Annotated in this window: 40 protein-coding genes and 16 pseudogenes; 35 read left to right on the top strand and 21 right to left on the bottom strand. The window is 34.9% G+C overall.

Translation table 11 applies throughout. The features are described from left to right. Positions 1-50: 50 nt before the first annotated feature. Positions 51-191 (top strand): annotated as a pseudogene (locus AC1DIT_RS16680) (YxiF family protein); the annotation flags it as partial. Between the two features lie 70 nt (positions 192-261). Here AC1DIT_RS16680 and AC1DIT_RS16675 read toward each other — a convergent pair. From AC1DIT_RS16675 to tkt, 5 genes are all read right to left on the bottom strand, one after another. Beyond that, positions 262-2025, bottom strand: coding sequence for an ABC transporter ATP-binding protein (locus AC1DIT_RS16675; RefSeq protein ID WP_016131836.1), 1764 nt, complete (start codon positions 2023-2025; stop codon positions 262-264). Beyond that, on the bottom strand, positions 2025-3776 hold the full coding sequence (locus AC1DIT_RS16670; protein WP_016131837.1) for an ABC transporter transmembrane domain-containing protein: 1752 nt from the start codon (positions 3774-3776) through the stop codon (positions 2025-2027). Before AC1DIT_RS16670 ends, AC1DIT_RS16675 begins: the two co-directional genes overlap by 1 nt. A 124-nt stretch (positions 3777-3900) precedes the next feature. After that, complete coding sequence (locus AC1DIT_RS16665) at positions 3901-4122, bottom strand: YneF family protein (protein WP_003199214.1); 222 nt, start codon at positions 4120-4122, stop codon at positions 3901-3903. Between the two features lie 78 nt (positions 4123-4200). Beyond that, a complete protein-coding gene (gene sirA, locus AC1DIT_RS16660) occupies positions 4201-4641 on the bottom strand; it encodes a sporulation inhibitor of replication protein SirA (RefSeq protein ID WP_016115775.1) in 441 nt (146 codons plus the stop codon). A gap of 156 nt (positions 4642-4797) precedes the next feature. After that, positions 4798-6798 carry a transketolase gene (tkt, locus tag AC1DIT_RS16655; RefSeq protein WP_476998296.1) on the bottom strand — a complete coding sequence of 667 codons (2001 nt, stop codon included), beginning with the start codon at positions 6796-6798 and terminating at the stop codon, positions 4798-4800. A gap of 360 nt (positions 6799-7158) precedes the next feature. On the opposite strand from tkt, the gene AC1DIT_RS16650 reads away from it, so the two are divergent. Beyond that, positions 7159-7458, top strand: coding sequence for a hypothetical protein (locus AC1DIT_RS16650; RefSeq protein ID WP_016115777.1), 300 nt, complete (start codon positions 7159-7161; stop codon positions 7456-7458). Between the two features lie 185 nt (positions 7459-7643). Here AC1DIT_RS16650 and AC1DIT_RS16645 read toward each other — a convergent pair whose 3' ends face one another. Further along, positions 7644-7952, bottom strand: coding sequence for a hypothetical protein (locus AC1DIT_RS16645; protein WP_016131838.1), 309 nt, complete (start codon positions 7950-7952; stop codon positions 7644-7646). Positions 7953-8104: 152 nt separating this feature from the next. On the opposite strand from AC1DIT_RS16645, the gene AC1DIT_RS16640 reads away from it, so the two are divergent. Then, positions 8105-9688 (top strand): bifunctional metallophosphatase/5'-nucleotidase, encoded by a 1584-nt coding sequence (locus AC1DIT_RS16640; protein ID WP_016131839.1) that lies wholly within the window; start codon positions 8105-8107, stop codon positions 9686-9688. A 43-nt stretch (positions 9689-9731) separates the two neighbouring features. Here the strand turns inward: AC1DIT_RS16640 and AC1DIT_RS16635 are convergent, their stop codons facing one another. Together AC1DIT_RS16635 and AC1DIT_RS16630 are read right to left on the bottom strand one after the other, a co-directional pair. Continuing rightward, a complete protein-coding gene (locus AC1DIT_RS16635) occupies positions 9732-9971 on the bottom strand; it encodes a DUF896 domain-containing protein (protein ID WP_016115780.1) in 240 nt (79 codons plus the stop codon). A gap of 45 nt (positions 9972-10016) precedes the next feature. Next, a complete protein-coding gene (locus AC1DIT_RS16630) occupies positions 10017-10673 on the bottom strand; it encodes a YneB family resolvase-like protein (RefSeq protein WP_016115781.1) in 657 nt (218 codons plus the stop codon). Positions 10674-10816: 143 nt separating this feature from the next. Here AC1DIT_RS16630 and lexA point away from each other — a divergent pair, with 143 nt between their 5' ends. Beyond that, positions 10817-11437 (top strand): transcriptional repressor LexA, encoded by a 621-nt coding sequence (gene lexA / locus AC1DIT_RS16625; RefSeq protein ID WP_016115782.1) that lies wholly within the window; start codon positions 10817-10819, stop codon positions 11435-11437. Positions 11438-11466: 29 nt separating this feature from the next. On the opposite strand, the gene AC1DIT_RS16620 is transcribed toward lexA, so the two are convergent. The 6 genes and pseudogenes from AC1DIT_RS16620 to AC1DIT_RS16595 form a co-directional block, all read right to left on the bottom strand. After that, positions 11467-12267, bottom strand: coding sequence for a DUF4097 family beta strand repeat-containing protein (locus AC1DIT_RS16620; RefSeq protein ID WP_016131840.1), 801 nt, complete (start codon positions 12265-12267; stop codon positions 11467-11469). Positions 12268-12272: 5 nt separating this feature from the next. After that, positions 12273-12815 carry a DUF1700 domain-containing protein gene (locus AC1DIT_RS16615; RefSeq protein WP_016131841.1) on the bottom strand — a complete coding sequence of 181 codons (543 nt, stop codon included), beginning with the start codon at positions 12813-12815 and terminating at the stop codon, positions 12273-12275. A 4-nt stretch (positions 12816-12819) separates the two neighbouring features. Beyond that, positions 12820-13131 (bottom strand): PadR family transcriptional regulator, encoded by a 312-nt coding sequence (locus AC1DIT_RS16610; RefSeq protein ID WP_003199239.1) that lies wholly within the window; start codon positions 13129-13131, stop codon positions 12820-12822. A 222-nt stretch (positions 13132-13353) separates the two neighbouring features. Then, complete coding sequence (locus AC1DIT_RS16605) at positions 13354-14406, bottom strand: pyruvate kinase (RefSeq protein WP_016131842.1); 1053 nt, start codon at positions 14404-14406, stop codon at positions 13354-13356. 297 nt (positions 14407-14703) lie between these two features. Further along, a pseudogene (locus AC1DIT_RS16600) lies at positions 14704-14893 on the bottom strand (DUF2935 domain-containing protein). 342 nt (positions 14894-15235) lie between these two features. Continuing rightward, complete coding sequence (locus AC1DIT_RS16595; protein WP_016115789.1) at positions 15236-15574, bottom strand: YmaF family protein; 339 nt, start codon at positions 15572-15574, stop codon at positions 15236-15238. Positions 15575-15920: 346 nt separating this feature from the next. Here AC1DIT_RS16595 and AC1DIT_RS16590 point away from each other — a divergent pair, with 346 nt between their 5' ends. The 10 genes and pseudogenes from AC1DIT_RS16590 (at position 15921) to AC1DIT_RS16545 (ending at position 25437) form a co-directional block, all read left to right on the top strand. After that, a complete protein-coding gene (locus AC1DIT_RS16590; protein WP_016131845.1) occupies positions 15921-16670 on the top strand; it encodes a sugar phosphate nucleotidyltransferase in 750 nt (249 codons plus the stop codon). Between the two features lie 16 nt (positions 16671-16686). Continuing rightward, positions 16687-18762, top strand: a complete 2076-nt coding sequence (locus tag AC1DIT_RS16585; protein WP_476998295.1) for a glycosyl transferase — start codon at positions 16687-16689, stop codon at positions 18760-18762. A 116-nt stretch (positions 18763-18878) separates the two neighbouring features. After that, the gene (locus tag AC1DIT_RS16580) at positions 18879-19844 is read left to right on the top strand and encodes an NAD-dependent epimerase/dehydratase family protein (RefSeq protein WP_016115792.1); all 966 of its coding nucleotides are present in this window, start codon (positions 18879-18881) and stop codon (positions 19842-19844) included. A gap of 26 nt (positions 19845-19870) precedes the next feature. Further along, a complete protein-coding gene (rfbG, locus tag AC1DIT_RS16575; protein ID WP_016115793.1) occupies positions 19871-20959 on the top strand; it encodes a CDP-glucose 4,6-dehydratase in 1089 nt (362 codons plus the stop codon). 841 nt (positions 20960-21800) lie between these two features. Further along, positions 21801-22373: pseudogene (locus AC1DIT_RS16570) on the top strand (helix-turn-helix domain-containing protein); the annotation flags it as partial. Between the two features lie 210 nt (positions 22374-22583). Then, on the top strand, positions 22584-23138 hold the full coding sequence (locus tag AC1DIT_RS16565; protein ID WP_016115795.1) for a hypothetical protein: 555 nt from the start codon (positions 22584-22586) through the stop codon (positions 23136-23138). A 56-nt stretch (positions 23139-23194) separates the two neighbouring features. Then, positions 23195-24073 carry a DUF7018 domain-containing (lipo)protein gene (locus tag AC1DIT_RS16560; protein WP_016133204.1) on the top strand — a complete coding sequence of 293 codons (879 nt, stop codon included), beginning with the start codon at positions 23195-23197 and terminating at the stop codon, positions 24071-24073. Between the two features lie 91 nt (positions 24074-24164). After that, positions 24165-24674 carry a DUF7018 domain-containing (lipo)protein gene (locus AC1DIT_RS16555; protein ID WP_016115797.1) on the top strand — a complete coding sequence of 170 codons (510 nt, stop codon included), beginning with the start codon at positions 24165-24167 and terminating at the stop codon, positions 24672-24674. Positions 24675-24685: 11 nt separating this feature from the next. Then, positions 24686-24892 (top strand): hypothetical protein, encoded by a 207-nt coding sequence (locus AC1DIT_RS16550; protein WP_016115798.1) that lies wholly within the window; start codon positions 24686-24688, stop codon positions 24890-24892. Between the two features lie 77 nt (positions 24893-24969). Next, complete coding sequence (locus AC1DIT_RS16545) at positions 24970-25437, top strand: DUF2691 family protein (RefSeq protein WP_016115799.1); 468 nt, start codon at positions 24970-24972, stop codon at positions 25435-25437. 68 nt (positions 25438-25505) lie between these two features. Here AC1DIT_RS16545 and AC1DIT_RS16540 read toward each other — a convergent pair. Next, a pseudogene (locus AC1DIT_RS16540) lies at positions 25506-26411 on the bottom strand (N-acetylmuramoyl-L-alanine amidase); the annotation flags it as partial. A gap of 2 nt (positions 26412-26413) precedes the next feature. Between AC1DIT_RS16540 and AC1DIT_RS16535 the strand changes: the two are divergent. The 4 pseudogenes from AC1DIT_RS16535 to AC1DIT_RS16520 all read left to right on the top strand — a co-directional run. After that, a pseudogene (locus tag AC1DIT_RS16535) lies at positions 26414-27019 on the top strand (transposase); the annotation flags it as partial. Between the two features lie 157 nt (positions 27020-27176). Further along, positions 27177-27494, top strand: a pseudogene (locus AC1DIT_RS16530) (transposase); the annotation flags it as partial. A 522-nt stretch (positions 27495-28016) separates the two neighbouring features. Further along, positions 28017-28136: pseudogene (locus AC1DIT_RS16525) on the top strand (group II intron maturase-specific domain-containing protein); the annotation flags it as partial. A gap of 144 nt (positions 28137-28280) precedes the next feature. Next, a pseudogene (locus AC1DIT_RS16520) lies at positions 28281-28667 on the top strand (IS4 family transposase); the annotation flags it as partial. 280 nt (positions 28668-28947) lie between these two features. Here the strand turns inward: AC1DIT_RS16520 and AC1DIT_RS16515 are convergent. Together AC1DIT_RS16515 and AC1DIT_RS16510 are read right to left on the bottom strand one after the other, a co-directional pair. Further along, positions 28948-29388, bottom strand: coding sequence for a DUF2269 family protein (locus tag AC1DIT_RS16515; protein WP_016115602.1), 441 nt, complete (start codon positions 29386-29388; stop codon positions 28948-28950). Positions 29389-29406: 18 nt separating this feature from the next. Continuing rightward, on the bottom strand, positions 29407-29757 hold the full coding sequence (locus AC1DIT_RS16510; RefSeq protein WP_016115601.1) for an ASCH domain-containing protein: 351 nt from the start codon (positions 29755-29757) through the stop codon (positions 29407-29409). A 174-nt stretch (positions 29758-29931) separates the two neighbouring features. On the opposite strand from AC1DIT_RS16510, the pseudogene AC1DIT_RS16505 reads away from it, so the two are divergent. From AC1DIT_RS16505 to AC1DIT_RS16455, 11 genes and pseudogenes are all read left to right on the top strand, one after another. Next, positions 29932-30243: pseudogene (locus AC1DIT_RS16505) on the top strand (IS6 family transposase); the annotation flags it as partial. A 61-nt stretch (positions 30244-30304) separates the two neighbouring features. Continuing rightward, positions 30305-30640, top strand: coding sequence for an alpha/beta hydrolase fold domain-containing protein (locus tag AC1DIT_RS16500; protein ID WP_229161775.1), 336 nt, complete (start codon positions 30305-30307; stop codon positions 30638-30640). Next, complete coding sequence (locus AC1DIT_RS16495) at positions 30634-31881, top strand: ATP-grasp domain-containing protein (RefSeq protein ID WP_016133103.1); 1248 nt, start codon at positions 30634-30636, stop codon at positions 31879-31881. Before AC1DIT_RS16500 ends, AC1DIT_RS16495 begins: the two co-directional genes overlap by 7 nt. 263 nt (positions 31882-32144) lie before the next feature. Beyond that, entirely contained in the window at positions 32145-32795 is a 651-nt protein-coding gene (locus AC1DIT_RS16490) for a bifunctional transcriptional activator/DNA repair enzyme AdaA (RefSeq protein WP_016115599.1), read from the top strand. Beyond that, positions 32785-33333, top strand: coding sequence for a methylated-DNA--[protein]-cysteine S-methyltransferase (locus AC1DIT_RS16485; protein WP_016115598.1), 549 nt, complete (start codon positions 32785-32787; stop codon positions 33331-33333). The genes AC1DIT_RS16490 and AC1DIT_RS16485 overlap by 11 nt, the downstream gene beginning before the upstream one ends. Then, a pseudogene (locus AC1DIT_RS16480) lies at positions 33326-34025 on the top strand (2OG-Fe(II) oxygenase). Before AC1DIT_RS16485 ends, AC1DIT_RS16480 begins: the two are co-directional and overlap by 8 nt. Before the next feature lie 99 nt (positions 34026-34124). Then, positions 34125-34943, top strand: a pseudogene (locus AC1DIT_RS16475) (SPL family radical SAM protein). 166 nt (positions 34944-35109) lie between these two features. Then, on the top strand, positions 35110-36354 hold the full coding sequence (locus tag AC1DIT_RS16470) for an MFS transporter (RefSeq protein WP_016115595.1): 1245 nt from the start codon (positions 35110-35112) through the stop codon (positions 36352-36354). Positions 36355-36368: 14 nt separating this feature from the next. After that, on the top strand, positions 36369-37628 hold the full coding sequence (locus tag AC1DIT_RS16465; RefSeq protein WP_016115594.1) for an ATP-grasp domain-containing protein: 1260 nt from the start codon (positions 36369-36371) through the stop codon (positions 37626-37628). A gap of 107 nt (positions 37629-37735) precedes the next feature. After that, positions 37736-37996 (top strand): annotated as a pseudogene (locus AC1DIT_RS16460) (Tn3 family transposase); the annotation flags it as partial. Positions 37997-38226: 230 nt separating this feature from the next. Further along, complete coding sequence (locus tag AC1DIT_RS16455) at positions 38227-38676, top strand: AraC family transcriptional regulator (protein ID WP_016115592.1); 450 nt, start codon at positions 38227-38229, stop codon at positions 38674-38676. 529 nt (positions 38677-39205) lie between these two features. On the opposite strand, the gene AC1DIT_RS16450 is transcribed toward AC1DIT_RS16455, so the two are convergent. From AC1DIT_RS16450 to AC1DIT_RS16440, 3 genes are all read right to left on the bottom strand, one after another. Further along, the gene (locus AC1DIT_RS16450) at positions 39206-39703 is read right to left on the bottom strand and encodes an HXXEE domain-containing protein (RefSeq protein WP_016115591.1); all 498 of its coding nucleotides are present in this window, start codon (positions 39701-39703) and stop codon (positions 39206-39208) included. Between the two features lie 930 nt (positions 39704-40633). After that, positions 40634-40858, bottom strand: coding sequence for a hypothetical protein (locus tag AC1DIT_RS16445; protein WP_016115590.1), 225 nt, complete (start codon positions 40856-40858; stop codon positions 40634-40636). Between the two features lie 303 nt (positions 40859-41161). Continuing rightward, positions 41162-41413 carry a hypothetical protein gene (locus AC1DIT_RS16440; protein WP_016115589.1) on the bottom strand — a complete coding sequence of 84 codons (252 nt, stop codon included), beginning with the start codon at positions 41411-41413 and terminating at the stop codon, positions 41162-41164. 163 nt (positions 41414-41576) lie between these two features. Here AC1DIT_RS16440 and AC1DIT_RS16435 point away from each other — a divergent pair. From AC1DIT_RS16435 to AC1DIT_RS16425, 3 genes and pseudogenes are all read left to right on the top strand, one after another. Then, positions 41577-41915, top strand: a pseudogene (locus AC1DIT_RS16435) (IS6 family transposase); the annotation flags it as partial. 524 nt (positions 41916-42439) lie between these two features. Then, positions 42440-42718: pseudogene (locus AC1DIT_RS16430) on the top strand (AbrB/MazE/SpoVT family DNA-binding domain-containing protein). Positions 42719-43031: 313 nt separating this feature from the next. Further along, the gene (locus tag AC1DIT_RS16425) at positions 43032-43379 is read left to right on the top strand and encodes a hypothetical protein (protein WP_016115586.1); all 348 of its coding nucleotides are present in this window, start codon (positions 43032-43034) and stop codon (positions 43377-43379) included. Between the two features lie 467 nt (positions 43380-43846). Here the strand turns inward: AC1DIT_RS16425 and AC1DIT_RS16420 are convergent, their stop codons facing one another. Further along, positions 43847-46162 (bottom strand): M20/M25/M40 family metallo-hydrolase, encoded by a 2316-nt coding sequence (locus tag AC1DIT_RS16420; protein ID WP_476998297.1) that lies wholly within the window; start codon positions 46160-46162, stop codon positions 43847-43849. 769 nt (positions 46163-46931) lie between these two features. On the opposite strand from AC1DIT_RS16420, the pseudogene AC1DIT_RS16415 reads away from it, so the two are divergent. The 3 genes and pseudogenes from AC1DIT_RS16415 to AC1DIT_RS16405 form a co-directional block, all read left to right on the top strand. Further along, positions 46932-47075 (top strand): annotated as a pseudogene (locus AC1DIT_RS16415) (ATP-binding protein); the annotation flags it as partial. A gap of 45 nt (positions 47076-47120) precedes the next feature. Next, complete coding sequence (locus AC1DIT_RS16410; RefSeq protein WP_033671334.1) at positions 47121-48803, top strand: tetratricopeptide repeat protein; 1683 nt, start codon at positions 47121-47123, stop codon at positions 48801-48803. A gap of 97 nt (positions 48804-48900) precedes the next feature. Next, a pseudogene (locus AC1DIT_RS16405) lies at positions 48901-49179 on the top strand (IS6 family transposase); the annotation flags it as partial.

The raw sequence follows: 49179 nt of genomic DNA, 5'->3' as shown, positions 1-49179 counted from the left end.
CACACACTATATCGGTAATAATGCTGAATTAAAAAAATTCACTAGAAAATGAACGATTTAATAACTTAGAAGAAATATCAATAATTTCAACGTTCTTAAATGGTGCTGAAGATTTTGTTTTAGTTGGTGATGATTTAGAATTTGGTGTATGTATCGAAAGAACAGAGTATCACTACGAATTCAGTATGTAAGGCGTAACAGAAATTACAGCAATGTGATCATTTTTAAAAGAATAAAAAAAAGGCCTTCAAAACCTTAATACTACAAGGCTTTCTGAAGGCTTCCTTTATTCTGAAGTAAATACATATTGTAATATAATCCTTGCTTACTCAGTAACTCTTGATGTGTTCCTCTTTCTATAATTTCTCCATCATGCATAACAAAGATTTGGTCAGAATCTTGAATAGTAGATAAGCGATGTGCAATCGCAATTGTTGTTCTACCTTTTCGCATACGCTGCAACGCTGTTTGAATTGCCTCTTCCGTTTCTGTATCAATATTGGCCGTTGCTTCATCTAATACCAATACTTTCGGATTTGTCGCAATCGTTCTAGCAAACGCGATGAGTTGCCTTTGTCCACTTGAGAATGCCGCTCCCCTTTCTACTACTTCTGTATCATACTGTTCTGGTAACTTTTCAATAAACGTATTTGCTTGAACAAAACGTGCTGCTTCTTTTATTTCTTCATCCGTAATACTTTCATTATACATGCGAATGTTTTGTTTCACATTTCCGGCAAACAAGAAGGCATCTTGCAATACGAGCCCAATTCTCTTTCGAATTTCCTTCTCTTCAAACTTTTCTAAGTTTACACCGTCTATTAAAATATGACCCGCTTTAATATCATAAAACCGCATCAACAAGTTCATAATTGTACTTTTCCCACTTCCAGTATGTCCAACAAAAGCAACTGTTTGCCCAGGTTTTACATGAAAAGATACATTTTTTAAAACATCACGTTTTCCGTCGTATGAAAATGTAACATCTTTAAATTCAATTTCTCCTTCATGTACTTTCGGCTCTCCATTCCCTTGTTGAACAGGCGCTAAATCTTTTTCATCCATCAAATGAAAGACACGTGATGAAGAAACAAGTGCTTGTTGGAAGAAAGATAATTTCATCATCATTTCATTTACAGGTTGGAAAAAACGATGAATATAGTTAACAAAAGCATATAATACCCCAACTTCAACTGGACTATTCAAAGCGTCAATTCCAAATAATGCGAGCACCAATGCAATCGCCACAATATGAACAAAATCTGTTGCCGGTCGTAAAAACAATGCATCTAATTTTAACGTACGGCGCCCAGCACTGTAATGCTTATTATTCACTTCTTCAAATTCTTTTCGCATCCGTTTTTCTTGACGAAACACTTGCACAATGTTCATCCCTTGAATCGATTCATTAAGCTTTGCATTTAAAATACTTAATTGATTGCGAAGTTCTAAATAAAAAACAGAGCTTTTCCTGCGATACATGGTCATAATCGTCAACATAATTGGAATTAATAAAAGAGAAAACAATGCAAGTTTCACATTAAGTAAAAACATAGCCACTAAAATTCCAATTAAAAATACTACATTTTTTACAAATGTTGATAACACACTCACATAGAAATCTTTAATTGCTTCTGTATCATTTGTTATACGAGATACGAGGGTACCAATTGGTGTACGGTCAAAAAAGCTTAATGACAACCGTTGTACATGTTCATACACTTCCACTCGCATATCTTGCACAATTTTGAAAGCTATATTTTGGAAATATAATAAATTTAAATACGTAAATAAAACCTTTAATAGATGAGCAATCATATATACAACAAATAAGGTTACAAGTGCTGATTGTTCAAAGTTACGCGGAACTAAATGTTCATCAAGAAACTGTTTAATTAAAAACGGACCCATCATTTCTGTAACAGTTGCACCAACTAGAAATAGAAATGCTAGTGACAATAAGCCTTTATATGGTTTCATATAAGAAAGTAATCGCCATAAATCGCTTCTTTTTTTCTCAGCCATTATATGCCTCCCTTCTCAACTAACGCTTCTAACTGCTGGCTTTCATACATCTCTTTATACCAACCTTCTTGCCTCATTAGTTGTTCATGTGTACCACGCTCTACAATTTTCCCTTCATCAACAACAAGAATAAGATTTGCATGTTGAATAGCACTTAACCGATGTGCTGTAATAATCGTTGTTTTTTGCTCTCTTTCTCGTTTCAGCGCTGTTAAAATTGTTTCTTCTGTCTTTGCATCAACTGCTGATAAACAATCATCTAAAATTAAAATTTCAGCATTCGTTAGTAAAGCACGTGCAATAGAAATCCTTTGTTTTTGTCCACCTGATAAAGACACTCCTCGTTCCCCTACTACCGTATCGTATCCTTCTGGAAATTGAACAATATCATCATGAATACAAGCAATATCAGCAGCACATGCAATTTCTTTATATGTAGCATCAGCCTTTCCAAATGCAATATTTTCACCTATACTTGCTGAAAATAGGAAATGGTCTTGAGGAACATACGAAATAGCAGATCGAATGCCATGCAGCGTCATATCACGAATATCTTTCCCACCAACTTGCAGCGATCCATTAAAATGATCATATTCCCTGATTAAACATTTTAACAATGTCGTTTTCCCTGCACCAGTGCGGCCAACAATACCTAATGTTTCACCCTTTTTCAGTGTGAAATGAATATCTTCTAAATGGAGAGTTTCATTTTTCTTATAGGAAAATGCATCAATTGCAAACTTTATATCACCGCTTGCCTCTTTATGTACCGCCCCATCTTTGCTCACAACATCTGAAGTTTGAGATAATATTTTTTCCACACGGTCATATGAAGCACGACCACGTTCCATAATATTAAACAGCCAACCAAATGCGAGCATCGGCCAAACAAGCGTCCCTAAATATGTTGTAAATGTAATTAACTCACCAACTGTCAGTTCTCCGCGAACAACTAATAGTGATCCATAGCACACAGCGATTAAGAATGAAAAACCGACAATAAGAGAAATTGTTGGATCAAATAATGAATCGATGCGCGCAACTAACATATTTTTATGCACAACATCTTCTGACTTTTTTCGAAATGCTTGTAAATCTTCCTTTTCTTGACCAATTGAGCGAATCACCTTCATTCCACTCATACTTTCTTGTACTTTATCATTGATCTCAGAAAACGCTTGCTGTGCTTTATGAAAACGTCTGTGTAATAAAGTACCATAATAATTAGTTGAAATCGCTACAATCGGCATTGGGATTAAACTTAACAATGTTAACTTCCAACTAATCGTAAACCCCATAGCCACTAGCACGCATCCACCTACGGCTAACGAATCAACAAGCGTCAAAACGCCCGCTCCAGCTGTCTGTTGGATTGCTTGAATATCATTCGTTGCATGGGCCATTAAGTCCCCTGTACGATGTGATTGATAAAAAGATGGACTCATGTTTGTAAAATGTTCATATAATTTCTTTCGTAATTGGCGCGCGAGCTTTAAAGAAGACCCAAAAATCATAATACGCCATATGTAACGTAATATATACATTGTAATCCCGACAACTACTAAAAGAACAACCCATTGTAACAACTTTTCAGATGTTAGCGTTTGGTTATTAATTTGGTCTACAACAACTCCAATTACTTTTGGTGCAACAAGCTCAAGAAGTGCTACACCAAATAACAAAATAATTCCCGTTATGTACGCCCGTTTTTCTTGTTTAAAAAACCACGCTAAATTAAAAAATATCTTCATTATATCCCCCTCCCTTGAAATGAGCGATGTTTTCAGTTTATCAAAAATACAGAATTTTTAAAAGTTTTAAACACTACAGTTTTCCAAAAGAAAAGGACACTCTTATCGAGTGCCCCTTTAGCGCTTATTTCATTTGTTGTTTGTTCATTGCGCTCATCATTTGATTGATTTTCTTTTGGGATGGTTTTTGTCCCATTTGCATCATCATCATTTTTAACATTTGTTCATTGATTGGTGGATTTTTTTGTAAGTAATTCATCATATATTTGCGGGCGATGAAAAATCCTAACGCCACGCCTGCTACTAGTGCTAATACGCCCACTAGAACAACTACCCAAATTGACATATATTTTCCTCCTTCATGTTGTCTACCTTACAGTGTACTAAAACCTTTTCAATAAGACAAGATTGTATTCGACATTTTTTACACATATGTTCGTGCTTGTTTCAGAGGATTTAACCAACCATACTTTTTATTTTCATAATCCATTGCTAAAAATGTCAATTCGCATTTCCTGAGAACCTCAAAGAAAGTCGTTTCCATCGATACATTTCCGGATGTACTCATTTGAATATATTGTGATTTCACCGTTATTTCGCCGTATTCTGCCCCAGTATAAAGCATGTGTGTATGATGTGTTCTATTATACTTCCCAAAACTACGTAAAACCTGTTCTAATTTATGGTGAATTCTCATTACTTGTAATGGCATCGTAATATACATCATCTGCTTATATAACACTTTCTTTTCCGAAAGGGAATCAGATTCTGAAAATCGAGCAAATAAATCAAAAAACAAATACTCCCGACCAAAGTATGCCTTCGCAATATCTTCTTGAATTAAATACAATTCATACGTTTTCATACTTTCCCTCCCGCTCTGGACAACCTTTTCTCTTCATTATATAGAAGAAAATATGCAATGATTGTCTGACTACGGAGAAAGAAAAAACTTTTTCTGTCGAATAAACTCATTTACATAGAAAAATCTCTCCATGCCGGAGAGATTTTTCACAAACCATTAAAGCATTTCTTTTACTTTACGAACAACATTTTCTACAGTGAATCCATACTCTTCCATGATCTTTTCACCAGGAGCAGAAGCACCGAATGTATCGATACCTAGTACATCTCCTTCAAGACCAACGTAACGGTGCCATCCGAAAGTCGCACCCATTTCAATTGCGAAACGTTTTGTTACTGCTTTTGGTAATACAGATTCTTTATATTCAGCAGATTGCGCATCAAAGCGATCCATAGATGGCATGCTGACAACAGCTGCATCAACACCATCTTCTGCTAATGCTTTTTGCGCTTCAATCGCTAAGCTTACTTCAGAACCAGTTGCAAGTAAAATTACATCAGCTGTTTCTTTCTTGCTTGCAGAAACGACATATGCACCTTTTGCTACTTTTTCATACGTATCGTCTTTTGCACCTTCTAATGTTGGAAGATCTTGACGAGTTAAGACTAATGCAGTTGGTGTGTTTGTAGATTCTAACGCTAATTTCCAAGCTGCAACAGATTCGTTACCATCAGCAGGACGAATAACAGATACATTCGGCATTGCACGAAGCGCTGCTAATTGTTCAACTGGTTCATGCGTTGGACCATCTTCTCCAACAGCGATGCTGTCATGTGTAAACACATATGTTACAGGTAATTGCATTAACGCTGCAAGACGGATTGCTGGACGTAAGTAATCAGAGAATACGAAGAACGTACCACCGTAAGTTTTTAAGCCGCCATGAAGTGCGATACCGTTCATTGCTGCACCCATTGCGAACTCACGTACACCGTACCAAATATTTTTACCGCTGTAGTCAGCTCTTGTAAAGTCTTTTTCGTTATTCATGTATGTTTTGTTAGAACCAGCAAGGTCTGCAGATCCGCCAAAGAATGATGGTACAGCTTCTGCAATCGCGTTAATTACAGTACCTGAAGAAGAACGAGTTGCTGTTTTTGATCCTAATTCATAAGTTGGTAAGTTTTGATCCCAACCTTCTGGAAGAAGACCCTTCATCGCTGTTTGTAATTCATTTGCTAATTCTGGATATGCTTGTGCATATTCACCAAGCATTGTGTTCCACTCAGCTTGAGCTGTTTCGCCAACATCTTGTACCGTTTTACGGAAGTTATCATATACTTCTTCTGATACATGGAAGTCTTGTTCAGCTGTCCAAGCATACGCTTCTTTTGTTAATTTTGTTTCGTCTACACCTAGTGGAGAACCGTGTGAAGCTGATTTTCCTGATTTGTTTGGAGAACCGAAACCGATTGTTGTTCTTACTTCGATTAGCGTTGGGCGTTTTTCGTCAGCTTTCGCTTCCTCAATTGCTTTCGCAATTGCTGCAATATCGTTTCCATCCTCAACACGGATTACTTGCCAACCGTATGCTTTATAACGATCTTCTACACTTTCAGAGAATGAACGATTTAAATCACCATCTAATGAAATATCATTAGAATCGTATAATACAACAAGTCGACCTAATCCTAAGTGAGCAGCTAATGAAGATGCTTCAGCAGAAACGCCTTCCATTAAATCGCCATCACCGCAAATTGCGTATGTATAATGGTCAACTACATTGTATGCATCACGGTTATACTTCGCTGCTAAATGTCTCTCAGCCATTGCCATACCAACAGCTGTCGAAATACCTTGTCCAAGCGGACCAGTTGTTGCATCTACGCCTGCTGTGTGCCCATACTCAGGATGTCCTGGAGTTTTGCTTCCCCATTGACGGAAGTTCTTTAAATCATCCATTGTTACATCGTAACCAGATAGATGAAGTAGGCTGTATAATAACATTGAACCATGACCTGCAGATAATACGAAACGATCGCGGTTAAACCACGTTGGGTTATTTGGATTATGTTTCATAAATTGAGTCCATAATGTATAAGCCATTGGTGCTGCACCCATTGGCATTCCTGGGTGACCAGAGTTTGCTTTTTCAATCRCATCAATGGATAATGTGCGAATCGTGTTGATAGAAAGTTGTTCGATTGAATGTGACATGCTATTCTTCCCTTCGCTTATATTAGTAAACGTTTTACACATTTATATGATAGCTTCCCACGCAAGATTATACAACATGTATCGACAAATATGTTGATGTTTTTTCGAATTTGTTCAAAAAACATACTTAATTTCACAATGTATAGGGTTTCAATCTGCTATACTTTTTTATTATTCATTTATTGATAATAAAGGGAATTATCTGCATTTTCATACGTGGCTCATAAAAATATTTAGCAAATATTCTGCCCCCCTCCATACCACTCCTTTATTTACCATTTATTCACAACATATAGATAGAAATGAATATATATTGATTTTCATCGTATATATCAAATAAAAACTGCGGGAGGAGAAATGATGAGTGAACAAGTGGCTTCCTACACCTTTTTAATTGTTTTTTCCCTTATTACAATTAGTTCTATTTACCTTTCAGTAAAATTAAAATCACCCCATAAATACATCCCAGGTGTTGTCATACTTATTCTCTCCATTGGTACGTTTGGCATACTGTATTTTGATCGGGGTGTAATGATAACAAGTGAAGGATTAGGTTATTTATATAGTCTCATTGCAATCCTCTCGTTACTTATCGCCATTATTTCTTTATTTATAGCAATTGCTATTTCTTTTATTTCAGCTTTATTTAGAAAAAATTAACATTTGTTATGTCTGAGCACTACGCTCGATAAAAAATTAAATTCCAAAATGCAAAAGGTGTCCTTCTCCTGCGTTCACCTTATAGAGTAGTCTAATTAAAGACTCTAACTCTGTACAAAGAATATCTCGATTAAAAACAAGGTGTTCATACCGTCCATTGAAATGAGCCTGTGAGTTCTATTTTTTCAGGTCCCAATGAAATGAGATTGACTAATGAGCGAAATAGGTTGATCGCTATTTCTGCTCCCTCTTTCTCGATTTTTGTAATACCAATAATGGATACCAAACCCTTTCTCTTTCTTAAAAGGATTATATGTTGGAATCCACTGTAAAAAATCTGACACATACAAAACAATTTCATCACTGAATATCACGCATTCTTCAACAACCATTCCATCTTTATAAAAAAACTCCCTGTCATGCCAAGAAAAATCTTCAGAACTTAGCTCTCCTTTTTCATTTGAAACAAATACAAATTCATGTTGCAAAGCCACAATACCCTCCTCCTGTCATCATACGATACTCCGAAAACATTTTCATTTTCTTCTTTATAAATTTTAGATTTTCTAAACATTCAATAAAAAAACAAACCTATATTATCTGTTATGATTTATCATAAGATAACAAAAAAAGAAGGTTGATAAGCTTGAATAAGAACAACATTGTTCATATAAACATTCTACTAACAAGCGATGTACATGGTACAGTCTATCCGATTCACTATCAAAATAATGAAAATGCAGAAATAGGATTAGCCAAACTTGCAACACGTATCACACAAGAGCGTAACCAACATGAACATGTAATTGTGATCGATAACGGCGATTTTATACAGGGAACTCCATTCACCTATCACTACGCTAAATATATACAGCATAAAAACAACCCAATGTCACTTATCGCGAATTACATTGGTTATGATGCGGCCGTTATCGGAAATCACGAATTCAACTATGGAATGGATGTATTAAACAAAGCTGTATTAAACGCGAATATGCCTTATCTATCTGCAAATATTTTAAATAAACATACAAAGGATCCTTATTTTAGGAAACCCTATATCATTAAACACATACATCCTAATATAAAAGTCGCTATTTTGGGAGTTACAACACATTACATCCCAAATTGGGAGCAGCCACATCATATTAAAGATTTACTATTTGAAGATGCACTAGAAACAACAAAAAAATGGGTTTCTCTCATTCATAACCAAGAGCAACCTGACTTATTAGTCGTAGCATATCATGGTGGCTTTGAAAGGGATTTACAATCTGGAGAACCAATAGAAATTTTAACCGGTGAGAATCAAGGATATGCGATGTGCCAAGAAATAGATGGTATTGATATATTACTAACAGGTCACCAACATCGCTCTATTGCAAATACGAAAGTAAATGGTGTAACAGTTGTACAACCCGGATCTAATGGCCATTCATTAGGAAAAGTTCGAGTGGAGTTAGAACAAAATAAAGATCGATGGATAATTAAAAAATGTCATTCGGAACTGTTGTCTGTTAAAGGCGTTCAAGCAGACGAAAAAGCACTTTCACTTGTATCTGACTACGAAAATCAAACGCAACAATGGCTAGATCAACCAATCGGCACCATTATTGGTGACATGCAAATTCACACTGCGATGCAAACACGTTTACAAGACAATCCTTTTATTGAATTTATAAACAAAGTACAAATGGAGGTAGCTGGAGTCAACATTTCTTGTACAAGCCTATTTCATAATGAATCTTCTGGCTTTCCAAATCGAATTACAATGAGAGATATTGTATCGAATTATATTTATCCAAATACATTAAAGGTCATACATATTACAGGAAAAGATATTAAAGATGCTCTTGAACTATCAGCTGAATATTTCACATTAAATACCGAGGGAGATATTATTGCAAATCCCGCTTACACTACACCAAAACCACAGCATTACAATTACGATATGTGGGAAGGAATTTCATACATATTAAACATTTCAAAACCAGTTGGTGAACGAGTCGTTTCCTTAGAATATAACGGATCTCCCATTCGCTTTAATCAAGAATATGACGTAGTCATGAATAATTATCGCGCAAGTGGTGGCGGAAATTATTTTATGTATCAAAATAAACCCATCATAAAAGACATACCAATTGATATGTCTGAGCTTATCGCGAATTACATATTAGAACGGGGGACAATTGAAGCAAAGACCAACCATAATTGGAAAGTCATCAAATAAACAATTCTATTAAAATCAAAAAAAGATGGGCTGCGCCCACCTCTTAATTTAACTTTGTATTATCTTGTTTTTTCAATGCTTTTAATTTCGCCGGTGTAATATCTTTACCTTCTTCGTTAACGACTTTAATGCCTTTTAATTCGTTTAACATATTTTGACGAAATCCTTTTAAATATTGTTCACGGAGCGATTGGCGCTCACGTTGTTCTTCTTCAGTTAATCCTTCAGCTTTCGCTTTTTTCGCTAAGAAGTTAATGCGTTCAATGAGTTCGTGACTTAGCATCTCGAATCCCCTTTCTACTTAAAACTGATTATTATCATACAATAGTTAGTCTTGTTTATCAAGCAATTGCTTCGTGTATTCCACGTACCTGCGATGTACTGTTGCTTTAGATACATCGTGTCCAAAACCACGAAGCGTTGCTGCAATTTCCTCAAATGTTAATTCATTGCGACGCAGACGTACAATTTCTTCAATCGGCACTTCTTTCTTTTCACGTCCTGTACTTAAATGTCGGTTTTTTAAGTTTTTTTCTGGACGAAACCCTCTTTCTACCGCTCTCTGCATTCCACGTTTAATCTTCAAATTATGAATCTTTCTCTGATACTCTTCAACTATACCAATAATATCTAGCACCATAGAATCCGAATCAGAAAGCTGTAATTCACCATTATGCGTATGTGTATATACTTGTATTCCTTCTTTATGTAAACAGTGCATTAAAGCAATTTTTGCATTCCCTCTTCCAAGCCGCGTTTCATCTTGAATGAGAAGCACATCGACCTGTTCATCTCGAATCATATCTAACACTTCTAATATACCGTCTCGTTCAATCGTATAGCCGCTTGCCTTCTCCTCAATCACCTTTATAACATTCATTTGATACCGCTCAGCTAAATGCAATAATTCATCTTTTTGGCGTGATAATGAAGTTTCCTGCGCTTCTTTCGTTGTGCTTACACGGGCATAAATGATTGCATTCATTTTAAAACCTTCTTCCTCATTTCAATTTTCCCTTTAGTGTATCACAAATCGCCCTTTTGTTCGAACTTATGTTTGTAGAATGTTTTTTTGCATGTTATACTTATAAGTAAGAAAATCGAAAGAAAACGAGGTGTTAAAAAAACATGGAAAAGTTAACAAAACGCCAGCAAGACATTCTCGACTTCATTAAACTAAAAGTACAAGAAAAAGGTTATCCACCTTCCGTACGCGAAATCGGTCAAGCGGTTGGCCTTGCTTCTAGTTCTACGGTGCACGGACATTTATCACGTCTAGAAGAAAAAGGTTATATTCGACGTGATCCAACAAAACCAAGAGCCATTGAAATTTTAGGAGAAGTAAGAATCGAAACAAACACACAATCAGTTGTTCAAGTCCCAATTGTCGGAAAAGTTACAGCTGGTTTACCAATTACAGCAGTTGAAAGTGTAGAAGAACACTTCCCGCTTCCTGCAAGCGTTGTTGCTGGAGCAGACCAGGTGTTTATGCTACGAATCTCTGGAGATAGTATGATTGAAGCGGGTATTCTGGATGGAGACTTAGTTGTTGTTCGTCAGCAACATTCTGCATACAATGGAGAAATCGTTGTTGCTTTAACAGAAGATAATGAAGCAACTGTAAAACGTTTTTACAAAGAAAAAGATCATTTCCGCTTACAACCCGAAAACTCTTCTTTAGAGCCAATCATTTTAGATAAAGTCTCTGTTATTGGAAAAGTAATCGGTGTATATCGTGATTTACATTAAAAAATAGACCAGTTTAACTGGTCTATTTTTTAATTCGCTTCAATTGTCACGTCTCCAGCAGATGTTTGTCCGCTAATTTTTACGCTCCCATTCCCTACTACTACATTTCTTTCTTCTTCCTTGAAAACCTTAACTTCACCGGCAAATGTCTTCCCACTTACAGTCGCATCCTGAGGCTTTTCAAGTAGACGAATATCAACATCTCCTGCAGTCGAGCTTGCTTCCACATCATATTTAGAGTCATGATCAATAACGTCCACATCTCCACTTGTTGTTTTCGCAACAACTTTTCCACTTACTTTTTTCATTTTAATTCCGCCCGCTTTTGAAGATCCTTCCACTTTCTTCGCTGTCACCCGCTCTATTTCTACATCTCCACCAAGCGTTGTTGCTTCTACACGTTCACTTTTCACATCATTTACTGTTATCTCACCTGCAGATGAACTTACTTTTATTTCTTGATAGGAACGCTCCGGAACAACAATTGTTACACCTGGCGTTTTAAATCCGAAAGATAAAAATGAAAAATCAAATGAAATTCCTTTTTTTATCTTACCTTGAACTTTTAATATATCTCCTTTTTCATCAATACTCATTTTTTGCTTCGTAGTATTTCCTGATTGTTTTATATAAAAAGAAGAATCATCCCCTTTTTGAACTGTAACATCCCCAGCATCCAAATCAATTTCTAGATTTTTAATTGCTTCATTTTTTATAACTCTTTCAGTTTCTCCCTTTTCCGCCGCATCTACTGTTTTTGAATATGTTTGTGATATACCAACAACCCCAATGATGATACAAGCGACCGCTACTAACAATATCTTTTTCATCTCATCTATTCCCCTCTAATCATTTTGAGATTCCAATTGACATAGCGCACACAAAAATTTTTAAACCATTTTGTACAGTAGTAGGCACCTATACATAACAATAATCCAACACCAACAAACGTAATAGACACGAATACCTCAAGCCACAAAAAAGTACCAGTTAGGATTTTAATTACTACAAATAGTGGTGCCACAACGCTAGCAACTCCACCAATCCAAAGTGCAAATATAAAACTTATAATTGCGATTAAAGGACCTAATACAAGAATAAAATTTAATAAACTAAGACCAATTGCCGCCATTACAGCTCTTGTTATATTTGAAGCAGATGGATCCTTTTTCATCTCATCAAAACGATATAACGCCAACATCTCTTTCGCAATTGCTTTTGGCGAACCGAGTCCTTTTATAATTTCTACCTCTGTCTTCCCTTCCTCTAATCCAAACTGAAAATGCTCCTCATAATCGTATAAAATATCCTGTCTTTCTTCTTCTGATAGCTTTCTAAGATGTCCTGATAGATCTCGAAGAAACTGTTCTTTGTTCATCTCATTACACCTCTTCAATAATTTCTTGTACTCCTCTAGCAAAATCACGCCAATCCGTTACAAGTAAATGGAGTTGTTCTTCGCCTTGATTTGTTAATTGATAATATTTACGCGGTGGCCCTTCTGTTGATTCTTTTAAATATGTTTGAAAATAGCCCTCTTTTGTTAATCGACGTAATAACGGATATACAGACCCTTCCGATATTAAAAATTTATTGGAGATTTGCTGAACGAGCTCATAACCGTAGCAATCTTTTCGTTTGACAAGTGCCAGTACACAAAGTTCTAGCACACCTTTTTTAAACTGGACGTTCAAAGATAATCCTCCTTTCCAATCAGTACCACTCAATGCAAGGTACTTGCGTCACCCATAATATACCATTTGCTATTGTTTATTACAAGGTACTGTTTGTTATCTATTTAATAAAATACCGTTTTCCGCCTCTCTTTTCTTTATACCAAACAAATTAAAGAATCACGATTCCCCTTACCTAAACATGGAGAAATCGTGATAAATAATATCATACAATTCTATACACTAAATGGATTTATGTAATAATTCCAGCACATCTTTCATAACAAAGGGGGCATCTTTTTTTACACGCTCAGCAAACTCAGAAACTAGACGCAATGTTTTAATACTTTCAATCGGATGATCACCTGATGCACTTTCAGCAGAAAGCATAACAGCATTCGTTCCATCCAATACAGCTTGAAATACATCAGTCACCTCAGCTCTTGTAGGAATAGAATAATCCACCATGGATTGAAGCATTTGCGTTGCCGTAATCACATATGTATTTGTGCGATTACACTCATGAATCATCATTTTTTGTAAAAGCGGAATAAATTGGTACGGTAATTCTACACCTAAATCGCCCCTGGCAATCATAATACCCTCCACTTCTTTACATATCTCCTGAAAATTCTCGATGGCCTCCATCGTTTCCACCTTAGCAATTAGATTTGGTGAAGTTTCATTTTTTAGGCGGATAAAGTTCCGGATTTCCTGTATATGAGAAGGTTTTCTAACAAATGAGCATGCAATAAAATCAACGTTCTCACTTAAAAGAAACTGAATATCTTTTTTATCCTTCTCTGTAATAGCTGGTAAGCTAACGATTGTACCTGGTAAATTCACCCCCTTATGAGAAGCTATATCGCCACCTACCTTTACTTTTGTTTCTATTTTATCCTCGCTTATCTTTTCAACCGTTAACTCAACTTGTCCATCATTAATAAGAATTCTATTTCCAACTTTCACGTCATTAATAATCCCTGGATAATCAACACTTGCTTCTTCTTTGTTTCCAGAAATAGAATGAATGTATAAAGTAAAAGTATCTCCTGCTTGAAGAGTAACTGCATTTTCTTCAATAACTCCCAATCTTATCTTGGGCCCTTGTAAATCCCCTAAAATTTTGATGGAATCATCTAAAGATTTTACTAATTGAATTATTTCCTTATGGCTTTCATGGGAACCATGCGATAAATTAAGGCGGATAATATTCATACCATTTCTTATTAACTGAGACAAAGTATCCTTATTATTACTCGCCGGTCCAATTGTACAAATTCGATCAATTGTCATATTTTCACCATCCTTTTTTATCTATAATTCCCATATAAAAAGAAAAAATAATATTCCTCATACATGGTTTGTAATGTAAGAGTAGAAAAGACCGATCATTCCTTAGTACAAGAATTACCGACCTTTTCATGATGAAAATGACCTGAGTTGTTGCATGATAAAAAAGCGCACCATCAAATGGACTTTTTTAACAAATGAATACTCTAGTATGTATCCATCATGATAACAAAGCACTCATTCCATCGATTGTTGCATTTGTTTTTGTTTCAACCTTTCTTCCAACACATGAATCATAAATTAGAAATGCTCAGCTTCTCTTGTAACATGATCAGCTAGTAATGGATTAATTACATTTCGAATTTGGCATGTTTGAATAAGTTCCAATCCCGCCTTTTTGAAATTTCTCAATTCAACTGTGGCATTTTCACTATCTTTATTTAGCTTTCCGATTAAATCCTTCACCAAGAAAAAGTGCATGTTCCTTCATAATCCGTAACCAAAATCGATTTTCAGTTAAAGAGCGTTCAATAAATAATTGTTCAGTTAATGATTCAGAAGGCGCAGCTTTCAATTCCGACGGAAGCAGCATAGCCCTTTGCTTATCCATGACAAAATGATCAGGAATTGGTTGTTGTCCGTTAGTCATTAAAATCCCACTTCATTTGTGAAAATTTCACTACTACACCATGTATATGAATAGACGATACCCATCATACTTAAACTGCATCATTAAGAACTGTAAATCTAGTGTTTTGTAAAGAAAAGATACTTACAAATAAAAAACTCACATTTCATTAGGACGTGAGTTTTCCTTTTAAAAAATATCTTTTTATTTATTACCTGGCGCAGGCTGGTCCACTCCCCTAATACGATGTTTATGTCCATTATCTTCTGTTGTATAAAAATCGTAATAATGGACATGCATCCCATTTCCAACGGGAATAGCTGGCCCTGAGTGCGCCTTATAATAATGCGTATGTCCATCTTCGAATACTACATATCCTTCTGTATAGTGTATATGTCCTCCGTCCTGTACCGAAATTGGCGGAGAGGTTACATCTAAACATTGATGTACATGCCCCGCCTCAACAGATGTATAATCAACAGAACCATGATTATGATTAGGTACAAATCCTGAAACAAAATCATCTTTTCCTACCCTGTTCACTCTGCTCACTCCTTGGCCACCAAGATAAACTTTCTAAACTTATATGCTTAAAATCAAAATTAATACCTATTAGTTCCCTATTTGCTTACTGTTGAGTAATAAGAATAATTAAGTAATTTAAAGTACATATTATTACTGTTATATGTCAAAAGGCCGAGACTCTTAGTAAAGAATCATATTTTAGTAAGATTGTTTTAAGTAGTCTGAGTAAGTCATAACTATTCGGTAAATCCATATTTTAAAATTTTCATTTTTTTTATAAATGTCCGTACATACGTGGATACAAGTTATATATGTACCACATAGTTTAAATTAGTTATATAAACAGAAGGGTGGCAAATATGTTATGAAAGTCATAATTTTGTGTGGTGGAAAAGGCCTGAGGATGCAAGGGATTCTCAAAGATATTCCTAAACCACTAGTTCAAGTTCAAGAAAAACCTCTCATTTGGCATATAATGGATTGGTATAGCAGGTTTGGGCATTATGAATTCATCCTACCATTGGGATATGGAGGTGAAAAAATCAAAGAATATTTCATGGACTATATATGGAAAGAACATGATTTTAATTTAGATTTAAGGAATAATCATTACCAGTTGCTTGAAGAACCAAAACAGTGGAATATAAAATTTATAGATACAGGGCTTGAAACAATGACCGGAACCAGATTAAAAAAACTTGAAAAGCATATACAGGATGAGATATTTTTATTAACTTATGGTGACGGATTAGCAAAGATAAATATTAATGAACTTATAAAATTTCATAAAGACAAAGGGAAAACTGCAACATTAACTGGCATTAAAAAAAATAGTCAATATGGTTTATTACAGGTTGAAAATGGGATTGCTATAGATTTTAAGGAAAAACCCCTACTTAATACTGTAATAAATGGAGGCTTTTTTGTATTTAATAAAGGAATATTTAATTATTTGAATGATAATGATTGTATGCTTGAAGAGGAACCTCTACTTAATTTAATAAAAAACAAGGAACTTTCAGTTTATGAGCACAATGATTTTTGGATTAGCGTTGATACACCTAAAGATCTTAAAGACGCAAATGAAAGCTGGAACCCTAACAAAAATAGTTGAAAGGAATGAATGAACATTGAATTTTAACGATAGAAAGGAAAGTTACCCGCGCCTTTATATTCCCTCTAAAATAGAAAAAGATGTTCTGTTATCCCCAGATACTTCAGATGCTCCTGATATAAATCATTCTAAAAAATCTACAATCAAAAAAATCAACCCTCTATTTTATAATAAACAGCCCCACTCCGGAAATCATTTTTGTGCCATTGTTGGAACAGAATATGTCTTAAAAACAATTGCCTTGCGACAATCTCTAATACAAAATTCACAAAGATTCACATTATGGATTTGTTGTATAGATTCATTTGCGTATTCAGTATTGAAAGAAATGAACTTGAATAATGTAAATCTCTTACAGGTCGATGATATAGAGGATGCAAATTTGAAAGCCATTAAACGAAATAGGACAGTCAATGAATATTGTTGGACTTTAAAGTCCGTACTTATTGAATATTTATTGGTAAATTATGATTTGCCATCTGTTCTTTATTGCGATAGTGATTTATATTTCTTCTCTGATCCTAATACGATATTTGAAGAATGGGGTGACAATTCTATTTATCTTTGTCCGCAGAGAGACCGTGACTGGGTAGAAGAAAAATATGGGAAATATCAAGCTGGGTTAATTGGATTTAAAAACGATTTCTACGGATTAAAAAGCGTACGATGGTGGAAAGATAAATGCTTAGATTGGTGTAGTGCTAATCCTGATAATGGAAGATTTGGTGACCAAAAATATTTAGATTTTATTCCTATTTATTTTCCAAAAGTAAAAATCTCCAGAAATCTAGGTATAAATGCTGCACCATGGAATTGTATTTATAATAACAATTATAAAATTGATAAAAATCAAAGTGAGGTATACATCGAAACAGATAAACTAGTTGTATATCATTTTGCTTGCATTACCATTTTCAATGAAAAGGATTTTGACCTTTGGTCTTTAGGTGAAATCTCAATACCAAATAATATATTAAACCATATCTATACCCCCTATTTAGAACAAATTCAGTTTACTCTCAAAAAATCAACAGAAAAATTAGGTGAAACAGCAAAGCGACTATTAAGTATTAAAGATATAAATGAAGCGCAAACTTTATATAAAGATTCACAATTAAGAAGAAAAATGAATCAATCAAATCATTTTATGAATTACTCAATGATTATAAGTCAAAAACGTTTAATTCAAGGTCTGACTTGTTATTATTCACTTGAAAGCCATGGCACAAATTTTACTGTATGGATCTGTTGTATGGATAATTTAACTTATCAAATTTTAACAAATCTAAAATTGAAGCATGCTATACTGATTCATGTGAAAGACATAGAAAATCAAGAACTCTTAAATATAAAAAATGAAAGAAGTTTACAGGAATACTGTTGGACATTAAAAGCCCCTCTATGCCTCCATATTCTTAATCATTATTCTGAAGTTGATCACATTATATACTGTGATGCAGATATGTTTTTCTTTGCAAAACCTAATATAATTCTAGATGAATGGTGGAAGTACTCTGTATTTCTTTGTCCACAGAGAGGTACTACTGAACTGGAAAATGTACATGGTATGTATCAGGCGGGCCTAATAGGATTTAAAAATGATCAAAACAGTAAAGATATTTTAACATGGTGGAAAGATAAGTGCCTAGAATATTGCAAGGATGTATATGATATTGAGATGAATAGATGGGGAGATCAAAAATATTTAAATCACATCCCTGATTTATTTTCTAATATCAAAATCATGACTCAAAAGGGTATTAACACTGCACCTTGGAATCTAATTTTAAATAATCATTCTTCTATAACAAAAACAGAAAGTAAGATTTTTATAGACCAAGATGAATTAATCACTTTCCACTTTGGGAGTATGAAAATTATTAATCCAAATGAATTTGATTTATGGAAACAAGAACATGTAGAAATTGATCAATCAATTTTAGAATATATATATATCCCTTATATCGAAAAAATAAAAAATACATGTCGCATACTTCAAAATGTTTTTTCTCTTACCCCTTTATTTGCTGGACAATTAGATAAGTCCTCAGTAAAAAACTATTTTCAATACCCTACATCGCATTTCAGATGAAATCCGTTCTCTCTTTTATATAAATGGTATTATTCCCTAATTCCTACAAAACTTTCTAAGTAAAATTATTTATCCCCTTTACCTAAAAATTTTTTCAAGGAGACGAATGAAATTCTATGAATACGATTGATCATTTTGAAAATAAAACGTTTCTTATCACTGGCGGATACGGTTTTATTGGTTCTCATTTAGTACGAAGATTATTAAGATTACAAGCAAAAATCGTTATTTTGACAAGAGAATCATCGAACCCTTGGCGTCTTAAAGACGTATCAAAAAGTATTAAACTGTATGAAGTAGATATACGCGATAAAATGAAAGTTCAAAATATTATAAAACAAATTTGTCCCGATTATATTTTTCATCTTGCTGCATATGGGGTAAATTCAGCTCATACAGATTACATGAATGCCATTGAAACAAATGTTTTAGGTACAATTAATATTATTCAAGCAGCAAAATCTATAGATTGCAAAAAGATTATTAATATTGGAAGTAGTTCTGAGTATGGAAATAAAACAGACTCTATTCATGAAGGTATGGCACTAACACCAATAGATATTTATGGAAGTAGCAAAGCGGCAGCCACTATACTTGCTCACCAAATTGCTGCTGAAAATAATACTAATCTTATAACCTTAAGACCCTTTGGAATATTTGGAGAAGGTGAAGAACCACATAAAATTTTTTGTTATATTATTTTACAAGTATTGCAGAATAGAACTGTAGATTTAACCTTATGTAATCAATTAAGAGATTACTGCTATATAGATAATATTATAGATGCTTGTATGCTAACAATTGAAAATAATTCTATACGAAATGAGATTTTTAATATTGGAAGTGGCGAAATTTACTCTTTAAAACATTATGTGGAATTACTCTTTAAACACTTGCAGACAAATAACAGACCCAATTATGGTGCATTATCCTATAGAACTAATGAACGAACGATTTCTAAACCGAATATTAATAAAATTAAAAGTATGCTCTCCTGGGAACCACGCATAAGTATTGAAGAAGGTATTATTAAAACTGTTAATTGGTATAAACATAATGCACATCTATATCTGAATGTATGAAAATCYATTTCTAAGGTGTGAATCAATTGTTAAATAATAGCTTTAATAATGTATTTCATGGAAAAAAGATTTTAATTACAGGTCACACTGGCTTTAAAGGCTCTTGGCTATCCATATGGTTAAAAGAATTAGGTGCGACTGTAATTGGATATTCTTTAGATCCTAAAAATAAAAAAGATAATTTTATGTTAACAAATCTTCAAAACGACATAATTGATATTCGTGGGGATATTAGAGACTTTAATAAATTAAATAAGGTTTTCAAAGAATATAAACCTGAGATTGTATTTCATTTAGCCGCACAACCACTTGTTAAATATTCCTATGATTATCCTAGAGACACGTATGATATAAATGTTATGGGAACAATGAATATATTAGAGGCAATTCGTTTACATGAATCAACTAAAGTAGGAATTATAGTTACAAGTGACAAATGTTATGAGAACAGTGAATGGGTTTGGGGATATCGCGAAAATGACCCAATAGGCGGATATGACCTTTATAGCTCTAGCAAAGGATGCTGTGAACTTTTAATTTCTTCCTACCGTAATTCTTACTTTCCAGAAAAAAAATATGAGCATCATAAAAAAATAATCGCAAGTGTTCGAGCTGGCAATGTAATTGGCGGAGGGGATTGGTCAATAGACAGGATTATTCCTGATTGTATACGAGCATTGGAATCAAATCAAGAAATCTTTATTAGAAATACTAATGCAATAAGACCTTGGCAACATGTACTCGAACCCTTAAGTGGATATTTACTTCTAACAGAAAAAATTTTAATAGATGGTATCCTTTTTTCTGGTGCATGGAACTTTGGTCCAAAATTAAATAATATTGCCTCAGTAAAAGAACTTGTTACCGGTATAATAAAGACTTGGGGATGTGGGAATTGGATATCATCAAATGTACATCAAGAAGAATTTCATGAGGCAACATTCCTAAACCTTGATATAAGTAAAGCGAAATTCAAACTCAATTGGGAACCAAAATGGTCCCTCCAACAGACTTTAGACTATACGGTAGATTGGTATAAAAATTACAATACGTACTCCAGTGCAAAGATGAGAAATTTATGTATTAACCAAATTAAACAATACTCGCAGTCTTAAAAAAAGAAAATAACAATTTTTATAGACCACGTTGTTCTTTCAGGGTGAATATAAGTTTGCTCTTATGCCTATTAACTCGAAACATTTTATTCCTTCCAACATTATTCCCTCTAAATAAGTTATATGTAATCCATTTCATTCCCAAACAAATATTTCATTTAAACTATATAAATTACAAATACAAGGAATCACGCGTCCTCTTCGTGATTCCTTTTGTCAGAAAGAAGCAACGCCTTATATTAACGATAATATATACAGAACGATTCGGTCATAAAAGCATTGAAATCACAGCCAATATGTATTTTCTTATTATTCCTAAAATCATTGAGAATGAACAAGGCAAATATGATGCTTATGTGGGGTAAGAATTTAACATGGACAAAAGTGGGGCAAAGATAGTTTCCTTGATGAGATATATGTAGAACAACCAAATAGAAAAAAACCTCAACACGTTGTGTGTCAAGGGTTTGTGCCTCTTAGTAAAGAGACATATATTGGTCGCGTTCCCATTGGTGAACTTGTGTGCGGAACAAAAATCAATAAAGATCTGTATCTATTAAGCTATGCATAAATGTTGTAGTACCAATGTTTAACAACAATTGTTTGTATATTGACTTTCGATAATATTCGTTTGCTTTTGAAATAAATATGGTCAAAATATGGTCATTAAACGGCCGACAAAACATAGCCTGCTTTTGCGGGCTTTTCTTCTCTATTTTCTTATCACGAATAAACTTTGATATGACAAGAAAGATATGTGGGCGAATTGTGGGTAAAAAACACCTAGCAAAAGTTTGCTTAAATTTGGCATTATGTTGCTTTTTTGTTTCCACAAAGGAGACAAATATTAATGAAGAAACTTTTGGACCTCGGCATGATCCGCCAGGTATCTATGAAAAGTAATTCTGATATGATGCAAACTGCTAATGCTATAGTAATTCGACCTATTGTGGAAGAAGTGCCCGACAAGGAACCTACTAAAAGTCCTACAAAGTGTCCTAGCATTAAAACACCCCCTGTTTCCTTAAAACAAAATATAAAAGATATAAACAAACGTAATAGTAATGAGAATAGTAATACTACTGAAGAGAATATTAAACAAACTGATTTTGTTGCTCACTGGGTTCCAGAACGTTTCGTTTCTTTAACTAGCTCTTTCTATTCTGAATCAAAAACAATTCAAGAACTGTGGAAGGTTGTAAGACAGTGTAATAGAGTTGTTAATTACACAACAGGTGATAAAGCATTTACTAAAGACCAGGAGCTTACTATTGGCTTAAAAGCTATTAAAGAGTTTGTTATGAAAGTGAAGTCTGGAATAAAAATGAAGTATGGTAAATTTGCTTATTTCAATGGGATTGTAAATAACTTAATGGACAAGCTCTACTTCGATAAAGAGTTTATGGGAGTATAAAAAAGCTCCCAAACGCTGAGGAACCAATAAGGGAATTTTTTAAAAAGCATATGGAGCGGGATTTTCTACAACCGTAATACATTTTTTCATATTGTTAAAACACTCAAAATTTCTCTTAAGGATGGGAAATCTTTATATCTTATTTATATAATTTATGTTATGGTTCAATATGTAAATTAATTACAATACTTTTTAAAAGGAGTATACATAATGAAAGCAACGAAACTCGTATCATTAGCAATACCTGTTCTATTATTAGTAGGTTGTGGGGTAGGAGATAAAGATTCTATCCCTAAGACTGAGGAAACTAGTAAAGCAATGCCGAAAACAGTAATATCTGAAAAACAGTATCCGTATTATATTTGTGAGCAACTGGTAGAGTTTCAATTCAAGAAGGATGAAATATTGTTAAAACTAGGAGAAGCTTCAAAAGATAATAAGAAATATAAAGATGTATTTAAAACAGCAAACGATATGGATGAAGCCTTAGACCGTATGGAGAACATAATAGTACCTGATAAATACAAAGACATTCATAAACTCGTACAAGAAGGGATAACAGATGCAAGAAAAGGAACAAAGTTAATAAAAGACGCTGATAAAGACGATGGACTGAAGATTCAAGAAGCTGTATTAAAAAGTTCTCCACATATGTCAGGTGTAGATGGAGAACAGTGGAGAGAAGCAATTTATAAGTTAAATCAGGAAACCAAAGATGCCTACGCCAAAGCACTTGATAAGAAAATGGAAGAACATACAAAGTAATAGAGTAACTTGTAATTATACATACAATCATTCAACTAATAAGGGGTAATAGAAATATGAAAGCAAAGAAACTTGTAACGTTAGCACTTCCAATCATGTTATTAGGGGGTTGCGGAACAGACAAAGTAGAGAAGAAAGCAGACTCTAAAGTAGAAGTAAAAGCAGAAGAAAAAGAAAAGGTATCAAAAGAGGCTTACCCTGCACGTATGTCAAACTTAGATTATGAGTTAAAGACAAAGATGTCTGATATTACTAAGTTAACGAAAAGAAAAGACAACGATGTAAAAGAGTTAAACAAAGAGATTCTAAAAAGTGCAGATGAGGTACAAGAAATATTTGCTAAGTTTTATAAAATAGACCCACCTAAAGAGTTTGAAGAAGCACACAAGACTGTTATAAAAGCAATAGACTGTTATAAAGAAGCGTTTGACACACAAATAAGTCTAGCAAAAAGTGGTTCTGTAACAAAGAAGAAGACGGAACAATTAAAAGAATTAATGTATAAAGGCAATAACTACTTAGAAGAAGGTATGCAACCAATTGAGAAAGCTGTAGACCATACCGCAAGACAGAATCAATCGTATGACCCTATCACTTTATCAAAAGACGGTAAAGAAATAATTGGTGAATGGGGTAGTTATGTTGGTGACAAGTTCACCAAAGGATCAGAGTTCCGTCAAGATGGTACATACACCATATTTGATGATGAAGACAACACACCTTATGAGAACTCACATATGGATGGGAAATGGTCTTACAATGGAGACAAGAAAGAAATGACATTAACAATAGACGAGTATGTAAAAGACGGAAAAAAGGCGAAACCTGGTGAAATGAAACAATCTATGTCCTATACGATGGAGTACTTTAGAGATGGTATATTCAAAATGGTAGGCGACGATGGTAGCAAGATGCACCAAGTAAAACGTAAGTAATAGTTAGTAATGGGTTACTTATCAAAAGTAACCTGTATTACATATAAACAATACAATACAATACAATACAATACAAGAGGGGTATTYAATCATGAAAGCAAAGAAACTAGTAGGTTTAGCACTTCCAATCATGTTATTAGCAGGGGTAGGTTGTAACAAAGACAGCGTAGAAGAGAAAAAGACTGATAACTTACAAGTATCAGAAGAGAAGAGTCAAGACGTATCGAAGGTTAAAGCAGAGAAAGAATATAAGTCAAAATTAAACTCTTTAATGAAAGATATTACGAAGGAATCACTGGAGTTAAACGAAATCTTGAATAGTACTAAACCAATAGAAGAAAAAGACACAGAATTTAGAGAGAAGTCACATGCTATATACGAGACAGCAGAAAAGTTAGTTGCGTTAGACCCTGGAGATAAATATCTAGACGTACAAAATACTGTAAAAGAAGTTACGTATGCACTAAGGGAAGGCGTAAGTTCAATAAGAAACGGATTAACTATGAGAGACGGAAGTGTAGTTCAACAAGGTGGGGAGTCAATGGATAAAGCGTCTAAACTAATATTTGAAGTAGATAAAAAGTTGAAAGAGACAAAATAAGGGGTATAACAATGAAACGTAAACTATTAGCAGTTGCATTGCCAGTTATGTTAATTAGTGAGGTAGGTTGTTCTAAAGACAATGCAGAAAAAAAGAAGACTGATAGTTTACAAGTCGTAGTAAATTATAAAACTTCTATACTTGACTTAAGTAAAGCGTTAGAAAGCAAATTATCTACAGAAGAATTAAAAGAGTTACTTATGAATGCTAAAGTTTAATACATAGTAAAAAAGCCGACTCAATTAAGAGCCGGCACTTTCTTTAGATAATAAAAATAAGGGGAGACTAGCATACAATGAATATAGGCATACATTTCCATGTCCCAGAAAATAACAATTTCAATTTGTCCATATTGAAATTACTAGAACCTTTTAATTCTAACAATTTCATGTGGCAAATAGATGATGCTGAAATATACATTAAAGATAAACGCGGTAACTTTACAAATAAGATGTTGTTTGATAATGAACGTTTTATCACTGGACAAGAGTTGGAAGAAACACTGCTAAACAAAGGTTATTATTTAATTTTCTTAACAATGTGTGCTTTTCCTGATATGAAAAAGCACAGTCCAACATGGATAAGAACAGCATCAAACTTTATTAATACTGATTGCGAATTTTTATTAAGTATAGTTGATGGTTTTGATATCAGTATTTTATGTAAAGATGAGTGTTTACTTCAGAACTTGCATCAACATGTTCAAGACCTTGGTTATTTAGATACCAAGTATTTAACAGAACGTACTGCTGGAACGTTTTAACTAAGTCTAAATCAGCTAAAAAAAGAAGGATTCGATAAATCTATCAAATTCTTCTTTTCCATTACTCATTACTTCACATATACATAAGTTGAACTTGCTGTGATATAGAATATATTACCTCTACTGTTTTTCGCCTTATATTGTGGTAAACCATTCACAGATACTTTATCTAGGATAGTAAATCCTAATCCTGCATCTAAAGTACCAGCAACATCTTTATTTTGCCAAGAAGCAGAATCATAGAATCGCAGATTGTCTACTTTAGACACAATACGCTTTCCTGCAATCGGATTAACTGGCTCTTTCTTCTCAAACTTGATGTAAGAAGGATTGTTATATACCCACTGATTTCCCCCAAGATTTAGCCATCCATCTTTTTCACCCCATACTTTATAGGATTCTGGTTTATTTAACTGACGAATAACAGAGTAACTTGCACCTGGTCCCTTGCGAAGATTTACATTGTAACCTTCAATATATGCAATGCCTTCCATATTCGCTACTGGTTCGCCTGGTTTAGATGGTTGTTTCGGAACAGAAACGTCACCGTTATTATACGCACGTTGAACATCCGCACGGAATTGCGCTTCTAATACACCGTGACTGCGTAAATAATCAAGTGGATCTTCATGATCTGTACCGCCAAGATACTTTGTAACATCATAGTGTGTCCACAATCCTTTTTCTACAGATAGATTGTTATCTTTTAAGATTTCAGCTAATAATTTAACGTACTTTTCATATGAGCGTTTAAATTTTCCATAGTCTGCAGTTTCGCAAAGTTCAACATGTACAAAACGCTTATTAGCACCTGAACCAGCCCCATAAGCGATATACTTTGTATCAGCAATTTGAATTGTTTCATTCCAATCTACTGCATAATGTACGAAAGCCGAACGCCAAGTACGAGACTCATACTTTTGAATATTAATAGCTGGAGCTTCTGGAGTTGCTGTACTGTGCGCAACAACGCCTTACCAATAAAAAAATATCAACTATTATGGCAGAGAAAAAGGCAATTCAAATACTTGAAATAGCGAAAAATTCCTATCCAGCCGTTTCTCAAAATGATGTCCTGTGTGACCAACTCAAAGTATACGCAAGACGTTATCAAGAACTTCTTCATCAAAAGGAACGTTGCATTAACAATATGGTACATCTAGCCGAACAACGTGCAGAATATAGTATCATTTTGAGCCTTCCTGGAATTGGGCCAAATACGGCTGTACGCTTAATGGCTGAAATAGGAGATATTAYTCGTTTTGCGAATAACAAGCAATTGAATGCGTATGCCGGTATTGATATACGTCGCTTTCAATCAGGTAAAACTTTTTATAAAGATAAAATTAATAAACGTGGAAATAAACATTTACGAAAACTACTTTTCCTGATTATCCAAAACATGATTAAACAACGACGTTACGGGCGAAATCACATTATAGAGTACTACGATAAATTAAAAACGCAACCWTATAACAARTGTCATAAAGTYGCGTCYATYGCRTGTGTAAATAAGTTAYTGAAGCTYCTCTTYYAYCTTATTACACAYRATAYACACTATGATTATCGGTTAACGGCCTAACATCATAGTTTCATTCATCATATCATATCTCCCCCTAGTAAAAAAACGAATCCATATTAGGGGTATTTAGTATGCGTTATACGTGGATACATGTGTGATATGGATTTTTGATACTCAATCCATCAAAAATCTATAAATACAGGTTGACTAATCGTAAGAAAAGCACTCTGAGTATATCCAACTAGATATGGAGCAATTCATTGACCAATTACAGTCAGGGGAAACATATGAAATTCCTGAGATTTATATTGCAATGTATCAAAAACTTCCTGCAAGACTTATCCTGTATAAATTAACTGAAACACAAATGAAACGTAGGCAAAAGGATTTAGCATCTAAAGAACATAAGAAGCAAATTACCTATACAGAACGCAGTAAGCGGCTTAGCGCAATTAACTTTTATATTACGAATATCCCTTCGGAATACCTACCAAAGGAACAAGTATACGATTTTTACTCCTTACGATGGCAAATTGGCGTGTCCAGATAAGGACACATTATCTAGTTGGTGAAAGTCCAATCGGGAGAATAGACTCCACTCCCGTAGCCTGAGAGGCACCATGAAGTGAAAGCGACATGGCGAAGCCCTCTGACATCACATGCAAAAGGCATGTGGGCAAATCTCCAGGTTGTAACGTACAGTGAACGTAGACGTAGCCTCGTTACACGCAATTCCGGTGGCTGAGACGGTCGATAACGTGCGAAAGCAGCAAGAACTGATCGAAACGAGTCTGGAACGGCAGTTCTCACCGGCGACATGGAGAGAAAGATAATGTGGAAACTGGAGAAGCCCTCGACACCCGATGAAGAAACCTCATCGAGGAGACCGTCTCTATAACCGCGATCGGGAAGTGAGAACGGTAGGTGTCAGGGTGGCGGAGAGATCTGCGTGCAGCAAAACGCGCGGGGAGGGAAGGGTCCGAACCTGTAAATATTTCGTACGACCAAAGGAGGCAAGGGTGCCATGACAAAAACACCTATTACTTTGCAGGAACTAAGGCGACGAAAGCGTAGTATCGGATGGCAGAGATGGAGTAATGAATATCTCTATGTTGTACTGGGGCTCTACTGGGACTGGAAAGTCCATTCCCTTAAAAGCGCAGAGGGATACCGATGAAAGTGTCTGCGATTTGATAGGTCTCATAACCCTTTTGATGAAGTTTACGGGGTGAGCTGCTTGAGGGGAAAACCTCACGAGCAGTTCTTATGGGGAGGAGCTGGAAACGGGTCATAACCGATACCGCGCCAGTTCTTTACCCGACAACTTATCTTTAAAACATGGAAATCATTTTTTCGTATTCATCACTGTAATTCTGTAAAATTAGAACGACTAGAGTGTCATTTATATGGACAATTAATAAGTATTCTTCTTTGCTCCTCCACCATGTTTCAAATGCGCCAATTACTCTTCATCAAGAAGAAACGAGAATTAAGCGAATATAAAACGATTTATATTATAAAAGATTATTTTCTACTTATTTATCAATCTTTACAAAAAGACACCCAGGAATTAACAAAAATATTGTTTCGTCTGTTCAATCTCTTACAGAAAAACGGACGAAAATCCCATAGGTATGAGAAGAAAACAGTATTTGATATCTTAGGTGTCGTCTACAGCTTTTCTATGTCTCATAATCATGTAGCGTAATCGAAAAAATTGAGACCCGATAAGGTTTATTTGGTATGCAAATTTTTAAAGAACTTACACTAGATCTTTAGAAAAAAGAAAGAATCTCACGTTACATTAAACTTGTATAGGCTTAGCTTGATGGGCATGGGGTAATAGGCCCAGATCGTAAAAGGCTATTCCATCACCTCTTCAAAGCGTAACTACAATAAGGACAAGCCAGTTTTGGCTTGTCCTTGTTCCATGCCGCCCGGCGAATTCAAACGGCAATCACACAAAGCCGCTATTCGCCCTAGATCTATCACCCCTGCCACAACGCAGGCTTTGTCACCATGAACCATAACATCGCCATTAAAAGAACAATGTAAATCCAAACAGAACGCTGCAACAATTGAATCAAGGCGTCCTTGTCTTGGCCCGTTTCGCTGAATTTCCGAATGGTCGGCGAAAAGGCGCGGGCCAGGAAAAATAATGAACTCGCCATGAGAATAAGGGTCATCACTATCCAAGGGGTCTTCCAAGTCCAAGGGCCCGCCAGTACAAGCAGAACCCCGGATGCAACCAGCACATGCCCGGCATGCTTGGCCAGCCTGACCGAAAATCGGAATACATCCAGATAAGCCTGCTGTGTTCGGGCCTCTGAAGCCCGCAGTTTTTTGATGAGCGGAAGCAATACAAAAAACGGGCCGATGGATAAGATTACACTGAAAATATGTACATACAGAAGCAGTCGATACAACATGTCCATCCTTATATCACATTAACCTTCGATGGGACGGAACTCATGAACCCAAACTCTCATATTTGGCAGCCACGGCATGCCAGGGTGAAGAGACAGGATAGATTGCTTATATTCCTCCACATTCGCATAGCCTTCTTGACGGGCATGCTCATCAGTCAATTCGCCAAGTGACTGCGAATAGACCTTCTCCACAACATACCGGTGACCTTGAAGCTCCATCACTTCCCCGACATCCGCATATCTCCCGTTGCGGCGAGTAGCCGTTTTCTGTCCTGCAAGCACTTTTTCAATGTCCTCCTGAATCGTGATGAGACGTTCAATCGTACATGTTTTTGGCGGTAAAGCGTTCGTTTCATTTTGGTTTGTCATCTGGGTCACTCTCCTTTTTTCATTTAAGCATAAGCCCACTTTATCATATAAAAAAATTATTCTATATAGCAAGTTTCTACTTAATAGGGATAACAAACTTTGGTTTTGGTGCAAAGAATCTCCTAAACTTGGACATACTGATAGTATTACTCTAGAAAAAGGTGTGTGATCGATATGGAAAAGGAAAATTTGTTCAAATGGAAGCATTATCAGCCGGAGCTAATCTTATTAACAGTAAGGTGGTACCTACGGTACAATTTGAGCTTCCGTAACCTGGTGGAAATGATGGAGGAACGAGGCTTATCCATAGCTCACACAACGATTATGCGATGAGTTCATCAATATGGACCTCAATTAGAAGAGAAAATACGACATCATCTTAAAACAACAAATGATTCATGGAGAGTCGATGAAGCTTATATTAAAGTGAAAGGGCAATGGATGTATTTATATCGTGCCGTTGATTCAGAAGGGAATACTGTGGATTTGAAATAAAGTTTAATCGTTTATAACAAAGTTTAACCGTTTTGAAAAAAGATTAACTGTTTTGAAAAAGGATGCACCTTTACTTACAGGTGGAGAAATGGAATTCTATACGTCATGTTACGCAAACCAGGATGAACTGATTAACATATTCGTTTCACCTTTAATAAATGGAAAATTTGATAACCTACCGCCTGCCTATATCATGGGAGCTGAAGTTGACTCATTATTAATAGACAGCGTCGAATACCATAACAGACTACAAGAAAATAACATACAATCCGAGCTTGTTATTGAAAAAGGACTAACGCACGCAGCGCTAAGGGCTAGAGGAGTATCGCCTAACGTCCATGACTCATGGGTAAGGTTTTGTAAAAAAGCCTATGATTTAACATGTTAACCGTAAATAAAGATGTAATTATAGTTGTCGATCCCTATTCATCAGGAGCCTTGTACGCAGAAGCGCTAAAATCTTTTGACCTGTGTCCTATTGCATTGATGTCTACAACAGAACCATTAGAGAACTATAAATCATCTTTAAAACTACATGAATTTTTTGATGTTATTGTAAATGATGGTGACATAAGCAAGCTAGTAGATACTATTAAAAAATTAAATCCAAAGTGTATAATTGCAGGCTCTGATCCTGGTGTTGAACTGGCAGAAACCTTAGCAGGTATAATAACTCCATCATTTTCCAATGATAAGTACTTAACAGATGTAACAAGGCATAAAGGTAACATGCACAAGGCTTTAGTGTCTAACAATTTACCGACCATAAATCAGATATGTACAAATGACATCGTTGAGGTTGAGAATTGGCTAGAAACAGTCAAAAATAAAGATATCGTAATAAAGCCTCCTAAAAGCGCTGGTACAGATGGAGTAACGAGGGTTAAAAACGGAGATGACTGGAAAAAAGTCTTTAATGAGCTTCTTGGAAAAATGAATAAATTAAATATAGTAAATGAAGAATTAGTAGTACAAGAATACGTAGTAGGCGTCGAATACGTGGTTGATTTTTTTAGTTATGAAGGCAATCATGTAGTTTGCGATATATGCAGATATAAAAAGAGCGATAATGGCAGTTTAATGGCTATATATGACTATATGGAGTGGGTTTCTGCAGAAGATATAGACTATGAAAATATAGTAGAATACGCTAAACAAGTTCTAGACGCAATTGGTATAAATTTTGGACCATCACACCTTGAACTTATGTTAACTGAAGACGGACCGAGATTGATTGAGGTAGGAGCAAGGCTACATGGGGGAGGTCATCCTAATTTTTGTAAAATAGCAACGGGTGATAGTCCACTAGACAAAACAGTGCGATATCCGGCAGGTTGCTATAAAGAGGTATCAAAAGACTATACGTTAAACACAAATGTAACCATTGTGTTTTTAATATGTAAGAAATCTGGATTTGTTAAAGATATCTCGGTGTTAGACGATATTAAAAAACTACCTAGTTATCACTTTTCTTCTATAAATATACAAGAAGGGCAATATATAGAGCAAACAAAAGACTTATTTGATAGCTTCTCTATAGGGTTTGTTGCGCTGTGTCACAAAAACAAGGATCAAATTGAATCAGACTATATAAGTATAGTGAACGCTGTAGACAAAGCCTTAAATTAATCAAAACCACCCGTCATGAGCGGGTGGTTTTAATGATACAACAAATGATCCACTCCAAGTGTATATTTGTGACGAGTTGAATTCAAACCTGATACCTGGCTTCACAGATTTTTCATCTTCTCCAATCATATGAATCAGACTACGTATGATTACATAACAACTCGTCATTGTAATTTCGTTATCTTGCTGTTACATTTCAAAATGCTTACAATAACTTGCTTTCAGGGTTTCCAGGTTTATACTGAAGCTAGAGGTGATTCAAAATGACATACGATTGGAAAACGAATCCGAACCGAACTAATCAGCAACCAGACTCTGACAAGCCAATTCTATCCGTCCCTGTTTCTGATGAACAATGGCAGGCTGTTGTCAATAATAATGCTTCTTATGACGGACAATTTTTTTATGCAGTGAAAACAACAGGGATTTTTTGTCGCCCTTCTTGCAAATCAAGAGTACCCAAAAGAGAAAACATTGGCTTTTTTGAAAATGCTGATCAAGCACTAGCCGCACATTTTCGTCCTTGCAAACGGTGCAAGCCAACCGGGCAAAGATTGCCCGATGAGGAGTGGATTGCTTTCATAACTGAATATGTGGATAGCCACTGCGATGAAAAGTTGACGCTTGAAGTCCTTGCGCTTCTGAGTCATGGAACCCCTTATCACTTGCATAGAACCTTTAAAAAAATCAAAGGCATGACCCCGGTGGACTACATCCAGCATGTTCGAATAGAAAAGGCGAAAATGTTATTGACTACTTTTGATGACCCAGTTTCTGAAGTTGGTGAGTCTGTCGGACTTTCCAATACACCATATTTTATCACGCTGTTTAAGAGGAAAACGGGACAAACGCCGGAAGCTTACCGTAGACAGCAAAAACAACACTTGAAGGAGGCGTTTTCAAATGGCACCTAAAAAAAGCAGTTCTCTCTATTGGTCCTTGTTTTCTTATGAAAACTGGAAGATGTACATTGCCGCAACAAAAAATGGCTTATGTTTTGTCGGATCGCAAAATCAGCCATTCAAAGAATTGGTGAAATGGGCAAATCATTACTTGCCTGGAAACGACCTGATTCGAGATGACGAAAAATTGCAACCCTTTGCAGATGAGCTTGTTCGTTATTTTCAAGGTAAGCTCAATCGGTTCACCATTCCAATCTTTTATCACGGCACACCTTTTCAGGAAGCCGTATGGAAGGCACTATGTGATATTCCGTACGGTCAAACTCAATCCTATTCGGATATTGCTCAACAAATTCTAAAACCGACAGCGGTTCGGGCAATTGGGAGGGCCATTGGAGCAAATCCGATCCTTATTACTGTTCCATGCCATCGTGTTATCGGCAAAAATGGATCGCTGACGGGCTATGGCGGCGGAATGGAAATGAAAACGCAACTGCTGGAACTTGAACGAGGCTTCACAAACAATGGGAAGGAGTTACAACATGTCTGATCAGCATATAGCATCTTTAGCCGAACTCAACTGGGCCGAGCTACATCAAATGCTTGATAAACAGGGCTACGCCAAACTGCCGCCTCTTCTAAATGCGGACTCATGTGCGTGTCTAATCAAAGGCTATGAAGACGATTCCCTATATCGCAAGACCATCGACATGACACGATATCGTTTTGGAATCGGGGAGTACAAATATTATCATACGCCTCTTCCTGATCGGTTACAACAAATCCGTGATAACTTGTATCCAGAGCTAGCCAAAGCGGCCAATCGCTGGCTGGAACAGTTGAATAGATCACCCGAGTACCCAGAAACCCTGGAGATGTTTCTTGATCAATGTCACCAGGCGGGGCAGAATCGCCCTACTCCGCTGATTTTGAAATACGAAGCAGGGGGCTACAATTGTCTCCATCAGGATTTGTACGGGGATATCTTCTTCCCTTTTCAAGTCGTGTTTACTCTGAACCAACGGAACAAAGACTATACAGGCGGTGAATTTTTACTCATCGAACAGCGACCACGGGCACAGAGCAGAGGTCATGTCATTACGCTTAATCGAGGTGGAGGTCTCATTTTTCCAACTCAATATCGACCGGTATTGGGTACGCGTGGCTCTGCGACATGGCGTTGGTACCGTCAACTCGGGAATGCGGTATAGTCTGGGGGTTATATTTCATGATGCGAAGTGAACCCAAACTCAAATTACATCCTTATAAGTATGTAACAATTCAGAATTGCTGCTTCTTCTCCAATCCGTACGCCAGATATGATTTAGTAGGTGATTGGGTATGACAATCGAGTATTTATATAAAACGCCCAAAACACTGCTGAATAAGGGAACTGTTTTTTTGTCGGGCTATAGCCATTCGTTGAATCCCTATACGGGATGTGCGTTCGCCTGCTCGTATTGCTATGTGCGGCAAATGCCTGTCTCCGCCTTTCGTAACTCGGAATGGGGGACTTGGGTAGATATTAAAAAAGATGCTGCACTCACATTCCAAAAAGAATTGCTTAGAGCTAAGGCCAAAGGCCCGGTCACCATCTTCATGTCATCCAGTACGGACCCGTATCAACCAATCGAACATAAGGAGAAAATTACGCAGTCTTTACTGGAAATTATGGTGGACAATCCCCCGGACTTCTTGCTTGTTCAAACACGAAGTCCGCTTGTCCGCAGGGACATGAAGATGCTGCAACAGTTGGGAACCAAGGTTCGGGTAAGTATGACAGTAGAGACCGATAGGGAAGATATTCGCAAGCATTTTACCCCCTATGCTCCCCCTATTCCAGCAAGACTTAAAACACTCCAACTGCTTGCTGAATTCGGTATTCCTGCACAGGTTGCCATCGCACCCGTATTACCAAGTAGCGAGGGATTTGCTGAAATATTGCGTCCCTTGGTTAACCGAGTATGTATTGACGATTATTTTATGGGGGACGGCAGCGGTGGTAAACGAACACACAGGATGGACTTACAAGCGTTATATAGAAATCTAGAAATGGAAGAATGATATCATCCATCCGTCTATCAATTGGTTTATAAACGAATACGGCAGTATTTTTCGGAAGATGAACTTTTCATTAGCCAGAAGGGTTTCGAGCCCTAACGTTATAATAGTAAACATCAAGTTTTCATTTTGGAACTAAAATCGCTTTTATAACAGGTTTCGAATTTTTATGTGGTACAGACATTAGATGAAAGATAAGTTTCGCCTGATCTTACTTATATCGTAAACTTGGTAATTTATAAATATGAATTAGTGGGGGGTTATTATGAAAAATAGCAAACATTTTAATTTTCACAAGCTTTGGCTAGGACAGTCTATAAGTTTGTTAGGTACCCAGTTTACAATAGTAGCTTTGCCTCTTTTTGCATTAGAGGTGCTACAAACAAGTGAGGCAAATGCTGCCATGCTTCGTGGGATTATATTCATACCCTACCTAATTTTCGGATTAGTAGCCGGTGCTTTGATAGACATCCTTCATAGAAAAAATGTTTTGCTAATTTGTAGTATATGTCAAGGCGTTTTATTTTTATCAGTATTCATACTGACTGTAACAAATATAATAACGTTCCCTTTATTGGTGTTTCTCATGTTTTTAAATGGAATATTTACCACGTTTTACAACATTGCAATTCCTTCTTTCTTACCGGAAATATTAACAGATAAAGATAACTTAAAAAAAGGAAATGCACAACTAGCACTTTCAGAGTCTCTTTCTATAGTAATTGGTCCTATGCTAGCAGGAATCGTTATTACTCTAGTTGGATTAACAGGCTCTTTCACTGTTGACGCAGTAACGTATTTTGTTTGTTTTGTGTTTGTATTATTTATTTCAAAGTTTAAACCGCATACAGAGGGCTCTTTAAAAAACGTAAATATAAAATCCGTATACAAAGACATATATGAAGGTTTGATATATTTTAAAAAACACCCTGTATTGGAACCAATTGTAAGCTGTGGCGCTGTTTACGGTTTTTTTAAATACATACTAAATAGCATTTTAGTAATATTCCTTTATAAGGTAATGGGTCTATCTGAACTTGAAATAGGCTTTGTTGTAGGTTCAGCAGCGGTGGGATTTTTAATAGGCAATACGATACTCATGAAAAAAAGTCAACAAATTAATAATACAAAAATGCTTATTTATAGCGCTACTGTATCAGTTATCGGTCTGGCCTTTATACCGATAATGGGATATTTGGGAACCGTTTACGGTATAGTAGCTGCAAGTATCATACATGGTATGGGAGAAGGTGTATTTGGCCCTTACGCTGCAACCATACGACAACTTGCTTCACCAAGTCACATGCTAGGCAGAGTAAATGCTGTACAGCGTACGCTTAATTGGGGAGCTTGGGCATTGGGAAGTTTTGCTAGTGCATTTTTAGTTTCTATATCTGGGCTTCAAACTACGTTATTTATAGGGGGCTTCGGAACAACATTGTGTTTAATGGTGTTGTTAAGGCGAGGCGTATCAAAAGGAACCGACATTGAATATACGAGTTCATTTTAGAGGAGATGATTATGATGTATAAGGTATCAAAAGGAACTGACATAGAAAATACACCACACATTTTATTTATAGGGGGATGGACAAAACCTATACAAGATGCTTTAGACAGTGGGTATACTGTTTCGTATATAGGGTCTTACACTAAACACATATATTTTGATGGAACTATCTTAGAAAAGTGTTTCTATAAAAAAGAAATAGACACAACAAACATACCCTTGTCTGTATACTATGCTGAAGAATTATACAAAGAGAAACCATTTGATGTGGTTGTATCTTTCAACGAAACAGCCTTAGATACGGCTTGCATAATTGCAAAGATTTTTAATGTTAAAGGACCTTCTTACAATGCTAATATGATAACCCGCAATAAAGACATGATGCGTGAAATTCTAGCAGGCAAAGACTTTTCGATAGATTCGACAGTTTGCAATAACATTAAAGACATTGATGAATTTTTGAACAAAAAAGATAGTATTATAATAAAGCCCCCGATTGGCGCAGGTGGTAAAGGAGTGTCTAAGCTAGACACGGGAGATGACGTAGAGGTATTTATTAAAGATAATGGTATTCAACTACCTGTTTTAGTGGAAGATTACGTTGAAGGTGACGTAGTTTATACGGTCGAAACCGTTTCTTATAACAAAAAACACTCTATACTAGCTATATCAGCTGAAATATTTAAAGAAGATACGTTTATAATAAACTATACTATTATGCCGGCACCTATAGATGAATCTCAAAAAAAATTAATTATTGAGAAAGTAATGCTATTTTTGGACGACATGCAAATGGAAGACGGCATTACTCATACAGAAGTAAAGATAGACAAACAAAATAAGCCAATAATCATAGAGTCTCAAGTTAGGATAGGTGGTGGTAACATCTGGAAAATGGTAGAACTAACAACCGGCATATCTCAATTTGGATACTATTATGATGCGTTAGCTACTGAGACTATAGATGAATTTAGATGTATACCTTCAAAATGTCAAGCTATGTCTTTAAGCTTGATTCCAAAACCAGGTTGCTTAAAAGAAATCAAGTATAAAGGGTTAGCTAACATATCCGAGGTCATATTAATTGATCTATTAGTAAAAGAGGGTGACACCATACCAACTATTGTAGACAGTACTCAACGCAAAGGAAGTATATTATTTGCGGCTAATGATATAGAACATATGTATGAAGTTGCAGATAAAATATGTGACAATATAACGTTTGTTTATCAGGATTTGTCAGAATGGAAACCTTCTTTTAAAAAAAATATTTAAAAAGGAATGTGGCACATGACTGGTCTATGTCAAGAAACAGGATAATTTAAACCACGTGTGTCTATTAACCAAAAAATTGGAAGACTAGTCTCGTGAATAAGTTCATAGCTTTTCAAGATCAATTACAACGAGCCAGTGCACTTAACATAATAATTAATGCTATAAACGTATGGAATACAGTTTACATGGAAAAAGCAGTAGAAGAACTGAAGAAAAAGGGTGAATTCCAAGAAGATTTAATGCCGTATATATGGCCTTTAGGTTGGGAACATATCAATTTCTTAGGAGAATATAAGTTTGAAGAATTGTATTCAACCAATTTACAAACATTACGTCCTTTAAATATTAACGAGCCGGTTTACTCTTAGCGGGGTAAAACTCGGCTTTTTTTGTATTAAAATGTGCTTAGCGTGGTTTTTTTCCGAAATGCTGGCGGTACCCCGTTTAAAAAACAATAAAGTTGATTAAAAATCTTTATATCACTATGGGACAGGTCATTGAACAAAAAAGTCCACATAACTCAAAAATATCCTTTTAAAAAAGTTCTTGAAAAACATTTTAAATAGAATTACCTTATCTAAGAAAGGGGGACTAAAATATGAAAATAACTATTGAAGAATTACCTGAATCAAAGATTGCTTATTTTCGAAATATTGGGGAGTATGGTGAAAAGCAAAATAAAGAATTAATGGAGTCGTTTAAAAGGTGGGCACAGTTGAATGGTGTATTTGATAATTCTACAATTTTAGGTATACCACAGGATAACCCTGAGGTTACTCCTAAAAAGGAATGTCGTTATGATATTTGCGTTATTATAAATAAAGATTTTAATGTGGCAGAACCGGCTCAAGTTGGTAAATTTTCTGGTGGAAAATACGCTATTTTCTTGCTTGATCATACAAAAGAGGCGATCAATGAATTTTGGGGGAATATTTTTTCTGAAATAGAAAAAAATAATCTATCAATAAGAAAACAACCAATTGTAGAAAGATATACTTCACAAATGATTGATAATCATTTGTGTGAAATATTAGTTCCTATACAGTAACAGATTTTCTGACACTACCCCTTAGATGAGTTTGTAAATAAATGTACTTAAACTAACAGGGGGCTTTAGAGGAATAAAATTAAAGAACTTTATTATCTTTTTTATAAATAAGTTTGTGGGAATTAATACTTTTTTAAACAACTTTACATAGCCTTACCACATTCAATATGTAGTAAGGCTATTGTCGTTTATATTGAAATTAAACATCTTTATTATTACTAAACAATAGCGTTGTTAAAAACGGGGAAATTGTCTTGAAAATGGTCCTACCGTCAGGAAAATGCGCATTTTCCTGACGGTACCCGATGAAGGAGTTTTATAAAAAAACAAAAAATCCGATTTTAAACCAGATTGGAAATAAAAGTAAGTCTATGACCTGTTTTTACACGTATCTCGGCTGTACCCGAAAAGGACTTCACATCTGAAGTCCTTTTCGTTCGCTCTTGATTAATTGTTTTCACCATTAATCTACGGTAGAGACATAGCATGAGTATTATTAGTATCTAAACTTAATGATAGTGATTTATAACTATACTAAGAAATAAATTCCTTTAGCTAGTAACAAGAAAAAGACAATGAGCGGCGGCATAAGAAGCCAACTAAGTAAGAAAACTAGAAACATTTTCTTTAATGGAATGCCTTCTTTATTTTTTAATAAGTAAATAATCCAAATTGAATATGGTAGTATGAATAGAACGGACGTTATGACACCCGGCACATATTTGGAAAATATAATACTCGATACAGTATGCATAATTCCATTTGCAAATATAATCGTTAAGATTAATATCATCAATCGTTCTAGTAGTGCAGTTTTATTCATATAATAAGAAATTGTAATTATCGTTACAAAGAGCGTTAATAATACAATGGCAATAAGAAAAATATGTGGCTCGTGGAATCCTTTTCCTATTCTATTGCTTAAAAATTCGTTCATTTGGGATAGGAATAAATATTCCTCTGTATTATGCAATGTGAAAATAATGGGAAGTAACCAAAAAAGTTTGTAAACTGTTTTATATTTCATACGGTATCTTTCCTTTCATATAGTATCTTTGTTGGACATGTACTGCGAGTTCTCTGTAATTCTCTTTATTTCCAATGTTCTCTTGGCATATCGTGTATGATACGTTTACTTGAATCTCTGATAATTACAAATAGTTCACCTCATAATAATTATTAACTAATATTTTATCAGAAAAAATACCTATATTAAAAAATTAAACACCAAGAGCATTGAAATGTAACTTATAAACTCAATAATGGGATATGATATTAATGAAGGATGTTGTGTAAATTGTATTCCTACTCTTTGCATTAACATTGCAATCACATAAAACAATGATATTACGGGCGTTGTTGGGATTTTAAGATGATCCAAGTTTTCCCTATCTTTTTAGCTTTTACTTTTCCTTTTCAATCAGAAAAACAAAAAGAACTTGTAGCAATCACTACAAGTTCTTTTTGCGATAATGACAGTAAGGGTAAAACAAACTATTTTAACAGACACCATAGGGAAACTACTAGGATAATGGTTTGACAAGTTCATTATATAACAAATATTAACATTTTAAGATTTTATTTTTGAAAATTTTGTTAATTTGAAAACAAAACAGTTCATCGTGATTATATTCCTAAAAAAATCCATCTGTTTATTTCGTATAAAACACTTTAAATCAGCGTCGATATCATAATAAATTAGTAAAAATATAGATAAAGGTAAATAGAGAAGAATAGGGTATTCTTACAGAAAAACATATATTTATATTCAATAGTAATTTATACATACAAAATGAAAGTATATTTATGCCCACCTATAAACTATAAAAACAGACATTTGTTAACTATCTCTATTTTCGTTCGTTGTGTTCGTTTGTTTTGTTACCCTTTATTATCCCTTAACAATAAATAAGACGCTAAACCGATCACGGTAGCGTCTAACGAAGTAACTATAGAATTAATCATTAATAAGTATATCTGGCCCCTGCCTCAACATATATGCAAAACTAGAAATAAACACTATGCAAAATATAATAACAGAAGGCCATATATTAAAATAAAATCCTTTACCTGCAATTAATCCGTATATGTTTTGGAACAAGAAATTAGCACCTATGATAATGCCCCCTAATATCGAGCTGACCACAATGCTGATTAAATAAAATTTAAATTTCTGAAACATTTTCCCTCTACCCCCTTTCTAAAATCAACTTTATTTAGTCCGTTTTAGAAAATTATACCATTCTCATTTTTTATATCCTGAAATCTAGATACATTTAAGGATATTTTAAGAAAAGGAAGTGGAAGTACTATCTCTTCAAATGTCCATTTGGTTCAATAAAAAAAGAGCACTACAATGTGCTCGTCCAATACGATTATAAAGAATGATTCGTAATTTTAATATATGCTTGTCTCATTCAATGTTTAACTAGTTTAATGTGTAATTTCTATATAACAAAGAAAAAAACACCCGTTTTGGATGCTTTTAAATCTTTTCTATAACATAAACCATTGTCTTTTTTGATGGTGCATGATAAGAGTAACCTTGATTTTTATGAACATATATTTCATATTTACCTATCACTTGAAATCTTTCTGTTTCAGAATCACCGAACTTTGTTACAGAATCGCATAAAATAGTTAATTCTTTTCTATTACTGCATAACAAATTAGAAATTTGTTTTTCGATATATACTCCCCCTACCGCTAATTCTTTCAACATTTCTCCATATTGCATAATTTCTCCACCTTTCCCAATCTATTCATTCAACAAAAACCATAATTATCCTTTTATTCAAATGAACAAAAAGCCATCACCGAAGTGACAGCTCTAAAGAGGGTTCTGTTGCAAAGTTTTCTAAACTACGCTAAACTCTGAAAAAAACCAAGGAGAATGACAGATGAGATATTTTAAAGGGAAACAATTCAAAAAAGATATTATTTTGGTAGCCGTTGGCTACTATTGTCGTTTTTCTTTAAGTTATCGCAATGTGTCTGAAATTCTGAAGGAGCGTGGTATTTCTGTCCACCCTACAACTATCATGCGTTGGGTACATGAATATGGAAATCTTATGTATCAAATTTGAAAAAAGAAAAACAAAAAAGTACTGTTATCTTGGCGTTTGGATGAAACCTATATCAAGGTTAAAGGAAAGTGGTGTTATTTATATCGTGCCATTGACAAAGAAGGGCAAACGCTTGATGTTCTCCTTCGTAAGAAACGAAATACACAAGCAGCTTCGATAGGAGATCATGGTGGATCTCCTGTTTATACTCATGCTGATCATTGGTCTCAAAGTTACTCACATGGAAACACTGATATAAAGGTTAAATACTTTAGAGAAAAGACTTTGTTATAATTTGGAAGGCACTRAAAAAGTGTTTGCTTTGAAAAAATAACACGAATTTTATCAATATGTTGAAAAGAAAAAGGAGTCCATTACCTGTATATAGTAGGTGATGAACTCCTTTTTCTTATGAAGTGGACTTTTTCAGTGGCCTAATAATTTGCAAGGTCTTTTTTCTTTGTGAAGAGTATACTTACTTTCATATCTTCCAAATGTTCTGCAGATATCCCAGATTGTTTCAATCGTTTGTTTAGATTTTTATCTATTCTATCTCCCTAGTATACTTCCTATAAGTAGTTTAACGTATGTTAGATTTTTACAGGGATATTAAACCTTATTGTTCGCGATTTGTAATTATATAATGATAAAATTATGGAAGGGTACATAGAAAATAGAATGTAAAGGGGAGAGGTTGGATGAAATCGACAGGTGTTATAAGAAAAGTTGATGAGCTTGGTCGTATAGTAATCCCTATGGAACTCAGACAAACCTTAGGCATCGTAGAAAAGGATCCAATAGAAATATTTGTGGATGATGAAAAAATTGTATTACAAAAGTATAAACTTTCGGGAGCTTGTGTGATTACTGGTTAAGTTTCTGAAAAAAACTTCAAATTAGCTGAAGGTAAAATGCTACAGAGTCCTGAAGGTGCTGACCTGTTAATAAAGGAATTACAACAATTCCTAGTAAAATAAAAGATAAAAAGAACCCGCTACATACTAGCGGGTTCTTTTATCATCTCTTATGTGTCGGTTTGAAATAAAGTTGTACTAGTTATAAGAAAGTCGTACCGTTTATAAAAAAGATGTACTGTTATTTAGTGATAATAAAGTTGTTTAGTTTACAATAAAGTCGATTAAAAACAAATAATGTTGTTTAAAAAAATGGGATAATAATCAGAACCCACGTCATCTTTTAATGATTCTCGGTATAATAAAAGTAAGAATATTTCGATATTCGGTTAGTTAAGAAAAGGATAGGAAAATTATCAAAAGGGGAGTTGAATTTATGGCTTTAAATCACGAATTTGGCGTAATTAATGACATCAATAATCAAAAAACTTACGAGAGTTACACTCCAGATGTACATGACTGTATTTCTGTAGATGATCATATTATCGAAAATTTACTTAAACCCTTATCGACAATGAAAACGTATTTTTATTCGTTAAAACGTCCCGAATACGGTTTAGCGTATTCCGGTATTACGGTTATTCCACCTGAATCATTATCTCAATTCTTAGATGTGGTTATATCTTACAAAGATATGAGGCAATCTGTTAATCTTAACGAATTAGCTAAAAAAATTATTCAAGCAAAAGAAGAGGATAAATATATGATTCACTTTGGAATTTAATTTCTGAAATTAAACAACTTTATTATTCCTAAACATCATAGAATTGAAGAAAAACTGTGTTTTTTAAACATCTTTAATAACCATCTGTCAAAGTGATTGATAGATGGTTATTGTATTTCTAAGAACAAAATTAAACAATTTTATTATCTCTACACAACTGTTTGTAAAAAAGTTTAATCAAAAACCCTGTTTAAAATGCAGGATTTTTCTTGTTCCATAATCGGGCCAGATTGTTGAGGGAGAGTTGCCGATTTTACAGAAGGTAAATTAGTTTAAGCTTAATGGTGGTGAACCGTATCATAAGTAATTGAGTTTTATTGTTCAAGTTTTACCATTTAAATGGCATTCATTATTTAATTTCCATTCAAATACCTCCCGATGTTTTACAAGCAGTCAATCGTATTAAAAGGCCGACATATACTAGTTTGGAGAATCAAACATTGTATATGTCGGCCYTTATTTAATGGTCAGTAATGTTTAATCGTTTTCATGATGTATGAATTATCCCCATAGGTACTGTATTTTGGCGACCGTTCCCCTTTTGATTCTGGAATGCGGTAAGAACGATCGGCTATCATCCACTCTATAGAATCCTTAGCATTTACGGTTACCTTTACATGTAACTCTTCGGCTTGACCTAGAACGTAATTGAATTCAAATGGCGATTCCTTTGTGAATTCTTTTTGCTTCAACTCCACTTCTTTTCCATTGATGATCAGTTGAGATACATTCATCGTTGAAAAAGACTCCATTAACAATTCTTCAGCATTGCGATTCGTTTTCAATTGGTATTCTATTGTCCGCTTGGCACCTTCAACCTTATCAGATAATACCGTCACACTAGGTGCTTCCATGCTATATAAATCAGCCTGGGTATAACTTGCATCCCAGTTTAAAATAGGGAAAAATTCTGACGTATGGCCTTTCTTCACATTTTCATTAATATAATTCGATGTATATTCATCTAATGGCTGACGGGCTGCCCAATATGCTTTGTTTGAATCTGCATCCATAAAATAAGCAATATCGCTTGCTTGTGGATGTTCTGCTGTCGGCATGTTATTTAGGCTGATACTGTTAGTGATCATGACCAATAATCCTGTAACTAAGAAGATGGATGGTATCACCCAATTGAATTTTATTTTTAAGGTGGTGAAAATAGATACCAGCATGGCACCTAAAAGAGAAACAAGGACCATGAGCACACCAGCCATATGCATGGATATGAGTCCTTCAAAGAGATAAATAACTGGTGATAGAATAAGAAATGCCGGGATGGCAAAACCAGCTGTAACAAGATAACTCTTCCATGAATGCTCATCTAAACGAATCAAAATATTGACGCAGATTAGAGCAAATAATAGTGGCCACGCAAACACATAACTGCCTGCTTGGAGCAGAAAACTCGAGGCAGCTAAAAGGGTTAACCAAAGAAATAAGGCACCCATCATTAAGCTGCCTGTTTTGATTTTTTTATGAGCCAACCCATAAAGGATAGTCAAGAAAGCAAAGATAATAATGGAAAAACTGATGAAGTAAAGGGTACCAACCGTCTTATCGGTTCCCATTAACCATTCTTGATCCGTAAAAATAAAGGTGAGTACGGACCATAATCCTGATCCGATGGCAAAAGACCCGATGATGCCAATAATGAAAACAAGAAAACCTGCAAATGTTCCAAGAAGGGATAGTTTCTTAAGCCAATATCCATGTACGGCCGTAACGGCAAAAAGAATAACCGCCAACAGCATAATCGGAATGACAAGTTTGTCTGAGTAGGTAATCATGTTGGAACCCAAAATGTTAAAGAAAACTTGATTCCCTTCATGAGTTTGAGTGAGATCGACGTTTCCAAAATGGGTAACAAGATGTAACATATATTCGCCGTGATGCTGGAGACTTTCTAAACTTAGCTCTTGARAGTTATCGCTGGTTGTATGATAATGGCTAACCCCATCACCAAAGGCAAAATTTAATCCTTTAAGACCGGCTTCTTTAAACACGCTGAAATCAGTATCATTTGGCATTTGCTTATATAAACTATAAAGGAAGGAATGAGTGACAGGTGTGTAAGTACCTTGAACGAACTCCTTAACTAGCCAACTATTGTTATCACTTGTTTCAAACATAAAAGAGGGACCTTCGTTTCCCCGTGCCTCAAAGTTTAACACTAATCCGACATCATTTACCCAAGGATGTCCCTCTACAAATGCTTTTGCTCCAAGTAATCCATTTTCTTCTCCGTCTGTTAAGAGTATAATGACATCGTTTTGAAGAGGTGCCATTTCCTTTAAGGCCCTTACTGTTTCTAAGATGGCAGCCACTCCCGCGCCATCATCGGCTGCACCTGGTGATCCTGGTTCAGAATCATAATGTGCAACAAGCATAATCGCTTTTGTAGAGTTCGTTCCTTCTATTTTGGCAACAATGTTTTCCACTGTGCCGCCTACTATCCATCTGCCAATACTATTTAAAGAATTGGCTTTTTGGATTTCAGGATTTAATCCTAACTCTTCTAAACTGTGAACAAGATAGTCTCGAACTCTGTCATGTTCTACCGATCCAAGAGGATGTGGTTTTACAGCAAACTCTTTTAAATGGGAGAGTGCTCTCTCTGCAGAAAACTCATTTGCTGAACCAGTAGCTGGTACAACCTTTGGTGGCTGAAGTTGTAATAAACTCACAAAAATAGTTCCAATAAGAATAGCCACAACAGCAATGAAAATAAGTGCATTTTTTTTCGTGTCTTCACGAGCTTGTAGCTTCGTTTGGGTAGATGGCACTGGTTCCAATTAAATTTCCTCCTTAAAGTTGAGAAAATTTTTTTCTAGCGAAGTATAAAGTGTAAACAATCAACCAGGGACGATTTTAGATAAAGCAAGTAAATTCAAGTTTTGGCAGCTTCCTTTTTTCATGACTGCCGTATTTCCGTTATTATTCTTGGTAGTATAAGATTGAATTTTGTTCTTTTGGAATAAGCGTGGTGGTTTGTTCTGTTCTTTGCCTTGCTCTTGGTTTGTTGATACCTGCGTTATATAGTCTCTATATTTATAATGGGATGATGAAATAAAATATACCTAGTTAAGTATCTTATTTAAGCAATCGGGGGCAATTCTCTAATATGAATTGTGCCTTTCCTTTTGGTATAGGGCGCTTTAATGGAGGAAAGATCACAAAAATGATCATACTTTTTTATGAAAGATAAATAGTCAATCTCAAAAATGGATTCTTTTTCTTTATCGTAAAATATGGGTTTGTGAGGTATTTTTAATCAAACTTTATTTCAAAGCTACATTTATCTCTTCAAGCAAAGAATTTTAAATGTGTTTTGATCAATTTTTTTCAAAAATGGTTTTATTTATCTGCTGTAATTTAATTTGTTTTGGAAACCGGATGTAGAAAATGGAAGTCTAATAAAAAAGCTTTAAGATGATTACATTAATTCAAACAATAAGTGATTTTGTCGACAAAATACGACGAATTGGTAAAGCCTTATTTGTTATATTAATTTTGTATAATCGGATAAATATGGAATTATGAAAGCTGAATTTACTAGAAGGAATAATAAATGAGGATTTGTTAGAAGCGATGAAGAAACGTTAGCTAACTACTTTAGGGTGGCTTTCAACAGTGAAAAATTATACAACATTTAGCAATGTAAATAAGGATTTTTATAAGGTGCTCGATTTTATGTAAAGGAATAGATTGAAATAGAAAATTAGGGTAGGGATGAGTCTAGTGATGGAAGATAATCTTAGAAAAATTCAACATTTGCTTAAGGTTGGCAATGCTGACCAGGCAATGAAAGAAGCGGAAATGCTAATAAAGGGAGCAGCAGAGGATGCTTCCGCGTATCTTTGTTTAAGTTATGTTTATTTTTATGGATTTAACGATAATGATAATGCGAGTAAGTATATAGAAAAGGCACTTAAATTGGAGTATTTAAATGAACAAGTGCTCTCGGTAGGATTAGATATTTTCTGTGCTCAAAACAAATATAAAAGAGTAAGGGAACTCGCAGAGATTGGACTAAAAAACTATCCTGAAAATGGAAAGTTTAATTTCTACATGGGTGAAGCTGTTAGATGTTTTGAACCCATTAAGAATTCACTGGTGTATTTCGAGAAAGCGATAGCGCTGGAACCTGAAAATGAAATTTATGTAGGAAAGTATGCGTATATTCTTTTTACTTCTTTCCCTAAAAGGCAAGAGGAGGCATTAAAGGCAGAACAGCGCGCTTTGAATTTAAATCCGGAAAATACAATCAACCTTGTTTTGTTCGCAACTGCAGCAACGTACCAAGGGAATTTTAAAAAAGCAAGGATGTTAGCGGAAGTAGCGATGCGGCTAGATCCATATAATAAGGACGCATATTTGATTTATAAGAAGACGATTGGGACAAAAAATGGGTTTTGTGATTTTTCCGTAAGGTTTGCACATGTTTTAGGGCTACCTATCTCAAAATTCTGTTCGTTATTTACGTTTGTATATTTCAAGAATAAAAACTTATATTATTCTTTATACTTTTTGAGTTCATTTGTTTTTGGGATGCTGCCTATATATTTAATAGGTTGGTATGCAAGTAGCATTTATATTATACTTTTTGGAATGTATTTCATTTCTTCTAAAATTCAAGAGAAGATTTACAAAGAAGTTGGTTTAGGAACACCGTTCGATGCGAAAGATAATCTACGTAGTAATCAAAATACAAAAGAACAAGAAATTTCTAAAATGGAGCGTAAGGTTGATAAAGTAAAACCTACGACAGGCTCAACAAATAAGTTATCACCAGAAGAGCATATGGAAATCCAATCGTATTCAAATATTGAATATCCACGATATAACACGTGGTATATTTGTTTGTTAATTATATTGTCTCTTTTACTCATTTTGCGTGTCGGGAAATTCTATAACCCTTATCATAAAGAACATAAAAATAATGTGCCGAATATTAGCGAAGAACAGCTGAAGAGTTATAAGCCTTATCAGGATGAAAATGCGGTGCCGAATATTCATGAAGAAAAACGGAGTAGTTTAATTATATCTAAGGATAAAATACAGAAACAAGAGGAGCTAGATCTAATTTATATGATTTCGTCAGCACTAGGTTCATTAGAAACAAGTGACTTTAGTGAGAACTCGCTTCGTCAATTTATAACGGATAGTTATGTGCCTATTGTTATGGAAAAGGCGGGACAACAAAGTATACAGAAATTAAGAAGTGAATATCTTGCAAGAATATATAAAGAAGGAACAAAGGTATACGTATTAACGAAAAGTGATGATAGTACTTCAATCATAGAAATGTCAGAGGAAAAAATTAATCATATTTACGGTGAGAATTGGAATAAAAGTGAGCACGAAATAAATACATATCATGAATTACTTGATAAGTTTAAAATGGAAGGTGTACAGAAAGAGTGAAATTTGACTTGACATGTTAATACGGGTTTTGGTGCAAAGAATCTCCTAAACTTGGACATACTGATAGTATTACTCTAGAAAAAGGTGTGTGATCGATATGGAAAAGGAAAATTTGTTCAAATGGAAGCATTATCAGCCTGAACTCATCTTATTAACAGTAAGGTGGTACCTACGGTACAATTTGAGCTTCCGTAACCTGGTGGAAATGATGGAGGAACGAGGCTTATCCATAGCTCACACAACGATTATGCGATAGGTTCATCAATATGGACCTCAATTAGAAGAGAAAGTACGACATCATCTTAAAACAACAAATGATTCATGGAGAGTCGATGAAACTTATATTAAAGTGAAAGGGCAATGGATGTATTTATAT

Source organism: Bacillus sp. 05T22, assembly GCF_056396765.1.
The sequence above is the reverse complement of the archived record's forward strand: the minus strand, read 5'-3'. Positions and strand labels throughout refer to the sequence as shown.

Excerpts from the sequence above, each read along its gene's own strand:
- AC1DIT_RS16675 (WP_016131836.1), bottom strand. The coding sequence starts at position 2,025 with ATGGCTGAGAAAAAAAGAAGCGATTTATGGCGATTACTTTCTTATATG.
- AC1DIT_RS16670 (WP_016131837.1), bottom strand. The coding sequence starts at position 3,776 with ATGAAGATATTTTTTAATTTAGCGTGGTTTTTTAAACAAGAAAAACGG.
- AC1DIT_RS16665 (WP_003199214.1), bottom strand. The coding sequence starts at position 4,122 with ATGTCAATTTGGGTAGTTGTTCTAGTGGGCGTATTAGCACTAGTAGCA.
- sirA (WP_016115775.1), bottom strand. The coding sequence starts at position 4,641 with ATGAAAACGTATGAATTGTATTTAATTCAAGAAGATATTGCGAAGGCA.
- AC1DIT_RS16650 (WP_016115777.1), top strand. The coding sequence starts at position 7,159 with ATGAGTGAACAAGTGGCTTCCTACACCTTTTTAATTGTTTTTTCCCTT.
- AC1DIT_RS16635 (WP_016115780.1), bottom strand. The coding sequence starts at position 9,971 with ATGCTAAGTCACGAACTCATTGAACGCATTAACTTCTTAGCGAAAAAA.
- AC1DIT_RS16630 (WP_016115781.1), bottom strand. The coding sequence starts at position 10,673 with ATGAATGCAATCATTTATGCCCGTGTAAGCACAACGAAAGAAGCGCAG.
- lexA (WP_016115782.1), top strand. The coding sequence starts at position 10,817 with ATGGAAAAGTTAACAAAACGCCAGCAAGACATTCTCGACTTCATTAAA.
- AC1DIT_RS16620 (WP_016131840.1), bottom strand. The coding sequence starts at position 12,267 with ATGAAAAAGATATTGTTAGTAGCGGTCGCTTGTATCATCATTGGGGTT.
- AC1DIT_RS16615 (WP_016131841.1), bottom strand. The coding sequence starts at position 12,815 with ATGAACAAAGAACAGTTTCTTCGAGATCTATCAGGACATCTTAGAAAG.
- AC1DIT_RS16605 (WP_016131842.1), bottom strand. The coding sequence starts at position 14,406 with ATGACAATTGATCGAATTTGTACAATTGGACCGGCGAGTAATAATAAG.
- AC1DIT_RS16590 (WP_016131845.1), top strand. The coding sequence starts at position 15,921 with ATGAAAGTCATAATTTTGTGTGGTGGAAAAGGCCTGAGGATGCAAGGG.
- AC1DIT_RS16580 (WP_016115792.1), top strand. The coding sequence starts at position 18,879 with ATGAATACGATTGATCATTTTGAAAATAAAACGTTTCTTATCACTGGC.
- AC1DIT_RS16565 (WP_016115795.1), top strand. The coding sequence starts at position 22,584 with ATGAAAGCAACGAAACTCGTATCATTAGCAATACCTGTTCTATTATTA.
- AC1DIT_RS16560 (WP_016133204.1), top strand. The coding sequence starts at position 23,195 with ATGAAAGCAAAGAAACTTGTAACGTTAGCACTTCCAATCATGTTATTA.
- AC1DIT_RS16555 (WP_016115797.1), top strand. The coding sequence starts at position 24,165 with ATGAAAGCAAAGAAACTAGTAGGTTTAGCACTTCCAATCATGTTATTA.
- AC1DIT_RS16550 (WP_016115798.1), top strand. The coding sequence starts at position 24,686 with ATGAAACGTAAACTATTAGCAGTTGCATTGCCAGTTATGTTAATTAGT.
- AC1DIT_RS16545 (WP_016115799.1), top strand. The coding sequence starts at position 24,970 with ATGAATATAGGCATACATTTCCATGTCCCAGAAAATAACAATTTCAAT.
- AC1DIT_RS16515 (WP_016115602.1), bottom strand. The coding sequence starts at position 29,388 with ATGTTGTATCGACTGCTTCTGTATGTACATATTTTCAGTGTAATCTTA.
- AC1DIT_RS16510 (WP_016115601.1), bottom strand. The coding sequence starts at position 29,757 with ATGACAAACCAAAATGAAACGAACGCTTTACCGCCAAAAACATGTACG.
- AC1DIT_RS16495 (WP_016133103.1), top strand. The coding sequence starts at position 30,634 with ATGTTAACCGTAAATAAAGATGTAATTATAGTTGTCGATCCCTATTCA.
- AC1DIT_RS16490 (WP_016115599.1), top strand. The coding sequence starts at position 32,145 with ATGACATACGATTGGAAAACGAATCCGAACCGAACTAATCAGCAACCA.
- AC1DIT_RS16485 (WP_016115598.1), top strand. The coding sequence starts at position 32,785 with ATGGCACCTAAAAAAAGCAGTTCTCTCTATTGGTCCTTGTTTTCTTAT.
- AC1DIT_RS16470 (WP_016115595.1), top strand. The coding sequence starts at position 35,110 with ATGAAAAATAGCAAACATTTTAATTTTCACAAGCTTTGGCTAGGACAG.
- AC1DIT_RS16465 (WP_016115594.1), top strand. The coding sequence starts at position 36,369 with ATGTATAAGGTATCAAAAGGAACTGACATAGAAAATACACCACACATT.
- AC1DIT_RS16455 (WP_016115592.1), top strand. The coding sequence starts at position 38,227 with ATGAAAATAACTATTGAAGAATTACCTGAATCAAAGATTGCTTATTTT.
- AC1DIT_RS16450 (WP_016115591.1), bottom strand. The coding sequence starts at position 39,703 with ATGAAATATAAAACAGTTTACAAACTTTTTTGGTTACTTCCCATTATT.
- AC1DIT_RS16445 (WP_016115590.1), bottom strand. The coding sequence starts at position 40,858 with ATGTTTCAGAAATTTAAATTTTATTTAATCAGCATTGTGGTCAGCTCG.
- AC1DIT_RS16440 (WP_016115589.1), bottom strand. The coding sequence starts at position 41,413 with ATGCAATATGGAGAAATGTTGAAAGAATTAGCGGTAGGGGGAGTATAT.
- AC1DIT_RS16425 (WP_016115586.1), top strand. The coding sequence starts at position 43,032 with ATGGCTTTAAATCACGAATTTGGCGTAATTAATGACATCAATAATCAA.
- AC1DIT_RS16410 (WP_033671334.1), top strand. The coding sequence starts at position 47,121 with ATGGAAGATAATCTTAGAAAAATTCAACATTTGCTTAAGGTTGGCAAT.